The 51,893-nt window shown below is 68.2% G+C and carries 48 protein-coding genes, 1 pseudogene and 1 riboswitch (1 of these 50 only partly in view); of the genes and pseudogenes, 32 read left to right on the forward strand and 17 right to left on the reverse strand.

All coding sequences use genetic code 11. The annotated features are described in order from the left end of the window. Both AC1DEM_RS13170 and rsmD read left to right on the forward strand, forming a co-directional pair. Positions 1-347 carry the 3' portion of an ATP-dependent DNA helicase RecG gene (locus AC1DEM_RS13170; RefSeq protein ID WP_476884787.1) on the forward strand. It extends 1,882 nt beyond the left edge of the window, so the window shows 347 of its 2,229 coding nt (coding positions 1,883-2,229); its start codon lies beyond the left edge, outside the window; the stop codon is at positions 345-347. Between the two features lie 24 nt (positions 348-371). After that, on the forward strand, positions 372-995 hold the full coding sequence (gene rsmD, locus AC1DEM_RS13175) for a 16S rRNA (guanine(966)-N(2))-methyltransferase RsmD (RefSeq protein ID WP_476884788.1): 624 nt from the start codon (positions 372-374) through the stop codon (positions 993-995). Here the strand turns inward: rsmD and AC1DEM_RS13180 are convergent. After that, the gene (locus AC1DEM_RS13180; protein WP_476884789.1) at positions 992-1,777 is read right to left on the reverse strand and encodes a spermidine synthase; all 786 of its coding nucleotides are present in this window, start codon (positions 1,775-1,777) and stop codon (positions 992-994) included. The two genes, rsmD and AC1DEM_RS13180, sit on opposite strands and share 4 nt — an antisense overlap. Before the next feature lie 2 nt (positions 1,778-1,779). Continuing rightward, a complete protein-coding gene (locus AC1DEM_RS13185) occupies positions 1,780-2,991 on the reverse strand; it encodes an aminotransferase class I/II-fold pyridoxal phosphate-dependent enzyme (RefSeq protein ID WP_476884790.1) in 1,212 nt (403 codons plus the stop codon). Positions 2,992-3,039: 48 nt separating this feature from the next. Between AC1DEM_RS13185 and coaD the strand changes: the two genes are divergently transcribed. From coaD to mutM, 5 genes are all read left to right on the forward strand, one after another. Continuing rightward, positions 3,040-3,540, forward strand: coding sequence for a pantetheine-phosphate adenylyltransferase (gene coaD, locus AC1DEM_RS13190; protein WP_476884791.1), 501 nt, complete (start codon positions 3,040-3,042; stop codon positions 3,538-3,540). Between the two features lie 175 nt (positions 3,541-3,715). After that, positions 3,716-4,240, forward strand: coding sequence for a YceD family protein (locus AC1DEM_RS13195; RefSeq protein ID WP_277523430.1), 525 nt, complete (start codon positions 3,716-3,718; stop codon positions 4,238-4,240). Positions 4,241-4,276: 36 nt separating this feature from the next. Continuing rightward, positions 4,277-4,480: a 50S ribosomal protein L32 gene (gene rpmF, locus AC1DEM_RS13200; protein WP_056738282.1), complete on the forward strand. Its 204-nt coding sequence runs from the start codon at positions 4,277-4,279 to the stop codon at positions 4,478-4,480. A gap of 21 nt (positions 4,481-4,501) precedes the next feature. Next, the gene (gene rnc, locus AC1DEM_RS13205; protein ID WP_476884792.1) at positions 4,502-5,224 is read left to right on the forward strand and encodes a ribonuclease III; all 723 of its coding nucleotides are present in this window, start codon (positions 4,502-4,504) and stop codon (positions 5,222-5,224) included. A 9-nt stretch (positions 5,225-5,233) separates the two neighbouring features. Next, entirely contained in the window at positions 5,234-6,181 is a 948-nt protein-coding gene (mutM, locus tag AC1DEM_RS13210; protein ID WP_476884793.1) for a bifunctional DNA-formamidopyrimidine glycosylase/DNA-(apurinic or apyrimidinic site) lyase, read from the forward strand. Here mutM and AC1DEM_RS13215 read toward each other — a convergent pair. Genes AC1DEM_RS13215 through AC1DEM_RS13225 form a run of 3 tightly spaced genes read right to left on the reverse strand, consistent with a single transcriptional unit; the run spans position 6,117 to position 10,926 of the window. Continuing rightward, positions 6,117-7,154 (reverse strand): NAD-dependent epimerase/dehydratase family protein, encoded by a 1,038-nt coding sequence (locus AC1DEM_RS13215; protein ID WP_476884794.1) that lies wholly within the window; start codon positions 7,152-7,154, stop codon positions 6,117-6,119. The genes mutM and AC1DEM_RS13215 overlap by 65 nt on opposite strands. Further along, the gene (locus AC1DEM_RS13220) at positions 7,151-9,910 is read right to left on the reverse strand and encodes an alpha/beta fold hydrolase (RefSeq protein WP_476884795.1); all 2,760 of its coding nucleotides are present in this window, start codon (positions 9,908-9,910) and stop codon (positions 7,151-7,153) included. The genes AC1DEM_RS13215 and AC1DEM_RS13220 overlap by 4 nt, the downstream gene beginning before the upstream one ends. Next, positions 9,904-10,926, reverse strand: coding sequence for a 3-oxoacyl-ACP synthase III (locus AC1DEM_RS13225; RefSeq protein ID WP_476884796.1), 1,023 nt, complete (start codon positions 10,924-10,926; stop codon positions 9,904-9,906). Before AC1DEM_RS13225 ends, AC1DEM_RS13220 begins: the two co-directional genes overlap by 7 nt. A 268-nt stretch (positions 10,927-11,194) precedes the next feature. Between AC1DEM_RS13225 and smc the strand changes: the two genes are divergently transcribed. Both smc and ftsY read left to right on the forward strand, forming a co-directional pair. Beyond that, positions 11,195-14,815 carry a chromosome segregation protein SMC gene (gene smc / locus AC1DEM_RS13230; protein ID WP_476884827.1) on the forward strand — a complete coding sequence of 1,207 codons (3,621 nt, stop codon included), beginning with the start codon at positions 11,195-11,197 and terminating at the stop codon, positions 14,813-14,815. Positions 14,816-14,918: 103 nt separating this feature from the next. Beyond that, positions 14,919-16,127, forward strand: coding sequence for a signal recognition particle-docking protein FtsY (gene ftsY / locus AC1DEM_RS13235; protein WP_476884797.1), 1,209 nt, complete (start codon positions 14,919-14,921; stop codon positions 16,125-16,127). A gap of 95 nt (positions 16,128-16,222) precedes the next feature. Here ftsY and AC1DEM_RS13240 read toward each other — a convergent pair whose 3' ends face one another. Together AC1DEM_RS13240 and AC1DEM_RS13245 are read right to left on the reverse strand one after the other, a co-directional pair. Continuing rightward, on the reverse strand, positions 16,223-17,974 hold the full coding sequence (locus AC1DEM_RS13240) for a hypothetical protein (protein ID WP_476884798.1): 1,752 nt from the start codon (positions 17,972-17,974) through the stop codon (positions 16,223-16,225). 173 nt (positions 17,975-18,147) lie between these two features. Continuing rightward, positions 18,148-19,398 carry an MFS transporter gene (locus AC1DEM_RS13245; RefSeq protein ID WP_476884799.1) on the reverse strand — a complete coding sequence of 417 codons (1,251 nt, stop codon included), beginning with the start codon at positions 19,396-19,398 and terminating at the stop codon, positions 18,148-18,150. Between the two features lie 248 nt (positions 19,399-19,646). Between AC1DEM_RS13245 and AC1DEM_RS13250 the strand changes: the two genes are divergently transcribed. Both AC1DEM_RS13250 and AC1DEM_RS13255 read left to right on the forward strand, forming a co-directional pair. Continuing rightward, positions 19,647-21,014, forward strand: a complete 1,368-nt coding sequence (locus tag AC1DEM_RS13250) for an ammonium transporter (protein ID WP_476884800.1) — start codon at positions 19,647-19,649, stop codon at positions 21,012-21,014. Further along, entirely contained in the window at positions 21,011-21,349 is a 339-nt protein-coding gene (locus tag AC1DEM_RS13255) for a P-II family nitrogen regulator (protein ID WP_028276847.1), read from the forward strand. The genes AC1DEM_RS13250 and AC1DEM_RS13255 overlap by 4 nt, the downstream gene beginning before the upstream one ends. 166 nt (positions 21,350-21,515) lie before the next feature. Here AC1DEM_RS13255 and AC1DEM_RS13260 read toward each other — a convergent pair whose 3' ends face one another. Next, on the reverse strand, positions 21,516-22,904 hold the full coding sequence (locus AC1DEM_RS13260; RefSeq protein ID WP_476884801.1) for a glucose-6-phosphate dehydrogenase: 1,389 nt from the start codon (positions 22,902-22,904) through the stop codon (positions 21,516-21,518). 152 nt (positions 22,905-23,056) lie between these two features. Between AC1DEM_RS13260 and ffh the strand changes: the two genes are divergently transcribed. Next, positions 23,057-24,646 carry a signal recognition particle protein gene (gene ffh, locus AC1DEM_RS13265; RefSeq protein ID WP_277523459.1) on the forward strand — a complete coding sequence of 530 codons (1,590 nt, stop codon included), beginning with the start codon at positions 23,057-23,059 and terminating at the stop codon, positions 24,644-24,646. 71 nt (positions 24,647-24,717) lie between these two features. Next, the gene (locus AC1DEM_RS13270; RefSeq protein ID WP_476884802.1) at positions 24,718-25,452 is read left to right on the forward strand and encodes an alpha/beta fold hydrolase; all 735 of its coding nucleotides are present in this window, start codon (positions 24,718-24,720) and stop codon (positions 25,450-25,452) included. Positions 25,453-25,461: 9 nt separating this feature from the next. On the opposite strand, the gene thiC is transcribed toward AC1DEM_RS13270, so the two are convergent. Beyond that, on the reverse strand, positions 25,462-27,282 hold the full coding sequence (gene thiC, locus AC1DEM_RS13275) for a phosphomethylpyrimidine synthase ThiC (RefSeq protein WP_476884803.1): 1,821 nt from the start codon (positions 27,280-27,282) through the stop codon (positions 25,462-25,464). After that, positions 27,278-27,385: riboswitch (TPP riboswitch) on the reverse strand. It overlaps the preceding gene by 5 nt. Before the next feature lie 74 nt (positions 27,386-27,459). On the opposite strand from thiC, the gene AC1DEM_RS13280 reads away from it, so the two are divergent. The 13 genes from AC1DEM_RS13280 (at position 27,460) to AC1DEM_RS13340 (ending at position 36,836) form a co-directional block, all read left to right on the forward strand. Beyond that, on the forward strand, positions 27,460-27,966 hold the full coding sequence (locus AC1DEM_RS13280) for a GNAT family N-acetyltransferase (protein WP_476884804.1): 507 nt from the start codon (positions 27,460-27,462) through the stop codon (positions 27,964-27,966). Then, the gene (locus AC1DEM_RS13285) at positions 27,963-29,075 is read left to right on the forward strand and encodes an amidohydrolase family protein (protein ID WP_476884805.1); all 1,113 of its coding nucleotides are present in this window, start codon (positions 27,963-27,965) and stop codon (positions 29,073-29,075) included. The genes AC1DEM_RS13280 and AC1DEM_RS13285 overlap by 4 nt, the downstream gene beginning before the upstream one ends. 70 nt (positions 29,076-29,145) lie before the next feature. Next, on the forward strand, positions 29,146-30,021 hold the full coding sequence (locus tag AC1DEM_RS13290) for a VOC family protein (RefSeq protein ID WP_476884806.1): 876 nt from the start codon (positions 29,146-29,148) through the stop codon (positions 30,019-30,021). A gap of 403 nt (positions 30,022-30,424) precedes the next feature. After that, entirely contained in the window at positions 30,425-30,862 is a 438-nt protein-coding gene (locus AC1DEM_RS13295; protein ID WP_277523468.1) for a hypothetical protein, read from the forward strand. A 230-nt stretch (positions 30,863-31,092) separates the two neighbouring features. Next, positions 31,093-31,518 carry a 30S ribosomal protein S16 gene (rpsP, locus tag AC1DEM_RS13300; protein ID WP_026266438.1) on the forward strand — a complete coding sequence of 142 codons (426 nt, stop codon included), beginning with the start codon at positions 31,093-31,095 and terminating at the stop codon, positions 31,516-31,518. A gap of 1 nt (position 31,519) precedes the next feature. Next, positions 31,520-31,762: an RNA-binding protein gene (locus tag AC1DEM_RS13305; protein ID WP_018773450.1), complete on the forward strand. Its 243-nt coding sequence runs from the start codon at positions 31,520-31,522 to the stop codon at positions 31,760-31,762. 123 nt (positions 31,763-31,885) lie between these two features. After that, entirely contained in the window at positions 31,886-32,458 is a 573-nt protein-coding gene (rimM, locus tag AC1DEM_RS13310) for a ribosome maturation factor RimM (RefSeq protein ID WP_476884807.1), read from the forward strand. Next, a complete protein-coding gene (gene trmD / locus AC1DEM_RS13315) occupies positions 32,459-33,298 on the forward strand; it encodes a tRNA (guanosine(37)-N1)-methyltransferase TrmD (RefSeq protein WP_476884808.1) in 840 nt (279 codons plus the stop codon). 235 nt (positions 33,299-33,533) lie between these two features. Further along, a complete protein-coding gene (gene rplS / locus AC1DEM_RS13320) occupies positions 33,534-33,893 on the forward strand; it encodes a 50S ribosomal protein L19 (RefSeq protein WP_476884809.1) in 360 nt (119 codons plus the stop codon). 131 nt (positions 33,894-34,024) lie between these two features. Next, complete coding sequence (gene lepB / locus AC1DEM_RS13325; RefSeq protein WP_476884810.1) at positions 34,025-34,705, forward strand: signal peptidase I; 681 nt, start codon at positions 34,025-34,027, stop codon at positions 34,703-34,705. Positions 34,706-34,831: 126 nt separating this feature from the next. After that, positions 34,832-35,743 (forward strand): signal peptidase I, encoded by a 912-nt coding sequence (lepB, locus tag AC1DEM_RS13330; protein WP_476884811.1) that lies wholly within the window; start codon positions 34,832-34,834, stop codon positions 35,741-35,743. A gap of 10 nt (positions 35,744-35,753) precedes the next feature. After that, positions 35,754-36,419 carry a ribonuclease HII gene (locus tag AC1DEM_RS13335; protein WP_476884812.1) on the forward strand — a complete coding sequence of 222 codons (666 nt, stop codon included), beginning with the start codon at positions 35,754-35,756 and terminating at the stop codon, positions 36,417-36,419. A 90-nt stretch (positions 36,420-36,509) separates the two neighbouring features. Beyond that, on the forward strand, positions 36,510-36,836 hold the full coding sequence (locus tag AC1DEM_RS13340) for a DUF2469 domain-containing protein (protein WP_018773443.1): 327 nt from the start codon (positions 36,510-36,512) through the stop codon (positions 36,834-36,836). A 40-nt stretch (positions 36,837-36,876) separates the two neighbouring features. On the opposite strand, the gene AC1DEM_RS13345 is transcribed toward AC1DEM_RS13340, so the two are convergent. Next, positions 36,877-37,737 carry a transglycosylase domain-containing protein gene (locus tag AC1DEM_RS13345; RefSeq protein ID WP_476884813.1) on the reverse strand — a complete coding sequence of 287 codons (861 nt, stop codon included), beginning with the start codon at positions 37,735-37,737 and terminating at the stop codon, positions 36,877-36,879. Between the two features lie 539 nt (positions 37,738-38,276). On the opposite strand from AC1DEM_RS13345, the gene AC1DEM_RS13350 reads away from it, so the two are divergent. Beyond that, positions 38,277-40,403, forward strand: a complete 2,127-nt coding sequence (locus AC1DEM_RS13350) for an acyltransferase family protein (protein ID WP_476884814.1) — start codon at positions 38,277-38,279, stop codon at positions 40,401-40,403. 14 nt (positions 40,404-40,417) lie between these two features. Here AC1DEM_RS13350 and AC1DEM_RS13355 read toward each other — a convergent pair whose 3' ends face one another. Beyond that, positions 40,418-40,858: an HAD domain-containing protein gene (locus AC1DEM_RS13355; protein ID WP_476884815.1), complete on the reverse strand. Its 441-nt coding sequence runs from the start codon at positions 40,856-40,858 to the stop codon at positions 40,418-40,420. 267 nt (positions 40,859-41,125) lie between these two features. Between AC1DEM_RS13355 and AC1DEM_RS13360 the strand changes: the two genes are divergently transcribed. The 5 genes from AC1DEM_RS13360 (at position 41,126) to AC1DEM_RS13380 (ending at position 46,091) form a co-directional block, all read left to right on the forward strand. Then, a complete protein-coding gene (locus AC1DEM_RS13360) occupies positions 41,126-41,482 on the forward strand; it encodes a YraN family protein (protein ID WP_476884816.1) in 357 nt (118 codons plus the stop codon). Further along, the gene (locus AC1DEM_RS13365; protein WP_476884817.1) at positions 41,483-43,030 is read left to right on the forward strand and encodes a YifB family Mg chelatase-like AAA ATPase; all 1,548 of its coding nucleotides are present in this window, start codon (positions 41,483-41,485) and stop codon (positions 43,028-43,030) included. Between the two features lie 48 nt (positions 43,031-43,078). Further along, positions 43,079-44,266, forward strand: a complete 1,188-nt coding sequence (gene dprA, locus AC1DEM_RS13370; protein WP_476884818.1) for a DNA-processing protein DprA — start codon at positions 43,079-43,081, stop codon at positions 44,264-44,266. Positions 44,267-44,383: 117 nt separating this feature from the next. After that, positions 44,384-45,283 (forward strand): tyrosine recombinase XerC, encoded by a 900-nt coding sequence (locus AC1DEM_RS13375; RefSeq protein ID WP_476884828.1) that lies wholly within the window; start codon positions 44,384-44,386, stop codon positions 45,281-45,283. 304 nt (positions 45,284-45,587) lie between these two features. Further along, the gene (locus tag AC1DEM_RS13380; RefSeq protein ID WP_026266435.1) at positions 45,588-46,091 is read left to right on the forward strand and encodes a DUF3145 domain-containing protein; all 504 of its coding nucleotides are present in this window, start codon (positions 45,588-45,590) and stop codon (positions 46,089-46,091) included. Positions 46,092-46,212: 121 nt separating this feature from the next. Here the strand turns inward: AC1DEM_RS13380 and fabF are convergent, their stop codons facing one another. The 6 genes and pseudogenes from fabF to AC1DEM_RS13410 form a co-directional block, all read right to left on the reverse strand. Further along, positions 46,213-47,448 (reverse strand): beta-ketoacyl-ACP synthase II, encoded by a 1,236-nt coding sequence (gene fabF, locus AC1DEM_RS13385; protein ID WP_476884819.1) that lies wholly within the window; start codon positions 47,446-47,448, stop codon positions 46,213-46,215. Between the two features lie 168 nt (positions 47,449-47,616). Further along, a complete protein-coding gene (locus AC1DEM_RS13390; protein ID WP_018773434.1) occupies positions 47,617-47,862 on the reverse strand; it encodes an acyl carrier protein in 246 nt (81 codons plus the stop codon). 200 nt (positions 47,863-48,062) lie between these two features. Further along, the gene (locus tag AC1DEM_RS13395) at positions 48,063-49,124 is read right to left on the reverse strand and encodes a beta-ketoacyl-ACP synthase III (protein WP_476884820.1); all 1,062 of its coding nucleotides are present in this window, start codon (positions 49,122-49,124) and stop codon (positions 48,063-48,065) included. Then, positions 49,121-50,050: an ACP S-malonyltransferase gene (locus AC1DEM_RS13400; RefSeq protein ID WP_476884821.1), complete on the reverse strand. Its 930-nt coding sequence runs from the start codon at positions 50,048-50,050 to the stop codon at positions 49,121-49,123. The genes AC1DEM_RS13395 and AC1DEM_RS13400 overlap by 4 nt, the downstream gene beginning before the upstream one ends. Before the next feature lie 87 nt (positions 50,051-50,137). After that, entirely contained in the window at positions 50,138-51,382 is a 1,245-nt protein-coding gene (locus tag AC1DEM_RS13405) for a PucR family transcriptional regulator (RefSeq protein WP_090578659.1), read from the reverse strand. A gap of 219 nt (positions 51,383-51,601) precedes the next feature. Further along, positions 51,602-51,893, reverse strand: a pseudogene (locus AC1DEM_RS13410) (pyruvate dehydrogenase (acetyl-transferring), homodimeric type); the annotation flags it as partial.

Below are 51,893 nucleotides of genomic sequence, written 5' to 3' on the forward strand. Positions count from 1 at the left end.
GCGGCGGGCTGCCCGGGACCTGCCTGCTGGTCACCACCTTGGAGCCGGGCCATCCGAGCCGGCGCCGGCTCGATGCCGTGGCAGCCACCACCGACGGCTTCGCACTTTCCCAGGAGGACCTCAAGCTCCGCCGCGAAGGCGACATCCTGGGCGCCTCGCAGTCCGGCGGCCGCTCCACGCTGAAGCTGCTGCGCGTCCTCGAGCACGAGGACGTGATTGCCCGGGCCCGGCAGGACGCCCAGCGGATCGTGGCTGCCGATCCCGCACTGGCCGGCCAGCCCCAGCTCGCGGCCGCGATCGATGAATACCTGAACCCCGAGAAGGAGGCGTTCCTTGAACGCGGCTAGGACCACACATCAAGGGCTTCGCCCATGAGCCGGATCATTTCCGGCGCGGCCGGCGGCAGCCCCCTGGTCAGCGTCCCCGGGAGCCTGACACGGCCCACCACGGACCGGGTCAAGGAAGCGCTGTTCTCCCGGCTGGACGCCTTCGACGTCATTGCCGGGGCCCGCGTGCTGGATCTGTACGCAGGATCCGGCTCGCTGGGGGTGGAGAGCGGCAGCCGCGGCGCCGGCTCCGTGGACCTGGTCGAATTCGATGCCAAGGCGTCCGCCGTCTGCCAGCGCAACGCGGACCTGGTCAACACCGTCACGCGCCGCAAGGTGGTCTCCGTGCACCGTTCCAAGGTCGAATCCTTCCTGGACCGGACCGCTGAGGCCCTGCGCTGGGATCTGGTGTTCCTGGACCCGCCCTACCCCCTGGACGAGCCGGCCCTCGCTGCCGTGCTGGCCAAGCTGGTGCCGCACCTGGGCGAGGGGGCCGTCGTCGTGGTGGAACGCTCATCCCGGAGCCCCGAGCCGGCATGGCCCGAGGGCATGGAAAGGTTTGCCGAGAAGAAGTACGGCGAAACCCGGCTGTGGTTCGCCGAGCCCGGCGTGGAAGCCGCAGAGGGCGTGGAAGCCGTGGAAGCCGCGGACGTGGAGGCCGGGGACTAGCCGGCCAGCGCGTCCAGCTCGACGCCGGCCAGCAGCCTGGCCGGGTGCGGGCCGCGCGCCGTGAGCGCCGCCGTCCAGACCTCCGGCCACGGGCCCTGGGTCCCGGTCAGGATGATATTCCCGGGATACCGGCCGGTGAACATCCCGGCCTCGGCGAAGGCCGAGACGTCGGCCATGGCCCGGCGCATGGCCGCGACCTGGCTCCGGACCAGGGTCAGCCCGGGTTCGTCGCCCACGTTGACCATCAATACCCCGCGCGGAGTCAGCCGGGCCGCCGCCTCCTGGTAGAACTCTGTACACGCGATGTGTTCCGGTGCCTCGGGCCCGGAGAAGATGTCCAGGATCACGACGTCGAACCGCAGTTCCGCCGGGAGCCCGGCGAGGGCGTCGCGGGCATCGCCGATCACCGTGTGCAGCTGCGTCCCCTCCGGCAGGGGCAGCTGCGCCAGCACGAAGTCCAGCAGTTCCCGCTCCAGCTCCACCGCATACTGGACCGAGCCGGGCCGGGTGGCTTGGATGTAGCGGGCCAGCGTCAGTGCGCCCGCGCCCAAGTGCAGCGCGCTGATGGGCTCCCCCCACGGCGCCGCGAGGTCCACCACGTGCCCGATCCTGCGCAGGTATTCATAGAAGATGTCCGCGGGATCGGTCAGGTTGACGTGGGATTGCTCAGCGCCGCCGATGCTCAGCACGAAGCCGCCGTCGGTGAAGGAATCCGGTGCAATCGTCGCGTGTTGCCCGGTGGTCCGCAGGAACCGCGAGGCGTCGGGTTGCCGCCCGGCCATGCTCACAGCCTGTCGCGCAAGGTCGCCAGCCGCTCGGCGGCCTCCTCGAGGACGTGCAGCTGCTTGCAGAAAGCGAAGCGGAGCAGGCTGCGGGTGCGCTCGGCGCCTTCGGCGTGGCAGAAGACCGGCACCGGGATCGCGGCGACGCCCACCAGCGCCGGGAGCCTGCGGGCCAGCTCCACGGAATCGGTGATCCCCAGCGGCGAGGTGTCCACGTTCACGAAGTAGGTGCCCTGCGGGGTCAGGACGTCGAGGCCGGCCGCGCGGAGCCCCTCGCTGAGGACGTCGCGCTTGTGCCGGAGCGTGTCGGCGATGCCGGCGTAGAACTCGTCCGGGAGTCCCAGCCCCACCGCGATCGCGGCCTGGAACGGCGTGCCGGAACTGTAGCTCAGGAACTGCTTGACCGTCCGGGCGGCGGCCACGAGGTGCTCCGGTCCGGAGAGCCAGCCAATCTTCCACCCGGTGAAGGAGAACGTCTTGCCGGCCGAGGAAATGGTCAGCGTGCGCTCGGCCGCGCCGGGCAGGGTGGCCAGCGGGATGTGCTGCACACCGAAGGTCAGGTGCTCGTACACTTCGTCGGTGATGATGACGGCGTCGTATTTCGCGGCCAGTTCGACGACGCGCGCAAGCACCTCGCGGGGGAACACGGCGCCGGTCGGGTTGTGCGGATTGTTGATCAGCACAACCTTGGTGCGGTTGCTGAACGCGGCCTCGAGCGTGGCCAGGTCCGGCATGAAATCCGGGGCCAGGAGCGGGGCTGTGACGTGCGTGGCGCCGGCGAGTCCGATGATGGCGCCGTAGGAGTCGTAGAACGGCTCGAACGTGAGCACCTCATCGCCCGGACCGACCAGCGCCAGTAGCGATGCGGCGATGGCCTCCGTGGCGCCGGTGGTGACGATGATCTCGGTCTGGGGAGCGGGGGTCAGCCCGTAGAACCGCTCCTGGTGGACTGCGATCGCCTCCCGGAGGGGAAGGATGCCCTTGCCGGGCGCATACTGGTTGGCTCCGGCGGCGATGGCGGCCTGGGCGGCCTCCTTGATCTCGACGGGGCCGTCCTCGTCCGGGAAGCCCTGGCCGAGATTGATGGCGCCCGTGCTGAGCGCCAGGGTGGTCATCTCCTCGAAGATCGTGACGCCCAGCGAACCGCCGGGGGAGAGCAAGTTGGCGCCGGTTGCGGCGCGCTGCCACGGGAACTGGGGAGGGAGCTGGGACATTCAGCCATGTTATCCCGGCCTGCGGCGCGGATACGGTAGGTTCGGAGCATGAGACGCGCTGTTTGCCCTGGCTCCTTTGACCCCATTCACAATGGACACCTTGAAGTCATAGCGCGCGCCGCGGGCCTCTTCGACGAGGTGATCGTGGCCGTGTCAACGAACTACGCCAAGAAGTACCGCTTCAGCATTGAGGAGCGGATCGACATGGCCAAGGAAACGTTCGCTTCCTTGCGCGGCATCGTGGTGGAACCTGTGGGGGAGGGGCTCCTGGCCGAGTACTGCAGGCAGCGCGGTGTGTCCGCGATCGTCAAGGGCCTGCGCTCGTCCTCGGACTTCGACTACGAGCTGCCGATGGCCACGATGAACCGGCAGCTGACCGGCGTCGAGACGGTGTTCCTGCCGGCGGAAAGCCACTACCTGCACCTGTCCTCCACCCTCATCAAAGAGGTCTTCGCCCTGGGCGGGGACGTCTCGGACTTTGTACCCCGGTCCGTGCTGAAACGGCTGGCTCCGGGCGAGCCGGTCCAGAACCGGGCGCGCAAAGTGTAAGCTTGACCGGTACTCGGCGGCCTGCTGCCGGTTGCGTGGCCCGAATCCAAGGCGGCTTTGTGGTGTGAACCGCAGGCGTTCCCCCAGTTTGAGTCCGTCCGGAAGTTCGGGCTAAGATAGTACGTCGGTCATATGTTCAACAGGAGTTCTCATTAAACGAGATGCTAGTTCGCCCTTGGCGTTCGACGTCAAGGACCTCGGACGCAGTCCGGGAAGCATGCGAACGCTGACGGAACATGTACCCGCGCCAAGTGATCTTGGCGTGGCGCTCATTGGCGTGCAGGAAGGCTCGGATGTCGAGCTGGACCTGCGGCTTGAGGCCGTACACGAAGGAATTTTGGTATCAGGAACCGCGCTCGTTGAAGTAACTGGCGAATGCGGCCGATGCCTGGATCCCCTTGCGTATGACCAAGAGGTCGATGTGCAAGAACTTTTCTTCTACGAGGACGCTGTGTTCTCCGACGAAGAAGACGAAGAAGAGCAACGTCGAGTCGAGCACGATCTGATCGATCTTGAGCCGGTGTTGCGGGACGCAGTTGTCACCATACTGCCGTTCCAGCCGGTGTGCCGGGAAGACTGCCAGGGCCTTTGTTCCGAATGTGGAGCACGCCTGGAAGACGAGCCGGGGCATCACCACGAGGTCGTAGATCCTCGGTGGGCCGCCCTGGCTGACTTGGCTAAGCCTGACCGGCAAAACTGATTTGTAAGTGTTTTTCTAGAGAGAAATGAGTTAGCCGTGGCTGTCCCGAAGCGGAAAATGTCTCGCTCGAATACCCGCGCCCGCCGCTCCCAGTGGAAGGCAACTGCCCCCCACCTGGTGAAGACCGTAGAGAACGGCCAGGTTGTTTACAGCCTGCCGCACCAGGCAAAGGTCGTTACCGACTCGGCTGGCACCGCGCTGTTCCTTGAATACAAGGGCCGCAAGGTCGCAGACGTCTAATCCGCCAACAGGCTGAAAAAGATGTCTTCAACTGAAGAGCTTCTGAAGCGTCTCGGTGTCACTATTGACGCCGGGACGCTTCGTCTTGCGCTCACACACCGTTCCTACGCCTACGAAAACGGCGGCATTCCCACCAACGAACGGCTCGAGTTCCTGGGCGATTCCATCCTGGGCTTCTCCGTGACGGACGCGCTGTACCGCGATAACCCCACGCTGCCCGAGGGCGATCTGGCCAAGCGCCGTTCCGCCGTCGTCAGCACCCGGGCCCTGGCCGGCATCGGCCGCAGCATCGGGCTGGGCGAATACATCTACCTCGGACAGGGCGAGAAGCTCACCGAAGGCAAGAACAAGGCCTCCATCCTGGCGGACACCATGGAGGCGCTGATCGGCGCCACCTACCTCTCCAACGACATCGAGACGGCACGGCAGCTGGTGATGCGGCTGGTTGGGCCGTTGTTGAAGGACGCCGCCGCCCTCGGCGCCGGCACCGACTGGAAGACTTCCATCCAGGAGTTGGCGGCCAGCCGGCAGCTCGGAACCATCAACTACGCGGTTGACGGCTCCGGACCGGACCACGCCCGGACGTTCGAGGCCGTGCTGCGGATCGGCGGCACCGATTACGGCACCGGCAGCGGGAACTCCAAGAAAGAAGCCGAGCAGGAAGCCGCCGCCGACGCCTGGCGCCGGCTGACCGCCCCGTCCGCGCCCGACACGCAGCAACTGCACACCCAGACCGGCAGCTAGGCGGCCGCGTTGCCTGAACTGCCCGAGGTTGAGGTGGTCCGGCGCGGCCTGGTGAGCTGGGTGCGCGGCCGGATCATAACTTCCGTCGATGTCCTGGACCCGCGGTCCCTGCGCCGGCATGCCTTGGGCCCGGAAGACTTCGCCGGCAACCTTGAGGGCGCCCGGGTGCTGGACGTGGTCCGCCGCGGCAAATTCCTCTGGATGCCGCTGGCGGACACGCCCATGCCAAACTCTGCCCCCGCCGTCGCACTCATGGCCCACCTTGGCATGTCCGGTCAGCTGCTGATGCAGGACCCCGGCGTTCCGGACGAAAAACACCTCAAGGTCAGGCTCCGGCTCAGCCCCGCCGACGGCATGCCCGATCAGCTCCGGTTCGTGGACCAGCGCATCTTCGGCGGCCTGTTCCTCACGTCGCTGATCCCCACTGACGATGGCGGGCCCGGCGGCCTGGCCGAAACGCCGCTGCCGCTCATCGCCGAGGAAGCCTCGCACATTGCCCGGGACCCGCTGGACCCCTGGTTCTCCTTCGACGATTTCTACCGGCGCCTGCGGGCACGCAAAACCGGGCTCAAGCGGGCCCTGCTGGACCAGGGGCTGGTCTCCGGGATCGGCAACATCTACGCGGACGAGGCCCTGTGGACGGCGCAGCTGCACTATGCCCGGCCCACCGACACCCTGCGCCGCGCCGACGCGCTGCGGCTGCTCGACGCCGCCCGCGGGGTCATGACGGATGCGCTGGCCGCTGGCGGCACGAGCTTCGATTCGCTCTACGTCAACGTCAACGGGGCCTCCGGGTACTTCGACCGGTCCCTGAACGCCTATGGCCGGGAGGGCCAGGAGTGCAAGCGCTGCGCCGCCGCGGGCCGGGTCAGCCTGATGAAGCGGGAACAGTTCATGAACCGTTCCTCGTACACCTGCCCCGTCTGCCAGCCCCGGCCCCGGAACGGCCGCTGGTAGGGGGAGTTCGGCCGTAGTGCCCGGCCAGCCTCGCCAGGCCCTCGTCAAGCGAAACGGCGGGGACCCAGTCGAGGAGTTCCCGGGCCTCGCGCTGGTCGAACCAGTGGGCGGTGGAGAGCTGCTCAGCGAGGAACCTGGTCATCGGCGGCTCCCCAGCCCGGCCGGTCCAGGACCATGCCTTCTCTATCACCGATCCTGCAGCACGCGCGAGGCTGCCCGCCACCGCCCACGAGGGCGCAGGGACGCCGCCCGCGGCGCAAATGCCCGCCAACAGCTCGCCGACAGGGCGGGGTTCGCCATTGCTGACCACGAGCGCCCGGCCGTGGATGTACTCCATGCGGTGCAGCGCGGCGACGATGGCCGCAGCGGCGTTGTCCACGTAGGTGGTGTCGATCAAGGCTGCACCGGCGTCGAGCAGCGGCAGCCGGCCGCGGCCGGCACGGTCCAGCACCCGTTCCACTAGTTGCGTGTCGCCGGGGCCCCAGACGATGTGCGGGCGCACCGCCGCGACCCGGAAGTCCGGCGCGTCCGCGGCCAGCGCCAGCAGTTCGGCCTCGGCCTTGGTGCGGGAGTAGTCGCCGTGCGCGCGGACCGGGTCCGCCGGCCCGGCGCCCAGCCCGGCGATGGCGGTCCCGGAGTTGGCCACGGAGGGGGAGGAGACGAACACCAGGTCCCGCACACCGGCCTGGCGTGCGGCCCGGAGCAGGCGGCGCGTGCCTTCGACATTCACTTCATCGAACTCCGCCGCGCGGCCGGTGAAGGAGACCTTCGCGGCCAGGTGGATGACGCCCTCGGCGCCGGCGACGGCCCGGCGGACGGCGTCCTGGTCCGCAACGGAGCCGGAGAGGTCCGCGGCGCCTTCGACGCCGGAGGGGCGGCGCTGGAACGTGGTGACGGCGTGGCCCTGCCCCACCAGCAGCCGGGCCACTTCGCGGCCGAGCAGGCCGCTCGCGCCGGTGACGAGGACCTTCACGGCGTGCCCGGACGGCCGCCGGCCAGCACCTTTGACGCCCACCTGGACAGGCGGGTCCTGTCGATCTTGGCGTTGTGGCGGATATCGGTCGGCTGAGACGGGACGGCGAGCACGGCGGAGACGCTGACGCCTGCCACCCGGGCGGCGTCCCGTACGCGGCCTGCCAGGTGCGGCGCGGCGGGGCCGGCCCGGCGGACCGGCGGAACGGTGTCGACGACGGCGACGACGGCCTGGGTCCCGGACGGGCCGACCCCGACGACGGCGGCCATCCCGACGTCGTCCAGGCGTTCGATGGCCTGCTCGGCGCCCACGGGCGTCACCACAGCACCCGGCGCCGTGACGACGTGCGCGAGGCGTCCTTCCACCCAGAGCCGGCCGGCGGCGTCGAAGTGCCCGACGTCTCCGGTGCGGTGCCATCCCGCCGTGCGGACGCTCTCACGCTGGGTCAGCCAGAGCCTGTCGTAGGCTTCCTTCACATGCGGGGCGCTGACAAGGATCTCACCGCTGACGCCCGCCTCCGTGACGGGACGGTTCCCGGGTGCGGTGCCGTCTGCGGCGAGCGGGATAACGGCCACATAGGAGCCGTGCACCGGCCAGCCCACGCACACGCCGTTGCCGGCCCCGGCCATGGTTCCGGCGGCGGCGTCGGCCCCGGCGTCGCGGATCTGTTCGAGGCTGATGTCGGTGACGGGCAGCGCCTCGGTCATCCCGTACGGGGTGTGCAGCGAGGCCCGGGGCAGCAGCCGCTGCACCTCGGCGAGGAGGGGTTCGGGGACGGGCGCGCCGGCGGAGAGCAGCAGCTCCACCCGCCCCAGGGCCTGGTGCCCGGCCGGGCTTAGGCCGTCCTGGGTCGCGAGGACGTTGCGCAAGGCCGCGGGGGAGGCGAAAATCACCGTGGCGTCGATGGCCGCGGCGGCGGCCGCCAGCGTCCCGGCCGTCAGGGTGCGGGGCATGGTGACGTCCATGGCGGGCGTCACCGACACGGCTCCGAGCGCCGGTCCCAGCAGGGCGAACGGCGCGAAGCCCGCAACCAGGCGTGCGCCCGGGCGGATCCCCAGCGTTGTGGCGACGGTATCCCGCATCGCGGCCAGTTGCCGGTGGGTGTAGAGCACGCCCTTGGCGGGACCGGTGGAGCCGGAGGTGAAGAGCACGGCGGCGGGGGCATCCGGGTCCGGAGCCAGGGCCGGATCCGGGCAAGGGAGTTCCGGGCTGGTTCCGCGGCGGCGGAGGGCGGCGAGGGAGGTTTCGACGGCGAGGAGGCGGCGCCGGGCGGCCGGCAGGTCCCGGACACTGATGCGCCGTCCCGGCCAGCCGAGTACCGAGGCAGCCGCCAGCGCCTTGCCGATTCCGATGAGGAAATCCGGGGTGGCGCCCTTGACGGCACGGCTCAGGCCGCGGGTGCCCAGGCCCGCGTCGGCCACGACGACCACCGCGCCGAGCCGCAGGCAGGCATAGAGGACCACGGTCAAGTCCACGCCCGGAGGGACCATCAGGCTTACCCGGCTGCCGTGCCCCACACCGATTTCCCGCAGGCCGGCGGCGAGGGCGGCGATATTCTGTTCCAGCTCCCGCCAGCTGAGCGAGCGGGCGACGCTGCCGTCCGCTGCCATTTCCGCGACGGCGGCATCCCCGGCTGTGGGTCCCGCGGCCAGTGCGGTGAGCGGCGCCCAAAGCGGCGGGACCCCGGTGCCGGGACCATCGGTGCCGGGCTCCAGGGGCTCGGCCCCGTCTTCCGGCGTCGAGTATTCCGGCAGCGGCCCGTCGGTCGGGGCGTCGGCCGGTCCATCGGTCGGGGCGTCGATGCGCAGAAGGCCGTGGTCGCTGTCCCGGCCGCACTCGGCAAGCCACTCGAAGACGGGGGCGGCGATGTCCCGGTCTTCCGCGACCAGGTGGCCGGCACCCTCAAAGCGGTGAACTTTCGCGTCCGGCAGCCGGCTGATGAGGTCCTTGAGGTACCGGTCGGAAAAGATCGGATCCCGTGGGCCCCAGAGCATCAGGGCCGGAACCCCCAACCCGCGCACCCCTTCCGCGACGCGGCTAAGCGTCGGGAAGCTCGGATGGGACGCGTCGGCGGGAATGTCAGCGACAAAGTTCCCTACGCCGGCGCGGCGGTCGGCGCCGCGGTAAGGGGCCATGAAGGCGCTGCGGACATCCGCGGCGAGCGCCGGGTGGGCCAGGGAATGCGTCACGCGCAGGAAGGTGTCCGACGTCGTCGTCCCCCAGCGGTGCACGGCGGGGTGCAGGGCGAGCCGCAGCGCCGGCGGGATCTGGGAGGCGGAGGGCTGGTGGACGGCGGTGTTGGTCAGCACCACTCCCGCGAGCTGCTGCGGATGTGCCACGGCCCAGCCGAGGCTGATCACGCCGCCCCAGTCGTGGCCGACGGTGACCACCGGCCCGTCCAGTCCGAGCGCGGCGGTGAGGTCGCCGAGGTCGTTGATCCGGTCCTCCAAGCGCCGGAACGTGCCGGTGCGCTCGGAGAAGCCCATATCCAGCTGGTCCACCGCCACCACGCGCCACGGATGTGCGGGGTCGGATCCGGCGCCCAGCAGGGTCCGCCACAGGTAGGACCACGTCGGGTTGCCGTGCACGCACAGCAGGGTGCCGGCAGGAGTCAGGCCGCGGCGCGCGAGCTGGGCACCGTTGTCGAGCAGGTGCCAGCGGCGCACGGTTCCGGGCCCGTCCACGGCGGAGGTGGACGCCACATCGATTTCGCGCGACCACTCGGGGTCGACGCCGGGCCAGTCGGCGGCTACCAAACGATTTCCACCATGGCGGTGTTCAGACCGGAACCGACGCCCATGCACAGCACGCGGTCCCCGGCTGCGAGAGTCTGCGCTTCGGCAGCGAGGGTCATTGGGAGGGAAGCCGGGCCCACATTGCCCCAGTGCGGGAACGTGATCGGCACCTTGTCCGGGTCCAGGTCAATGGCGTCGATGATGGCCTGGGTATAGGCATTGCTCACCTGGTGCGTGACGTAGCGGTCCATCGAACCCCAGTCCCACTCCGGCTGGGCCTCGTGCCAGGCGTCCACCACAAGCTGCAGGCCGCCCTCGAGCAGGCCCTTGGTGTCCGTGGCCATGCCGTCGATGCCGCCCACGCACAGTTCATGGTGTTCGGTGCCGGCGCGCATCACGCCGCCGAGGATGCGGTGGGCCCCCGAGTGCTGGTCCGCCGGGCCCAGGACGGCCGCAGCGGCTCCGGAGCCGAGGGTCAGTGTGGCGAACTCGCGGTTGAAGTCCTCGCGCGTCGTCTCGGGCCGCTGCAGCCGGGCCAGGGTGGCCTCCTGCGTTGCCTGGGCATCCTCACCGTTGACGATCATCGCGTACTTGATCTGTCCGGAATCGATCATGTTGGCCGCCAGGGTCATGCCGTTGACGAATCCGAGGCAGGCGTTGGCCAGATCAAAGTTCATGGCCGACGACGGCAGGCTGAGCCCGTGGTGGATCTTCACCGCTACGGACGGTTCGAGGTTTCGCCGCGTAACGGAGGTGTTGATGAGCAGGCCAATCTCGGACGCTTCGACACCGGACTCGGCCAGGGCCTTTGCGCCCGCCTCGATGGCGGCGTCGTCGAACGATGTCCCGGGCGCCCACCAGCGCCGGTGCGTGATGCCTGCCACCCGTTCCAGCAGCTTTGGGGGGACCCTCAGCCGCCGCAGGGTCGAAGCCAACCTGCGGTCGAAATCCATGGAACTCACGATCGTCGGAGCTTCGACGCTGCTCACCGAGAGTAAGGCGGTGTTGCTGTGCCGGAATGTTGCGTTGCCTACCAAAATCAAGCCCCTGTTCACGTCCGTCCTGCGCTTCGGCGGTTTACCGCACCCTCGAGCGCAAGCCCAAGAGCTTAACTATGCCCGGTGGAGGTCAGTTCCTGCATATTCTGCGGCAAAAGCCGCGGCATTGCACGGGTTCTGCGCGGACTTGTCGCTACGCCGCAGTAGATTGGAAGTATCCGGGGCCGTCCCGAACACCCGCGTCCGTCCGAATCAAGTATTCGTCGAACAGTGGGCCCAGCCCGCCGACCAGGAGAACCGAAGCACCTTGCACCTCAAGAGTCTGACCGTCCGGGGATTCAAGTCGTTCGCCTCAGCGACGACCTTTGAATTCGAGCCGGGCGTCACCGCCGTGGTGGGCCCCAACGGTTCGGGTAAATCCAACGTCGTGGACGCGCTGGCCTGGGTCATGGGCGAACAGGGAGCCAAGACCCTCCGCGGCGGCAAGATGGAGGACGTGATCTTCGCGGGCACCTCGGGCCGGCCGCCGCTGGGGCGGGCCCACGTCTCGCTGACAATCGACAACAGCGACGGCGCCCTGCCGATCGAATACAGCGAAGTAACGATCTCGCGGACCCTGTTCCGGACCGGCGGCTCGGAATACGCCATCAACGGCGCCGGCTGCCGGCTGCTCGATATCCAGGAGCTGCTCTCCGACTCCGGCCTTGGCCGCGAGATGCACGTGATTGTGGGCCAGGGCCAACTGGACAAGGTTCTGCACGCCACCCCCGAGGACAGGCGCGGCTTCATCGAAGAGGCCGCCGGCATCCTCAAACACCGCCGCCGCAAGGAAAAGACGGTCCGCAAACTCGAGGCCATGCAGGCCAACCTGTCCAGGCTCAGCGATCTCACCGGCGAAATCCGGCGGCAACTGACCCCGCTGGGCAAGCAGGCGGAAGTGGCCCGGCGTGCCCAGAGCGTCCAGTTCGAGGTCCGCGACGCCCGCTCACGCCTCCTGGCCGACGACCTCGTCCAGCTGCAGTCCGCGTTGGCGCAGGACGTCGCGGATGAATCGGCGCTCAAGGCCCGCCGCGGCGTCGTCGAACGCGACCTCGACGCCGGACGGCAGCGCCAGGCGGTCCTCGAACGGCTAGCCGCCGAGGCCACGCCCGCGCTGAACGCCGCGCGGGAGAACTGGTACTCACTCTCCACCGGGCGCGAACGGCTCCGTTCGCTCGGCTCGCTCGCCGAGGAGCGCCGCCGGCTGCTTGGCGCCGCGGACGCGACTCCCGACACCGGCCGGGATCCGGACCAGCTGGAAGTCCAGGCCGCCCGCGTCCGCGACGAGCAGGCCGGGCTGGAAGGGCAGATCCTGGACCGGACGGAGGCCCTGGGCGCAGCGACAGCAGCCAAACAAGATGCCGAACAGGCCGCCGCCGCCGAGGACAAGCGGCTCGCGGCCCTGCTCCGGGCCGCCGCGGACCGGCGCGAAGGCCTGGCAAAGCTCGCCGGGCAGGTCGGCGCGGCCCGATCCCGCGTCGAGTCGGCCCAATCTGAGCTGGGACGCCTCCGCGAATCGCAGAAGGCCGGCGAGGAACGCCGCCGGCACGCGCACAGTGAGTTCACGGCCCTGGAGACGCAGGTTGCAGGCGTCGAGGACGGCGAGGAATCGCTCGACGCCGATTACGAGGCCGCAAGCGTTGACCTGGACACGGTCATCGCCGAAATTGACGCACTGAAGGCGGCCGAGCGTGAGGGTGAGCGGGAACGCGGCGCCCTCGTGGCCCGCCGCGATGCCCTCCAGCTCGGACTGAACCGCAAGGACGGCTCCGGGCACGTGCTCGGCGCGGCCGCGGGGAACCTGGCGGCTGGGGTCTTGGGCTCCCTCGCGTCCATGATCACCGTGGAGGCCGGATTCGAGGCAGCCATCGCCGCCGCACTCGGCACTGCGTCCGACGCCGTGGTGGTCCGGGACCCGGAGACGGCTGCCGCCGCCGTGCGGCTGCTACGCGAGGACGACGCCGGCCGCGCCGCGCTGCTGCTCGCCGACGTTCCGGCCGGAGCTTCGCAGCTGTTGGCGAATGCGCTAACCGGCGCGAGCACACTTCCAGCGGGCGCTCGCTGGGCGGCGGAGCTGGTTTCGGCTGCGGACCCGGACGCCGCCCGCTTGCCGCTGGCCGCCCTGCTGGCGGGCGTCGCCGTCGTCGAGGACCTGGACGCCGCGGCGCAGCTAATCGCGGGCCGCCCCGACCTCACGGCCGTGACCCGGGCCGGGGACATCTTTACCGCGCTGACCGTGACCGGCGGATCCGCGTCGGCGCCGTCGCTGCTGGAAGTCCAGGCCGCCGTCGACGACGCCGCCGCGAAACTGGCCGCCGTCACCGCCGGGCTCGAACGCAATCGCTTCGCCCTTGCAACCGCCCGGGCCCGGCGCGCCGAGGCCCAGGACCGGGCGGACGCGGCCCTCGCGAAACTCCACGATTCCGACGCGAAACTTGCCGCCGTCGCCGAACGCCTGGGCCACCTGAACGCGGTGCTGCGCAGCGCCGTGGGGGAGAGTGAGCGCCTGGCCGCCTCCCTCGCCAGGGCCGAGGCCCAGATTGTCAGCGAACAGGACGCCCTGGAAGCCGTGACGGCACGGCTCGCCGCGGCCACCGAGGCCCCCGAGGAACAGGAACCCTCGCCGGAGCACCGCGACGCCCTGGCACTGGCCGCCTCACTGGCCCGCACGGCCGAAATGGAGGCCAGGCTCGCCCTGCGCAGCGCCGAGGAACAGCTCACGGCCACCCGCAACCGGGCGGCCTCGCTGGAACGGGCCGCCGCCACCGAACGCCGCGCCCGCGAGGAAGCCGCCGAACGGGCCCGCCGCCGCCGGCTCCAGGCCGGGCGGGCCGCCGCCGTCGCCGTCGCCGTACAGCAGATCATCGGGTTCATCGACGTGTCCGTGGAGCTCGCCAGCCGGGCGCGGGACAGCGCCGAGGAACGCAAGGAGTCGATGGACCGGGAGCTTGCCGCGGTCCGCAGCGGCAACGACGCCCTGGCCCGCGAACTGGCCGAGCTCACCGACTCCGTGCACCGCGACGAGCTCGCCCGCACGCAACAGCGGCTGCGGATCGAGGCCTTGGAACTCAAAAGCGTGGAGGAGCTCGGGCTGACCGCCGAGCAGCTCGTGGCCGACTTCGGGCCGGACCGTCCCGTCCCGGTCCCGGCCGACGACTCGGCGGACAAATGGGCCGCCCTGCGCGCCCCGGTGGACGAGGACGGCCGCGAGATTTCCGCGGGCAAGCCCTTCGTCCGGGCCGAGCAGGAAAAACGGCTCAAACGCGCCGAACGCGACCTCGCGGCCCTCGGCAAGGTCAACCCGCTGGCGCTCGAGGAGTTCGCCGCGCTCGAGGAGCGCCACCAGTTCCTCGCCACCCAGCTCGAAGACCTGAAGTCCAGCCGCAAGGATCTGCTGGACATCATCAAGGAAGTCGACGACCGCGTCCAGAAGGTCTTCGCCGAGGCCTTCGATGACACCTCCCGGCAGTTTGTCCGCGTCTTCGCCCGGTTGTTCCCCGGGGGCGAAGGCCGGCTGGTCCTGACCGACCCGTCCGACATGCTCACCACCGGGATCGAGGTGGAAGCCCGCCCGGCCGGCAAGAAAATCAAACGGCTCTCGCTGCTCTCCGGCGGCGAACGTTCCCTGACGGCGGTGGCGCTGCTGGTGGCCATCTTCAAGGCACGCCCCTCGCCCTTCTACGTCATGGACGAGGTCGAGGCGGCGCTCGATGACACCAACCTGGGCCGGCTCATCACCATCTTCGAAGAGCTCCGCGAGTCCAGCCAGCTGATCGTCATCACGCACCAGAAGCGCACCATGGAAGTCGCCGACGCCCTCTACGGCGTCACAATGCGCGGCGACGGCGTCTCCACGGTGATCAGCCAGCGGCTGAGTGTGGAGATCTAGCCAGCGCGGACGTCCAGGCAGCGGAGACCTGGCCGGCGCGGACGCCTAGACGGAACGAAAACGCTGGCCACGGCCCATTTGGGGTTTGTGAGAAGCTAGGGGAGTGAACGACATCCTCCCCATTATTCTGCCCATTCTCGCTGTCCTGGTGGTCATCGGTGTGCTGATCCCGGTGCTCATGAAGACCCGGAAGAGCACCAAGACCTATTCCGGCACGCGTGACGCAAACGACCCCGTGCAGGGCCCGGGAGCCGGGACCCTTGTGGAGGACCGTCCCGCGGCGGCGGCGCCGGCAGGAACGCCGCCGGACGCCGTCGAGCTCGAAGAACCAAGGGTCGAGGTGCCGGACGACGCCGCCGGCCTGGAAACCGTGCCGGTGGAAACCCCGCTGCCGGTGGCCGGACGCCTGACCCGGCTGCGGGAGCGGCTGGTCAAGTCCAACAACGTCCTGGGCAAGGGGCTCCTGGCCCTGCTCTCGGCGGACAAGATCGATGAAAATGTCTGGGACGAGGTCGAGGAGACCCTCCTCCTGGCCGATCTCGGCACCGAACCGACCATGCAGCTCGTGGACGCGCTCCGCGAACGCGTCAAGGTGATCGGTACGCGGGACCCCGAGCACGTCAAGGCACTGCTCCGGGAAGAACTCATCAAGCTCGTGGACCCCACCATGGACCGGGGCCTGAACGTCGAGCGCCATGCCGACAAGCCCGCTGTCATGATGGTGGTCGGCGTCAACGGCGTCGGCAAAACCACCACCGTGGGCAAGCTCGCCCGCGTGCTCGTGGCCGAGGACAAGGACGTGCTGCTTGGCGCCGCCGACACCTTCCGCGCCGCCGCCGCCGAGCAGCTGGCCACGTGGGGCCAGCGCGTCGGCGTGCCCACCGTGAAGTCGGACATCGACGGCGCGGACCCGGCCTCCGTGGCGTACGAGGCCGTCAAGGCCGGCATCGACCAGGAAGTCGACGTCGTCATGATCGACACCGCGGGGCGCCTGCAGAACAAGGTGGGCCTCATGGACGAGCTCAGCAAGGTCAAGCGGGTCATCGAAAAGCTTGCCGAGGTGGACGAGGTGCTGCTGGTCCTGGACGCCACCACCGGGCAGAACGGACTCAACCAGGCCCGGGTGTTCTCCGAGGTCGTGAACATCACCGGGATTGTCCTGACCAAGCTGGACGGCACCGCCAAGGGCGGGATCGTCGTCGCCATCCAGAAGTCCCTCGGCGTCCCGGTCAAACTGATCGGCCTGGGCGAAGGCGCCGATGATCTCGCGCCGTTCGACGCCGAAGCCTTCGTGGATGCGCTGCTGAACTGATACTCCCAAACCCAAGTAGCTCGCAGCAGGGGCCGTTTTGAGCGTTCAAAACGGCCCCTGCTGCGAGCCAGTTGGGTATTAGGGGGATTGGGGATCTAGTACTTGAAGTTCAGGACCGTCACTGTTCCGGCGGTCAGCTTGAACTGCTGGGTCTGGGACTTGTATGCGAAGCCGGGCACCGTGGCGCGCTTGGCGACGGGCTGGGGCTCGGTCTTGGCGCCGTCGATGACAGTCTGGTTCTCGGCCGAGTAGCTGGGGCCGCTGAGCTGGGTCATGGTCCCGGTGACGGGCTTTCCCGGGAGGTTCAGGGTGACGTCGGTCTGCGCGGCCTTTTCGGGGTCATTTTCATTGATGATCACCACGCTGGTGCTGCCGTCCGCGTTCTGCAGCGCGTAGCTAAACGCCAGGCCGCCGCCGGAGCTGTTCAGTTTCATGAACTTGCCGGCCTCGAGCTCGGCCACCATGGAGAGGCCGAAGAAGTTGGCCCGGCCGGACATCTGGCCGTTGCCGAACGGGTAGGCGCCAGCACTGCAGATGGCGGACAGGGGCGGGCCGCCCTTGCACGTCAGCAACGAGCTGTGGTAGCTGATTCGGGTGATGCCCAGCTGGGCGGCGGTGAGGGCATAGTCTGCCGCCCACAGCGCTGATGCGTGGGTACGGGAGGTTTCGTTGGAACCGGGGCACGCCGAGATCCCGGTTTCCGGAATCCAGGTTTCCAGGCCCGCGGCCTGACCCACCGCGAGGGCCGCCTTCTGGTACTCGATGGCACGGTCGTGCATCTGCTGGCTCATTGCGTTAGCCAGCGTGGGCGAGTCCTGGGGCAAGCTGGCGTCACAGTTGGAAAGCGGGTAGTGGTGGAACGTCAGGATCTTCTTCTGCGGAAGGTCCGCATCGACGAAGGGCTTCCACCACTTCGAGTCAAAGGCGCCAGGTCCGGAGATGGGCACGTTGGGCGCCACTGCATAGATTGCGGTCGCGTACTCCTTCAGTTCCCGTATGTACTGCTCCAGGCTGTAGCCGTCGGTCTTGACGTCGTTGAAGACGAATCCGTTGGGCTCGTTGCCCACGGTGATGCTGAGCAGCCGGTCGCCGAGGATCTGCGAGGCATTCTTGACCATGTCCGCGGCCCGGGCCGGGTTGAAGTGGCCCAGGTCCACCGTGAGGGTGACCTTGGCATCACCGGCCTCCAGGAGAGTCTTCAGTCGGGTCAGGTCTGCCGGTCCCACGGCCTTGACCGGGTGGGTCTTGTCGCCCTTGTAATCGGCTGGTATTGCCTCGCCTGTGGACGTCCAGAAAAAGCGCCGGTCCACGGCGTTGCCGCCGAAGCGCAGGACCGGCTGGTCTAGCTCCTTGAGAAGCTTCACCATCGACGCGTTATCGCTGCTGAGGTCGGGATCGGCGAGGTCCGTGGCCTCCAGCGAGATCCCCATTGCGCCCTTGTTCAGCGAAGTGCCCACGAGATCGTTGGAGACACCGACCTTGAGGGGCTCAACTTTCTCCAGCGGCGACCCGGCCGGCGGACCCGGCTGTTTGTAATAGGTGACCGTCGGTCCCACCTCGGCCGGGGCGAGCGCCGTAGGCGATGACGACTGGGCCGTCTCGGAAGGAGCAGGCGGGGCCGGCGTCGGGCTTCCGAGGGCAAGGGGAAGCACCACTGCAGCTGCCGCGGCCACGGCGACGAATCCGGCGCCGGCGAGGATCCGTGTGCGCTTCCTTTTCCCCGCGCTCGTTCCGGCGCCCTGTCCCGCGCTCTGTCCGGCGCTCTTTTCCGCGCTCTGTCCGGCGTCCGCGGGGTCGGCGGGGTCTGGGCTATCGGCTTTCCCGGGGGAAGAGTCGAATCTGGCCATGGGGAATTACCTCCGGAAGTTTGTTACACGTGCCCCCAGCTTAGCCAAGGAGGGCTGCCTCCGCTGACCCGAAGGTCCGGGACTTGGACCCCGACAAGGATCTGGACATGGTCGCGGACGCGGCACTGGACAGGACCGCGCGCCCGGCGGTCCGGTGGTGGCACCGCCGCAGGTCAGGCGCTTTTCGCTGCGGGCCGGACGAACGTTTCGCGGGCCGGCAACCAGACGGCGGCGGCGGCCAGCAGCATGCCGCCCGTGACGCCGAAGGCCCAGCCGTAGCCCAGGCGGTCCGCCAGGAGCCCGGCCACCACGGGTCCGACGATCGCCCCGCTGTCCGAGGCCATCTGGAAGACGGCCAGGACGCGGCCGCCGGAGCGATCGTTGCCGATCACGTCGGCGATCGCGGCCTGCTGGGCCGGTCCGAGCAGGCCGGAGCCGATCCCGGCGCAAGCGGAGGCGAGCAGGAACCAGGGCAGCTGGTGGGTGAACCCGATGGCCGCCGTGGCCGTGCCGGTGACCAGCAGCCCGGCCAGCAGGAGCGGCTTGCGGCCCAGGGTGTCGGCGAGCCGGCCGGAGAATGTTAGAGCCACCGCGTTTCCGCCCGCGAAGACCGCCAGGGCCCAGCCGGCGGATTCCGGCCCCGCACCGAGCGCCACGACGGCGAAGAGCGGCACGGTGGCCATCCGCACGCCGAAGGTGGCCCAGCCGTTGGCAAAGCTCGAAAACAGGCCGGCCCGGTAGGCGCTGTCCCGCAGCGCGTCCTTCAGTTCCATCGCCGGGGCTGTGGCGCCGGGGTGCCGGGAGGCGGCCGGGACATGGCTGAGCTGGGTCTGCACCACGAGGGCGGCCAGCACCAGGGCGGCCGCGTAGGCAAGGAACGGCACCCGCAGGCCGAAGTTGGCGAGCAGCCCGCCGACGATCGGGCCGCAGACGTTGCCGATCAGGAAGGCGGAGGCATAGGCCCCGGAGACCCGGCCGCGGCTTTCCGGCGGCGCGAGCCGGACCACGAGCGCCATGGACGCCACCGTGAACATCACCGAACCCGCCCCGCCCAGGCCGCGGAACACCAGCAACTGCCAGTAGTTCTGGGCGAAAGCGCACGCCGCCGTCGACGCGGCCACGATCAGCAGCCCGGCCACGTAGACAGGCCGTTCGCCCAGCTTCACGATCAGGGCGCCGCCGGCCCGGGCGAAGACAAGGCGCATGAACGCGAAGATGCTCACGATCACGGCCGCCGCCGTGGCGCCGACGTCGAACGTGGTGGCGAACTGGGGAAGCACTGGGGCCACCAGGCCAAAGCCGATCGCGATCAGGAAGGCCGCCACCAGCATCACCTTGATGTCCCGGGGCAGCCGGGAACGCCCCGGGGCCCGGAAGGGAACCTGGGCAGCGGCGTCGCCGGTGGGGCGGGATGTGTTGGTCATGATGCGTTCGTCCTTGGGCAGATGCGGGGCCGGCTGGCGGCGGCTCGTCAAGCGCGGAATTAATCCGATGAAACATAACCGTAACAAGTGTGAGACGCACCATTTACGTCCGGGAGGTTCTTGTAACAACCCGGCAATGTAAATCCTCCGCCAGCGAAACACGGCCCCGCGAAACTCGATGTAGAACGCAAATAATGCGTTGGGACCGGCGGACTACTCCGCACCTATTGCAAGAGAGGACGTAGACCATGGAACTCACCGCAGGTCTCGTTTGGCTCCTGGTCGCCGCGGCACTCGTGCTGTTCATGACCCCGGGCCTAGCATTCTTCTACGGCGGCATGACCCGCGCCAAGTCGGCTTTGAACATGATGATGATGAGCTTCGTCGCCATTGGAACCGTGAGCATCATGTGGGTCCTTTGGGGCGCCTCGATGGCGACGAGCAACGAAGACAACTTCTTCCAGATCTTCGCCAACCCGTTCAGCCACTTCGGCCTCCACGGCTTCACCGAACCGGCTGATCTGCTCAAGGTCGGCTACGCGGCCACCTTCGCCATCATCACGGTGGCCCTGATCTCCGGCGCAGTCGCGGACCGCGCCAAGTTCTCCGCCTGGGTGGTCTTCACCCCCGTCTGGGCAACCCTCGTCTACGCGCCGATGGCCTTCATGGTCTGGGGCGGCGGACTCTTCTCCGCCAGTGGCTGGTTCGGCCAGACGTTCGCGCCGGTCATCGACTTCGCCGGCGGCACCGTGGTCCACATCAACGCCGGCGTCGCCGGCCTGATCCTGGTCCTGATCATCGGTAACCGCAAGGGCTTCGGCAAGGACCCGAACCACCGCCCGCACAATATTCCGTTCGTCATGCTCGGCGCCGCAATCCTGTGGTTCGGCTGGTTCGGCTTCAACGCCGGTGCCGCCGCCACTGTGGAGCAGGCCGGCCTGATCTGGATCAACACCCTGGCAGCCCCGGCCGCCGCCATGCTCGGCTGGCTCGCCGTGGAACGCTTCCGCGACGGCCACCCGACCTCCCTCGGTGCCGCCTCCGGCGTGGTGGCCGGCCTGGTTGCCATCACCCCGGCCTGCGCCAACGTCTCCCCGCTGGGTGCGATCGCCCTCGGCGTCGCTGCCGGCGTGGCCTCCGCGCTCGCCGTCGGCCTGAAGTTCAAGTTCGGCTACGACGACTCGCTCGACGTCGTCGGCGTCCACCTCGTCTCCGGTGTTGTCGGCACCGTGGCAATCGGCTTCCTGGCCACCCCGACCCAGGGCACCGCGGGCCTGTTCTACGGCGGCGGCACCACGCAGCTGGTGGCCCAGAGCCTCGCGGCGCTGATGGCCATCGTCTTCACCGCCGTGATGACGTTCATCATCGCCTTCCCGATCCACAAGCTCATGGGCTTCCGGGTCTCCCAGGAACAGGAAGTCGTCGGTGTGGACCTGAGCCTGCACGCAGAGACCGCCTACGAGTTCGGCGTCGGCGGGCAGGGCGGCAGCTTCCAGCCGCTGCACGAACTGATCACCGGCAAGCCGATGGGCGAAGAGGAACTCTCCGAGGTCCCGATGGGCGCCGCGTCCAACGGCAAGCAGAACGCAACGGGTAAGGAAAGTGTGGGGGCATGAAACTGATCACGGCAATCGTCCGACCGGAAAAGCTTGAGGCTATTCGCGAAGGCCTGGAAGCCTACGGTGTGCAGGGCCTCACCGTCAGCGCAGCCAGCGGCTACGGCCGGCAGCGCGGCTACACCGAGGTGTACCGCGGGGCCGAATACAATGTGGACCTCCTGCCCAAGATCCGGGTAGAAGTCCTGGCCACCGACGAACAGGCGGACGACATCCTGGATGTCATCATCGCCAGTTCAAACACCGGCCGCGCCGGGGACGGCAAGGTCTGGACGATGGATGTGTTCGAGGCTGTCAGGGTCCGCACCGGAGAGCGCGGTTCGGCAGCGATCTAGCTGCTCCCGCTCCACTCCCGCAACGGGAGACTGACACAGGAACGGATACAGCGGCGCTGACACTGCGGGCCGGATGCCCCAAAGGCATCCGGCCCGCTTTGTCGTCTGGTGCCAGCCCTGACGCTGCGCCGGTTGCCAGCCCTGCTGGTCCGGTGCTGCACCGGTGCTACGCCGGCCAGCCCTCCGGCCCCGGGGTCCCGGCCGGGTACTCCTCCAGCGGGACATGCCCGGCGGTCCAGGACTTCAGCACCGGCGCCAGGATGCGCCAGCAGTCCTCGGCGGTGTCTGCCCGCACCGAGAGCAGCGGATCGCCGGTCAGGACGCCCTCCAGCACTTCGCCGTAGGGGAGGAGCTCGGAAGCGCTCAGCTCGGCCTGCAACGTGGCCCGGTCCAGGCTCAGGACATCGCCCGGGCTGTTCACGTCGACGTCGAACTGCAGCGTGTCCGGGCCAAAACCGATCCGCAGCTGGTTGGGGGCGTCCACGCCGGTGAACCCCTTCGGCAGGTGCGGCACCGGCCGGAAAGTCACCACGGCCTCCTTGCGTTTGGTGTCCAGCGCCTTGCCCGAGCGCAGGATGAACGGCACGCCCTGCCAGCGCCAGTTGTCGATCTCCACCTGCACCTCGGCGAGGGTCTCGGTGCCCCTGGAGGCGTCCACGCCGTCCTCCTTGGCATAGTCCGGAACCTTGCGGCTGTTGATGGAACCGGCGGTGTACCGTGCCCGGCGGGTGTTCTGGCGGTACGGGGCCTTGATGCTGCTGGCCCGCAGCACCGTGGCCACGGCATCGCGGAGGTCCCGTTCGTCCACGGAGGCCGGCGGCTCGATGGCCATGAGGGCCATGATCTGCAGCAGATGGCTCTGGATCATGTCGCGGAGGGCGCCGGCACCGTCGTAGTAGCGGGCACGGCCTTCGAGGGCGAGGTCCTCGTCGAAAATGATCTCGACCTTTTCGATGTGCTGCCGGTTCCACACGGGCTCCAGGAACGTGTTAGCGAAGCGCAGGCCAAGGATGTTCAGGACGGTCGCCTTGCCGAGGAAGTGGTCCACCCGGTGGATGTGGTCCTCCGGGACCAGCGCGGCCAGTGTCTTGTTCAGGTGCTGTGCGGATTGCTCGTCCGAGCCGAACGGCTTCTCCATGACCAGGCGGGTGCCCGCGGGCACGTCCTCCGGGGCCAGGGCCTCGCAGGCGAGCTGGCTGACGTGCGGCGGCAGGGCGAAGTAGACGGCTACGGGGCCTTCCAGCTGCGCGAGCAAGCCGGCGAGCTGGCCCTTGGCCGTGACATCGAGCTGGTGGTAGGTGCTCTCCTGGCGGATCCGCTTGAGTTCCCCCTTGCCGTGCGCATCGGCCTTCGAGTTCTCGTCCGCGAAGGACTCCTCGATCCGGCCCAGCCACTGCTCCGGCGTCCAGGGGTCCGATCCCGCTCCTGCCAGGGTGAGGCCGTCGGCGCGGCCCCGGGCCACCAGGCGGGCCAGCCCTGGCAACAGGAGCCTGCCCGTAAGATCGCCGGAGGCACCAAGGATGAGCAGGGTTTTTACAGTTGTTTGGCTGGTCACCTAAGCCAGCATGCCATCTTGAAGGCGCATATTGGTACCCTAGATAGTCGAGTCCCGTTGTCGAGGCGGTTCGTTCAGGCGAACACCAGTCGCGACGCTGGCGTGCCGCTCCGGCCGCCATCTGTAGATCCACTGAAAGAAGTGCACGGCGCGTGTTCAATTCACTCTCTGACCGGTTGACAGCAACCTTCAAGAATCTGCGTGGCAAAGGCCGCCTGACCGAGGCGGACGTTGACGCCACAGTCCGCGAGATCCGGCGTGCCCTCCTGGACGCCGATGTCGCAGTGCCCGTGGTCCGGGAGTTCACCGGCCGCGTGCGCGAGCGTGCCCTCGGCGCCGAAGTCTCCGGCGCGCTGAACCCAAGCCAGCAGATCGTGAAGATCGTCAACGAGGAGCTTGTTGAGATCCTCGGTGGCGAGACCCGCCGGATCCGCCTCGCCAAGACCGGACCCACCATCATCATGCTGGCCGGCCTGCAGGGCGCCGGTAAGACCACCCTGGCCGGCAAGCTCTCCAAGTGGCTCAAGGCCCAGGGCCACAGCCCCATGCTGGTGGCGTGTGACCTCCAGCGCCCCAACGCCGTCACCCAGCTGCAGGTGGTCGGCCAGCGCGCCGGCGTGCCCGTGTTCGCCCCGCACCCGGGCGCCACGTCCACCGAGCTGGACCACCCTGCCGGCGACCCGGTCGCCGTCGCCCGTGCCGGCGTCGAGGAAGCCAAGCGCACCCTTCACGACGTCGTGATCGTGGACACCGCCGGCCGCCTTGGCATCGACGCCGAGATGATGGAGCAGGCGCGTCAGATCCGCCGCGCGATTGTCCCGAACGAAGTCCTGTACGTGATCGACTCCATGATCGGCCAGGACGCCGTCAACACGGCCATGGCGTTCGATGAGGGCGTCAACTTCACCGGCATTGTGCTCTCCAAGCTCGACGGCGACGCCCGCGGCGGTGCGGCGCTGTCCGTCACGTCGGTGACCGGCAAGCCTGTCATGTTCGCGTCCACCGGCGAAGGCCTGGACGACTTCGAGCTCTTCCACCCGGACCGCATGGCCTCGCGCATCCTGGACATGGGTGACGTCCTCACCCTGATCGAGCAGGCCGAGAAGTCCTGGGACAAGGATGAAGCCGCCCGGATGGCGAAGAAGTTCGCCGACCAGGAAGATTTCACCCTGGATGACTTCCTCGCCCAGATGCAGCAGATCCGCAACATGGGCTCCATGAAGAAAATGCTCATGATGATGCCCGGCGCGCAGAACATCCGCCAGCAGCTGGAGCAGTTCGACGAGCGCGAGATCGACCGGGTCGAGGCCATTGTCCGGTCGATGACCCCGCACGAGCGCGTGGCCCCGAAGATCATCAACGGCTCCCGCCGGGCTCGCATTGCCCGCGGTTCCGGCGTCCACGTCTCGGAGGTCAACGGACTCCTGGAGCGCTTTGCCCAAGCCCAGAAGATGATGAAGAAGATGGCCGCCGGCGGCGGGATGCCCGGCATGCCGGGGATGCCCGGCATGGGCGGCGGGGGCGGTGCCCGGAAGGGCGCCAAGTCCGCGCCCAAGAAGAAGGCCCGCTCCGGCAACCCGGCCAAGGCTGCGCAGGAACTGCGTGACGCCGAGGCCCGGCGCGCCGCCGGCCCCAAGGCCCTGCCCACCGGAGCATCGTTCGGCCAGCAGGGCGGCGACTTCGATCCGTCCCAGCTGAACCTGCCCAAGGGCTTCGATAAGTTCCTCGGCGGCAGCAAATAGCCGCACCTGCTGGGCGCCGCCGGGACTGTGTCGCCGGCGGCATCAGCACTGACGTGCCATAGGGTTAGACAATGTTCAAGCAGCGCGTAGTCTTCGTCCACGGGGATGGCAGCTTCGGTGCCGCGGCGTGGCCAAAGCAGCACGGCATGGCGCTGGACTACGACGCCCTGTTCCTGCGGCGGCACGGGTTCGACGCCGTCGCGGAACCGCTCGAATCCAACTTCGCCGCCGACGCCGCAATAGTGCTCGCGTCGCTGGCAGACGACGGCCGCGGCGAGGCCGGCGGTCACGTGGTGGCCCATTCGCAGGGCGCGATCGCCGCGATGATGGCCGCCGTCGAACGGCCCGACCTCGTCCAGTCGCTGACCCTGGTGGAACCTGCCTGCCTGTCCTTGACCGCTGAGCTCCCGGCCACCGCCGCGCACCGGGCGCTCATGCAGCCGCTCTTCGACGTCCGGCACAACCTCAGCGACGACGACTTCCAGCGGGAGTTCATCCGCCGAGCGTTTGCGGCGGACGCGCCGGGGGCCACGACGCCGGAGGCCCTCCGGGCGGCGCGCCGGCTCCGCCTGCAGGCGCCGCCGTGGGAAGCCCCGCTGCAGATCGTGCCGGGCGTGCCGACGCTGGTCCTGACCGGCGGCTGGGAGCCGCTGTATGAGGAAATCGCCGGCTACCTGCGCGAGACCGGTGCCCTGCACCGCACGGCGCCGGGAGGGCACCGGCCCCAGGATTCAACCGAGGGGGACCGGGCCATCCGCTCGTACATCGCCGAGGTCAGCCGGCGCCAGCACGCCCGGGCATCCTAGGACGCTGTCCTAGGAAGCTGCGGGGCCTCCCATAGCAGGCTCCGGCAGATAGACCTTGCCGCCCGAGGCAATGAACTCCTTGCTCTTCGCCTGCATTCCGGCCGCCATCTGCGCGAGGGCCGCCTGCGAGTCAGCTGAACCGTATTCGTCCCGGATGTCCTGGCTGATCCGCATGGAGCAGAACTTAGGCCCGCACATCGAGCAGAAGTGGGCCGTCTTGGCCGGCTCCGCGGGCAGCGTCTCATCGTGGAAGGCCTCGGCCGTCACCGGGTCCAGGGACAGCGCGAACTGGTCCCGCCAGCGGAACTCAAACCGCGCCTTGGACAGGGCATCGTCGCGTTCGTGGGCGCCGGGGTGGCCCTTGGCGAGGTCGGCGGCGTGGGCCGCGATCTTGTAGGTGATCACGCCCGTTTTCACGTCGTCCTTGTTCGGCAGCCCGAGGTGTTCCTTGGGCGTGACGTAGCAGAGCATGGCAGTGCCGTAGCGGGCTATCTCCGTCGCGCCGATCGCCGAGGTGATGTGGTCATACCCGGGTGCGATGTCGGTGACCAGCGGCCCGAGCGTGTAGAACGGAGCGCCCTTGCAGAGTTCCTGCTGGCGCTCCACGTTTTCCCGGACCAGGTGGAAAGGCACGTGCCCGGGACCCTCCACCATGACCTGCACATCGAACTCCCAGGCACGCTGCGTGAGCTCGGCCAGGGTGTCCAGCTCGGCGAACTGCGCCGCGTCGTTGGCATCCGCCGTCGCGCCGGGCCGCAGCCCGTCACCCAGGGAAAACGCGACGTCGTACTTCGCGAAAATCTCGCACAGCTCGTCGAAGTGGGTGTAGAGGAAGTTCTCCTGGTGGTGCGCCAGGCACCAGCCGGCCATGATCGCTCCGCCGCGGGACACGATGCCGGTGACCCGGTTGGCCGTCAGGGGCACATAGCGCAGCAGCACCCCCGCGTGGATGGTCATGTAGTCCACGCCCTGCTCGCACTGCTCGATCACTGTGTCCCGGAAGATCTCCCAGGTCAGGGCGTTCGCCTCGCCGTTGACTTTCTCCAGCGCCTGGTAGATGGGGACCGTGCCAATGGGGACGGGGGAGTTGCGGATGAGCCACTCGCGCGTCGTGTGGATATCGTCCCCGGTGGAGAGGTCCATGACGGTGTCCGCGCCCCATTGCGTGGCCCACTGGAGTTTGTCGACTTCCTCGGCGATGGAGCTGGTCACGGCGGAGTTGCCGATATTGGCGTTGATTTTCACCAGGAACGCCTTGCCGATGATCATCGGCTCGGATTCGGGGTGGTTGACGTTGTTGGGAATGATCGCCCGGCCCGCGGCCACCTCGCTGCGCACCAACTCCACGTCGCAGTTCTCACGCAGCGCGACGAACCGCATTTCCTGGGTGATGACGCCGTCCCGGGCGTAGCGCATCTGCGTGACGGTCCGGCCCTCAACCCCGCGGCGCGGCACCGGGCGTCCGCCCCGCCACTCGGCCGATGCCGCGCCCCGGCGTAGCGCCGACTTGCCGTCGTCGAGCAGCTCCCGTTCCCGGCCGGCGTAGGTTTCGGTGTCAGCCCTGGCCTCGATCCAGGGCGCACGGAACGGCTCCAGCCCGCGGACCGGATCGCTGCCCGGGCCGGCCGTGCGGTAGACCCGGAACGGTGCGTTTCTGACGCCGCCCGGCGAGGGTTCCAGGGCGATCTCGGTCACTGGAACGCGGATGCCATGGTCCAGGTCCGTGGTGAAGGCCAGCGAGTGGGACTTCATCGACTGCGTGGCGGCTGCAGATTCGTTGTGGACTGACTCATTTTGGACAGGGCTGTGCTGTGTCAATTGGGTATTCACGAAAATACTCACTTCCTTCGCCGGCATTACCCGGACAGGTTCAACGGTCGCAGGCTGCGTCAGCCCGATCTCAGCCCCTGCAAGGGCACCCGTGTGGTCGTAGACGAAGCTACCACGCGCTTCCGGATGGCTGTCGAGTGTGACGCGTGCGACGGGCCGCGGTGTTAGCGTGGCATTGTGACTCTGCCTTGGGCCGTGCCCCGCATCAGAACGGCGACGCCGGAAGACATGCCGGCCCTGCCGGTTCTCGAGGCCGCAGCAGACCGCGTCCTCGAAGCGGAGCTGGGGAACCAGTCGCTCCCGGTCCCGGAGTTAACGACGCCGGTTGAGCCGCTCTTCATACTCGTCACCGGAGCCCCGCCCGTGGGGTTTGCCCGCGTTGACGATGTCGGCGGCCACGCCCATCTGGAGCAACTCTCGGTGCACCCCGACTTTGGCGGTCGGGGCATCGGACGGTCCTTGGTGGAGGCGGCCCTCGGTGCGGCCCGGGGCCGTGGCTATATGTCGATGACGCTTTGCGCCTTCGCGGACGTTCCGTTCAATGCGCCGTTTTATGCGAGCTGCGGTTTCGAGGAGTACCCCCAACCCGGGCAGGCGTTGGCTGCCCTGCGGATCCGCGAAGCGCAGTTGGGGCTGGATGATCTGGGACGGCGGATCGTCATGCGGATTAGGCTTAGCCCATGACCGCAATCATCGAGTTCAGCGGCCCCATCCTCACGGCGGCGGACCGGGAACGCCGCGGTCTCTGGTCGGTGGACGGCCTGCTGACCTTCCGCCGTCCGGCCGCCGCGCCGGACCTCGTGCTGGACGGCTGGGTCATTCCCGGCCTCGTGGACGCGCACTGCCATATCGGACTGGGCCCGGGCGGTGACGTTTCCGAGGCCACCGCGGAATCTCAGGCCCTGGCGGACCGCGGCGCCGGGACGCTGCTGGTCCGCGACGCCGGCGCGGTCCACGACACCCGCTGGCTCCAGCAGCGCGCTGACCTTCCAAGGATCATCCGCGCCGGCCGGCACATCGCCAGGACCAGGCGCTACCTGCCGGGCCTGGCCATCGAGGTCGAACCCGATGATCTCGTCGAGGCCGTGCGCAAGCAGGCCCGCGCCGGCGACGGCTGGGTCAAGCTCGTGGGGGACTGGATCGACCGCGACGCCGGCGACCTCGCCGCCAGCTTTCCCGCCCGGACGGTCATGGACGCCGTCCAGGCCGCCCACGACGAAGGGGCCCGCGTCACCGCCCACTGCTTCGCCGAAGACACCCTGGATGACATGCTCGACGCCGGGATCGACTGCATCGAGCACGCCACCGGCTTGCTGCCCCGGCACCTGCCGCGCTTCCTCGATCAGGGTGTCCCGATTGTGCCCACCCTGATCAACATCGCCACGTTCCCGGACATTGCCGCCCGGGCCGAGGCCAAGTTCCCCCGTTACGCCGCCCACATGCGCTCGCTGTGGGAGCGGCGGGCGGATCGGGTGCTCGAAGCCTACGAGGCGGGGGTGGCCATCTTTGCCGGCACCGACGCCGGCAGCGTGATCAGCCACGGCCGGATCGTGGACGAAGTCCAGGCCCTGCACGCCGCAGGCCTTCCCGCCTCAGCCGCACTCGACGCCGCATGCTGGTCCGCGCGGACATGGCTCGGCGCGGATTCCATCGGTGAAGGGGCGAGTGCGGACGTCCTGGTCACCGCCGAGGATCCGCGGAGCCAGCCGGCCACGCTCCACCGGCTCAGGCACATCGTGTTGCGCGGGCTCCCGGTGAACCGGGAACCAGCCCGGCCATTAGGAATAAATTGAAGCTTCAAGTAATTTACTTCTATGCAGGGTCACCGAAATCCGGTGGCCACAGAACCCACGGAGCGTTTCAATGACCGCAGAAGCCAGCACGCAGGACCTCCTTCCTGCCGAACTCACCATGGGCACTGTGATGCTCAAGGTCGGCGACATGAAGCTCATGACCGACTACTACCAGCGCGCCCTCGGCCTGGAGACTGTGGCCGAACAGGACGGCGGGCTCTACCTCGGGCGCCAGCAGAAGCCGCTGGTCCACCTGGCACCCGCACCTGGCCTGAATCTTCCGTCTCGCGGCGAGGCCGGTCTCTTCCATACCGCACTCCTCTTCGAGGACCAGCACTCGCTGGCGGCCACCATTGCCAGCGCGGCTCAGTACGAGCCGCAGTCCTTCACAGGCAGTGCGGACCACCTCGTCAGCGAGGCCTTCTACTTCAACGACCCCGAAGGCAACGGCATCGAGCTGTACTGGGACCGGCCGCGGGAGGCCTGGTCCTGGGAGGGCAAGAACGTCGTCATGGACAGCCTCGCCCTGCCGCCGCAGCGCTACCTGCAGCAGTACCTGACCGAGGAGTCCGTGACCGGCCAGCGCCAGGCCGCCGCCGGCGTCGGGCACGTCCACCTCCAGGTGGGCGACGTCCAGTCGGCGCATGAGTTCTACGTCGGCACGCTGGGCTTCGAGAAGACCGCGGGCTGGCACGGCCAGGCGCTGTTCGTCTCGGCCGGCGGCTACCACCACCACATGGCCATGAACGTCTGGAACAGCCGCGGCGCGGGCCCCCGGCGCGACACGCTGGGCCTGGGTGAGGTCCTCATCGAAGTGCCGTCCGGTGACGACGTCGCCGCCCTGGCCGACCGGCTCAAGGTCGCCGGCATCGACTCGCACCACACTGGCGCCGAGCTGCGCTTCGAGGACCCGTGGCGCAACCGGATCCGCGTCGCGGTTCGCTAAAGCCCGAGCCTTGAGGGGCATGCCCAGCGCAGTGGGTCAGCAGTGGACATGGCTCCTATATGTCCATTGGTCGCGGCCAGCGGAGGCATGCCCGCGGGAGGTGGCACGGGATTGCCGGGTCAGAGGTGGGCATGTCCGTATGTGGCTGGCAGGGCCGCGGGACATGTCCATTTGCCGCGCCCGGGAGTGGATATAGCGTCTTTATGTCCACTGGTCGCGGCCGGCGGAGGGCATGCCCGCGGGAAGTGGCGGGGGATGGCCGGGCCAGCGGTGGACATGTCCCCATGTGGCTGGCAGGGCCGCGGGACATGTCCACTCCAGGCGCAGCCGGGCCGAAGCGCTAGGCTGGGATGACGTGCGAAAACAGCGGTCCGCGTACCGCCGAACCTTAAGGACCAGCTGCATGGGATTCACCGAACTCTTTGTGTCCACCCACGAAGAAGCCCTCAAGCGCGCCGGCGCACTCCAAGGCGGCGGCCCGGCCGCGCCGGGGGCCGTCCGGATCCCGGACATCAGTGACTTCGAGGTGGAGCGGCTCGGAGACCTCGCCGGAGTGGCCGTGCACGCCCCGGGCGCGGACTATGAGCTGGCCATGGTTGACGTGGCCAGCGACTCGCTGCTCGGCGTCCCCGCCGCGATGGTCCGCACGCTTGCGGAACTGCTCAGCTATGAAACCGAAGGGGAGGGCGACGTCCTTGAGGATGTCGCGGCCAACTGGGCCGCCGAGGAGGACATGCCCTTCGGCCCGGACGAGGCGCGCGGCTATGTCCGCCGGATCGCCGAGCTCGCCGCCGGAGTGGACCCCGCAACCAGGTCTGGCCTCTACGTCTGGACCTCCTGACCGGCGCGGATCGCCGCGTCTTTCGCCCTGTCCAGGCCGCCCGCCGGTACGCGGGGCTCGTGTCAAGTCGAAATCCTGCCGGTGATCTGGCACAATGAACAGGTACTCGATCTGCGTGGCCCCTCTCTCCGCGTCTGGATCTTGTCCTTTAGAACCCCCAAGTACGGCCCGCCCCACGGGTGCAGAACGCCGGGCTCGACCCCGTTTCAGAAACAGGAGTGACCACAAAAGTGGCCGTAAAGATTCGCCTTAAGCGCTTCGGTAAGATGCGCGCACCGTACTACCGCATCGTCGTCATGGACTCACGCTCCAAGCGTGATGGCCGTGCTATCGAAGAGATCGGCAAGTACCACCCGACCGAAGAGCCCTCGTACATCGAGGTCGACACGGACCGTGCCCAGTACTGGCTCGGCGTCGGCGCACAGCCGTCCGAGCAGGTTGCCGCGATCCTGAAGATCACCGGTGACTGGCAGAAGTTCAAGGGTCTCCCGGGCCAGGAGGGAACCTTGAAGACCAAGGCTCCCAAGGCTGCCTTCGTTACCCCGGAAAAGGGTTCCGTGATCATCCCGGAAGCCATCACCAAGAAGGCCAAGAAGGACGAAGCTGCCGAGGCTCCCGCCGACGCCGCCGAAGCAGAGACCACCGAGGCAGAGTAAATTGCTGGCAGAAGCGCTCGAACACCTGGTCCGCGGGATTGTTGACAGCCCCGAGGACGTCAAGGTCAGTGCGAAGAACAACCGCCGCGGGGAAACCCTCGAGGTGCGCGTTCATCAGGACGACCTCGGACGGGTGATCGGCCGGCAGGGCCGCACCGCACGCGCATTGCGCACTGTGGTTGCGGCACTGGCGGACGGCGAGCCGGTCAGGGTCGACGTCGTCGACACCGACCGCCGCCGGTAACGCTTTTCAGCACTACTTGTCTTGAGTCCGGCCCCTTCACCAGATAATGGTGGAGGGGCCGGACTGTTTTCCCGTAATGACGCACCAGACCTACAGAATCACCAACCCCGAACAGAGGAACAGATGCAGCTCCAGGTGGCACGAATCGGCAAGCCCCACGGCATCCGCGGCGAAGTGACCGTTCAGGTGCTCACCGACGCGCCCGGCGACCGCTTTGTCCCCGGCACGCAGTTCATCGTGGAACCCGCCTCTGCCGGGCCGCTGACGGTGATCAGCGCCCGCTGGAACAAAGACATCCTGCTGCTGGCCTTCGATGAGATCGAGACCCGCAACGAGGCCGAGACCCTGCGCGGCGCGAAGCTGTTCATCGAAACCGAAGAAATCGGCGCCGACGACGACGATGAAGGCTGGTACGAGCACGAGCTCGTGGGCCTGGACGTCCGGGTGGGCGCCAATGTGGTGGGCAAGGTCTCCGGACTGCACACGCTGCCCGTCCAGGACCTGCTGGTTGTCACCGCGAACGACGGCAAGGAAGTCCTGATCCCGTTCGTGGAGCAGATTGTGCCCGAGGTCAATGTGGGTGAAAAATACGTCCTGGTCACCCCGCCCCCCGGACTGTTCGAGGTCAACACCGACGAGAACCCCGAAGCCCAGAACCCCGAAGACCAGGACCCCGAAGCCCAGGGCATCGCGTAGATGAGAATCGACGTCGTCAGCATCTTTCCGGACTACCTGGCCCCGCTGGAGCTGTCGCTGATCGGCAAGGCCCGCCAGGACGGCCTGCTGGACCTGAGGGTCCATGACCTGCGGGAGTTCACCACCGACCGGCACAGGACCGTGGATGACACCCCCTACGGCGGCGGCGCCGGCATGGTCATGAAGCCCGAGCCATGGGCGCAGGCCCTCACCGCCGTGGCCGCCGGGCAGATGGAGCGTTCCGAGGACGCCGGCGCCCCCGACGCTGCCGGTGCTGCCGGATCTGCCGGCAAACCGGTCCTGATCGTCCCGTCGCCGGCGGGGGAGCGCTTCACCCAGGCCACCGCGCACGAACTGGCGGAGGAAGACCAGCTGGTGTTCGCCTGCGGACGCTATGAAGGCATCGACGAACGGGTCCTGGAATGGGCCGCGGACCACTTCACGGTGCGCCCGATGAGCCTGGGGGACTACGTCCTCAACGGCGGCGAAGTGGCCGTGCTCGCCATGGTTGAGGCCATCGGGCGGCTGCTGCCCGGTGTCGTCGGCAACCCCGAGTCCCTCGTGGAGGAGTCCCACTCGGACGGGCTGCTCGAGTACCCCGTCTACACCAAGCCCTCCAGCTGGCGGGACCGGGACGTCCCGGCGGTGCTGCTGAGCGGCAACCACGGCAAGATCGCCCAGTGGCGCCGGCACGAGCAATACCGGCGCACCGCCGAACGCCGCCCCGACCTGCTCGCGGAGTTCGACGCCGGCAAGCTGCCGCGCGCGGACCGCACGGCGTTCGCTGACCTGGGGTACGACGTCGTCGACGGGCACCTGGTGCGCCGTCCCGACGCCTAACCGCCGGGATTGGGCTAACCCGCATAAAATGTGGCAAAATTAGTCCTTGTGCCTGCTGGGTTGCGAACCTGCCACAGGGGGAGCGCTACCAACAGCCCGGCACCCCGGTCCCGTCTATTCCTGACAGGGCCGGATTGACAAACTTTCGGCGGAAATTTCCGGGCGGCATATGCCCCCGGGTTTGGCCGCCGTAACCCAACGTGAGTGACCTGTGGCGTTCACCAGGAGTGGATCAATGCATATCCTCGATTCCGTAGATGCAGCCTCGCTGCGCACCGATGTTCCCGCGTTCCGCGCGGGTGACACCATCAAGGTTCACGTGAACATCATCGAAGGCAAGAACTCCCGCGTCCAGGTCTTCCAGGGCTTCGTCCTGGGCCGCCACGGCGATGGCGTCCGCGAAACCTTCACCGTCCGCAAGGTCTCCTTCGGTGTCGGCGTAGAGCGTACCTTCCCGGTGCACTCCCCGATCATCGACAAGATCGAGCTCGTCTCCAAGGGTGACGTGCGCCGCGCCAAGCTTTACTACATGCGTAACCTGCGTGGTAAGGCCGCGAAGATCAAGGAAAAGCGCGACTTCCAGCCCGCTAAGTAAGTCCTTCCAGACTTACACCGCAGGCTTCCACCGCGGCTCCACGGACCGTACCCGGTGCGTCAGCTAATGCGGCGCCGGAGTTATCCGCAACAGCGCAATTTAGTTCACGACAGCGCCAAGGGATACGGAACATGGAACAGCCAAAACGCCAGCCCAGGAAACCGGGCTGGCGTTTTGCGTTGCTGGCGCTGGTGCTCGCCGTGGTCATCAGCGCCGTGGTCCGCTCACTGTGGGTGGACATCTTCTTCATCCCGTCCGCCTCCATGGAACCGCTCCTCCACACCGGGGACCGGATCCTGGTGGCGCGGACCGGCTTCCAGGCTGAACCCCTGCGCCGGGGGGAGGTAGTGGTCTTCGACGGCCGCGGCTCCTTCGCCCCCCTGGGCAGCGGCAACGGCCCCGTGGTGGACACCCTCGCCGAGGCCGGACGCTGGCTGGGCCTCGCGGGCAGCGACACCACGTATGTCAAGCGCGTTATCGGACTGCCGGGCGACCGCGTGGTCTGTTGCGATGCCGGCGGCAAGCTCACAGTCAACGGCCAGCAAGTTGCGGAACCGTACATATATCCGGGTGACAACCCCAGCGAGGTGAAGTTCGCTGTTGAGGTGCCGGCGGGACGGCTCTGGCTCATGGGGGACCACCGCTCCCTGTCGGCCGATTCCCGGAGCCTCCTCGGCGCCCCGGGCGGCGGCATGGTGCCGCTGGAACGCGTCATTGGCAGACCGGTACAGATCATCTGGCCGCTTGATAGATTTGCAGCAGTAGCGCGGCCCGAACCGGCTGCGACAACGACGACGACGAACGGACAGTAGATGCCCGAGACCGAACCGCGCACTCCTGATCCGCAGGGTCAGGACCGACCCCGGGTTACCGCCTCGGCGATCCCCGGGGACGAGCCGGCGGATCCACCGGCTGGAGCGCCAGACGCGGCGGGGCCTGTGGCGCGTGCTGGTGCCCCGACGTCGGCGTCGCAGGACGATGGCACCGGAGCGCAGCGAGCTGATCGGATCGGCGGCCAGGGCGACGGCGACCAAGGCGACGGGGAACCGACCGACAGAGACCGGGCCGACAGGGACCGGGCCGCCAGGGACCGGGCCGACAGGGACCGGGCCGCCGGTCCCGCCCACGCGGATGCGTCCTCGCGCCGGGCCAGGAAGGCCAAGGCCCGTGAAGGGCACAGTCCACTTTTCCTGTGGCTGAAGGAGGTTGCCACGGTGGTCATCGTGGCAATCGTGCTGTCCTTCCTGATCAAGACCTTCCTGTTCCGGGCCTTCTACATCCCGTCCGAATCCATGGTCAATACCCTCGATGTGAACGACCGCATCTTCGTGAACCTCCTCGTGCCGGAGCCCATGGCGCTCCAACACGGGGACGTCGTGGTGTTCAGGGACAGTCAGGGCTGGCTTGCCCCCGCAGCCGCGAAGACGAAGGGCCCGTTTACCTGGGTGCAGGACGGGCTGACGTTCGTCGGGTTGCTTCCGGATAACTCGGAACAGCACCTGGTCAAGCGCGTCATCGGGCTCCCGGGCGACCACGTGGTCTGCTGCGACGCCGGCGGGCAGCTCACCGTCAACGGCACGCCGCTGAACGAGAAGTACATCAATTCCGCAGAGATTCCCCAGGTTCGCGACTTCGACGTCGTGGTGCCCGCGGGCAAGGTCTGGGTCATGGGCGACAACCGCAACCACTCGGCCGATTCCCGCGCCCACATGGACACCAATGGCGGCTTCGTCAACGAGTCCGACATCGAAGGCAAGGCTGCCGTCATCGCGTGGCCGCTGAACAGGATATCGGCCCTGGATAACTACCCGGACGTCTTCCGGGCCGTGCCCGCACCGTCCGGAAAGTAAGCCGCCCGCCATGTCAGTCGCCCCTACCCTCGACTACGAACGCCGCTTCCGCAGCTCCGGCGCCCGGCTTCTCGCAGGCATCGACGAGGTGGGCCGCGGTGCCCTCGCCGGCCCCGTCAGCGTGGGGATCGCCGTCGTGGACCTGCAGCAGCAAAAGCTCCTGGCCGATGTCCGGGACAGCAAGCTGCTCAAGGTCGCGGACCGGGAGCGGCTGGTGCCGCTGGTGCGGGAGTGGTGCGTCGCCTCCGCCGTCGGACATGCGTCCGCGAACGAGATTGACGAGTTCGGGATCATTGCCGCCCTCCGCCTTGCCGGCAACCGGGCCTGGTTCGCCGTCCTCGCCGCCGGTTTCCGGCCCGAGGTGGTCCTGCTGGACGGCAGCCACAACTGGCTCTCGCCCGATCTCCAGCCCTCATTGTTTGACGAAGGCCCCGCCGAACCCGGCTGCGACGCGCCGGTGCACACGCTGGTGAAAGCCGACATGCAGTGCCTTAGCGTCGCCGCGGCCAGCATCCTCGCGAAGGTGGAGCGTGATGCGATGATGTGCGAGCTGCACCTCCAATACCCTGCCTACGGCTGGGACGAGAACAAGGGCTACGGTACCGGGGTGCACAAGGAGGCGCTGCGGACCGCCGGACCCACGCCTTACCACCGGGTCAGCTGGCAGCTGCTCTAGCGGGCAGGCGCTCCCCGCCGGTGGCGGCCAGTGGCGCACGGCTCCGGCTCGGTGGCGCGCGGCCGGCGCCGGATGGTGCAAGATGGAACCATGAGTGCCGAGGACCTTGAAAACTATGAAACCGACATGGAGCTACAGCTCTACCGCGAATACCGCGACGTCGTCGGGCTGTTCAGCTATGTGGTCGAGACCGAACGGCGTTTCTACCTTGCCAACCACGTTGACCTGCAGGCCCGCAGCGCCGACGGCGAGGTCTACTTCGACCTGACCCTGCAGGACGCCTGGGTGTGGGACGTCTACCGCTCCGCCCGGTTCGTCAAGAGCGTCCGCGTCATCACGTTCAAGGACGTCAACGTCGAGGAACTGCCGCGCAGCGAGGAACTCGCCCTTCCCAAGGTCGAGGACCTGGGCAACTGACCCTGGCTTCCCAGCCCTGGTCTTCTTAGCCCCAGTTTTCCTAGCCTCTCAGTGGCGCTGGGTGCCCGTTGCGGTCCAGTGCAATGCCGTGCTGCCGCAGCAGGTCCAGCACACTCTTCGGGTACGAACTGCAGCCATCCGGGTTTGCGGTTCCTCGCTCGGCCGCGTGGTCGGTCGCTGTGTCGGAGATGCCGATGGTTGCCACGGCCGCCTTCCATCCGCCGAGACCCTCGATCTGTTTGGGGACCCACACGTTGGCCGCACCGTTGACGTAGTCCCACACTTTGGGATGGACCCCCGGGCCCAGATAGATTCCACCTTCGGCGGACCGGGTGACGAGTGTGGGCAGTGGCAGGACCCCCATCAATTGCGCGGCCTGATACTCGGACATCTTCCACGGGGGTTCGTCGAAGTAGTACCAGCTCGCTGCACAGATGCCGTACAGCTTCGGACCGAATTGCGCGTAGTTCAGATACAGCTCCATGATCCGTTGCGGGCTCAGGGTGAGGCTGAACTCGGTCGCAAGCCCTGCCTCCAGGCCCTTCCTCAGCGGATTCGGTTCAGGCCACAGGAAGATGTTCTTCACGAGCTGTTGCGGGACCGTGGAGCCGCTCGGGTCTTCCTTCCCCTGCAGGTAGGCGACCGCTCTGTCCCGGAAATCATCAAAGTCGAACGCGCCAACGCGCGTTCCCAGCCGTTGGTCTTCGTGGGCAACGGCCGCGGCAATGACGTAGCGGCTGATGTGGTTCAGGGATACGTACTGGTAGGCGATCGGGCCGCCGGTCTGCAGCATGAAGGCGGTACGTGGTGGAGCGAACCAGATGAAAGAGACGGCGGCCAGCTCTGTGAGGACCACCATGGCGAGGCCGAGTTTGAAGACCCTGGCGAGGAGCCGCCGCATCCGGTGCTTGCGTTTTACCGCCGGAGCCGCAGGTCCAGGCTCAGGCTCAGGCCCAGGCTCAGGCCGGGTTGGCGCGGGCGCCGGCGTGGACTCTGACGCCGGCACCGGCTGGCGCCCGGGCGTTGGCGGGAACCAAGTGGGCGCAGCCTGCCCACCCGGCTCGCGGGGAACCGGTTCCGTGGGCTGGTACGTTCCCAACGGTTGGGTCTCCGCCAGCGTCGGAGCCGCGCGATCATCCATACGCCGCTCCTTTGGAAAGAATGCAGGCGCCCCAGCGGAGTGCCAGGGGGTTGGGAAAAGCCTAGGCGGGCCATGCGGGCGCTGGCTACGTTTCGTGGCCTGACAATCGCCTCAACAGGTCCCGTCAATGCCGCCACGGTTTTGAATCCTGGCGCCGCCTGCCCTGCGGGAATTTTCGGACGTCTGCTCGCGGACACGCGATCCGGCAGATGACCTGCGGTAACGCGCCTGGGGCTCGGTTCAGCCGGAGGCTCTGACGGTGGCCGGGCCGTTGCTGAGAATGCACTATCGTTTCCTCCATGCCCACAGCACTTTTGTCCGAGTCCGCACGTGCGGAGTCCCCACCAGCACGGACAGGGCGGGCAGCTTTTCGCACGGACATTCAGGCGCTCCGGGCTGTGGCCGTCGGCCTAGTGGTGCTGAACCATTTGTGGCCCGCCCGGCTGACCGGCGGTTACGTGGGCGTGGATGTGTTCTTTGTCATCTCCGGTTACCTGATCACTTCGCACCTGAACAAGGAGCTGTCCGCAACGGGCCGTCTGCGCCTCACATCGTTCTATGCCCGGCGGGTCAGGCGCCTGCTGCCGGCCGCTTTCCTGGTGCTGGTAGCAGCCAGCGCCGCGGTCATGATCTGGCTTCCGTTCTCCCGCTGGCCGGCCACGGCCCAGGAAGTCTTGGCCACCGCCATCTACGGCGAAAACTGGGTGCTGGCCGCCAAATCTGTCGACTACTCGGCGTCGACGCAGTCCGCAACGGTGGCCCAGCACTACTGGTCTCTGTCAGTAGAGGAACAGTTCTATCTGCTGTGGCCGCTGCTTCTGGCCGGACTTTTCGTGCTCGCGCGCCGGTTGAAGCGGAGCCCGGAGCGGGTGCTTGGCCTGGGCATCGGTGGTCTCTGCATCCTAAGCCTGATCGTGTCTGTGCTGATGACTGAGTTCGCCCACAACCAGGCGTACTTTGCGACCCCGGTCCGTGCATGGGAGTTCGGTGCCGGGGCGTTGATCGCCGTCGCGGGGCCCCGGCTTGCCCTCGGACGGGCAGCGGCCAATGCGGCATCCTTATCCGGGCTGGCCCTGATACTGCTCTCCGGTCTGTTCTTTACCGAGCAGACCGACTTCCCCGGCGTCGCCGCGCTCCTGCCGGTGCTGGGGACGGCACTGGTCATCGCCAGCGGCGGTCGCGGACCCTTGGTGCATGACAAGGTGACTGCCGTGGGCCCTGTCCAGTATCTTGGCAATATTTCGTATTCGGTCTATCTCTGGCACTGGCCGCTTATTGTTCTGGCCCCGTTCGTGCTGGACAGGCAACTGGGTTCGATAGACAAGCTGGCAATCGTACTGGTAGCGGTTGCCCTGGCCGCCGTCACCAAGGCCTTTGTCGAAGACCGCGGACAGAAAGCCCGAATCCTGGCCCGCAGTAACCGCCGCAGCTTCCTGGCGATGGCGGCAGGCATTGCGGTCATCGGCTGCATCGCGGCAGGCCAAACCTGGGCCTGGGGGGTGCAGAACGCTGCCGCGGAGGAGGCCATCGCCACGGCAGAGCGTTCGCCCTGCCGTGGACCCCGGGCCATGGAACCAGGCGCGCACTGCCCTGGCCGCTTCGGGCCGGCCACCGTTCCCGTCATGACAGAGGCCAACCGGTACTGGAACGTGGCGCCGGAATGCGGGGCTGCACTCACGGCCCTGATGGCAGGCGGAACCAAGACGCACGTTTCGTGTGATTTCTCCGCCGGCAGGCCAAATCCCAAGGTTGTCTGGCTGGTGGGGGATTCCCACGCCCAGCAGTGGCAGGGTGCCATCTTTGCCCTGGCCCGGGAACGGCATTGGCTGGTCAAGACGGCCATGCTCGGCGGCTGCCCCGTGTCTGACGTTCATTTCATTGGGTATGAGGGCAAGACCAACCCGGCCGAAGCGAGACGGTGCATGGACTGGTCCGCGGCTGTTGCCGGCGCCGTCGCCACGGACCGGCCGGCCGCCGTCTTTTCCTCCGCATTCGCCCGGGATATGAAGGTCGACGACGGCTCTGGGGCCCCGGAAGGGCAGCAGTTTGGCGAGGGGTTCGAGCGGACATGGAAGAAGTGGACGGATGCGGGCGCCAAAGTTTACGTGCTGGCGGACCCTCCGTTGAATGCCGGGGTGAGGTCCGCGGACTGCGTGTCCTTGAATGAGGCGAATCCGGCCCAGTGCGCTGTTCCGCTGGCAGTGGCGCAGCCGCAGGATCCGCTCACCATGGCCGCCAGGTCTGCTCGAAATCCCGGCGTTTCCCTGATCGACCTGACGGACCATTTCTGCGACCGTCGAGACTGCTACGCGGTGATCGGTGGAGTGGTCGTCTACTTCGATACGAATCACCTGAATGAGGAATTCAGCGCCTTGCTGGGACCCATTCTCGGAAAGTTCGTACCGCCAACAGGTTCCCTCGGCTAGCAGCGGTTCACCTTTCACCCTTGTCTGCCACCGGGGGGTTTCTCCTTGCTGTTGAGATACTCGGTTACCTGCTGCGCAACTTCGTCGGTGATTCCCGTTTGCCAGTTGGTCTTGAATAACGGCTGATCATCATAGAAGTCGGTGTCATCATCGAGAATGGCAAAGCGGGTGACGTTCGGATGCTGGTCCAGCCACATCTTCACTTCCTCGCCACGAAAACCAGTGTCGGCTGTCGGAGTAACGTCAAAGGTCTTGTAGACGTGTCGGTCGACTTCTTCACGGCCGCCTTGGAAGTGACGCCATGTGGACGTAAGGACAACGGCCGCATCAGTGTCGAGGATGATCTTGCCGACCTTTGATGCCAGGACGGGGTCGATGCCCATGAAGCCGCGATAGCGCTCTCTCGTACCCACGCGGTTGACGACTCCATCAACATCGAGGAAAAGTACTTTCATTCCTGTTCCTCCTGCGGTTCGTTCCGCGAGCATGCAGTTAACCAGCTTGAAACCGGGTAGCCGGCGCTCCTCACCTCCGTTGTCTGTCTTCCGCTTACAGAACATTCGTAGATGGCTGGCCTTGCTGTCGTTCCTAACATGGCTGTCCAAGTTAGGCCAGCCCTCGAACAGCCCGGACCAGGGGCCCCCGGCCCGCGCTTCGGGGAAGTTTCCACATAGCCAAAGTGTTCCCTGTGTTCGTAGGTAGCGGTACCCCACGCTGGTGTCATGAGAGCCAAGGATGTGCTGGGCCGGCGCGGGGAGGAACTCGCCGCCGGGTATCTTGAATCGCTCGGTATGCGGGTGGTGGACCGGAACTGGCGCTGTGCCGAGGGTGAGATCGACATTGTCGCGCTCGATGGCGACGCGCTGGTCATCGCCGAGGTGAAAACCCGGAAGTCCCTGGCGTACGGGCATCCCTTCGAGGCGGTCGGCGCGGACAAGCTGGCCCGCCTCCACCGGCTCGCGTCGGCGTGGTGCCGGGACCATGAGGTGCGGATGCCTCTGCGACGCGTGGACGTGATCGCCGTGCTGGACGACGGCGTCGGGGAGCCCGCCGTCGAGCACCTCAAGGGGGTGGGGTAGGTGGCCCTGGGCCGGACCTATTCCGTCGCCCTCGTGGGCCTCAACGGCTACATCGTGGAGGTCGAGGCCGACATCGGCCAGACCCTGCCGGCGTTCGTGATCCTGGGCCTGCCGGACGCCTCACTTAACGAGGCCAAGGAACGGATCCGCTCCGCGGCCCAGAACTCGGGGATCCCGCTGAGCCGCCGGAAGATCACGGCCAACCTCATCCCGGCGTCCCTGCCCAAACGCGGCTCGGGCTTCGACCTCGCCATCGCCATGGCGGTACTGCTGGCGGCGGAAGACATCCGGCCCACGGGCCGCACGGTCTTTATCGCCGAGCTTGGCCTGGACGGGCGGCTGCGACCCGTCCGGGGCATCCTTCCGGCCGTGATGGCCGCGGTCCGGGCCGGTTATCCCGAGGTCATCGTGGCGCGGGCCAACGTGGCAGAGGCCGAGCTCGTCCCGGGGGCACAGGTCCGGGGCTACGGCACACTGGCCCGGCTCGCGTTCGACTGCGGCGCGGACCCGCAGGACCTGGCGCTCGATTTCGAACCCGAGCCGGACGACGCGGACGGCCCCGGTACAGACACAAGCCCCGCACTGGCACCTGACATGTGCGATGTCTCCGGCCAGGCAGCGGCGCGGCACGCCCTGGAGGTGGCCGCTGCCGGCGCCCACCACCTGCTGCTGACGGGACCGCCGGGCGCCGGCAAGACCATGCTGGCCGAGCGGCTGCCCGGCCTGCTGCCGGACCTCGGCGACACCGAGGCCATGGAGGTCACCGCCATCCACTCCCTGTGTTCGCTGCCGTCGGGCTCCGTGCAGCTCCTGCGCCGGCCACCCTACGAGAACCCGCACCACACCGCCACCGCCGTGGCCATTATCGGTGGCGGGTCCGGGCTGCCGCGGCCCGGGGCGGCGTCCCGTGCCCACCGCGGAGTGCTCTTCCTTGACGAAGCGCCGGAGTACGATCGCGGCGTCCTGGACGCCCTGCGGCAGCCGCTGGAAAGCGGTGAGCTGGTCATCCACCGCTCCGCCGGGTCAGCAGCCTATCCCGCCCGGTTTCAGCTGGTCCTCGCGGCCAACCCGTGTCCCTGCGGCAAGGCTACTGGCAAAGGGGTGGACTGCATCTGCACCCCCACCATGCGCCGCCGGTACCAGGCCCGGATGTCTGGGCCGCTGCTGGACCGGGTGGATATCCAGCTCGAAGTCGAGCGGGTGTCGCTCGCCGGCTTCGGCCAGCCTGCGCCCGAGGAAGGCACCGCCAGCATCGCGGAACGGGTCCGGGCCGCCCGGAGCCGCCAGCTCGAGCGGCTGCTGCCATTCGGGATGGAAACCAACGCGCAGGTGCCGGGGCGGCTGCTGCGCGGAGCTCTCCGGCTCGATGCCCCCACCACCCGCATCCTGGACTACGCACTGGAGCGTGGTGTCCTGACCGCCCGCGGTTACGACCGCGTCCTGCGTCTCGCCTGGACCCTTGCGGACCTCTCCCGGCGCGACGCGCCGGACGGTGACGATGTCGGGCAGGCGCTGGGCCTCCGCCAGGCCGCCACGGCCTACCCCTAAGCCTGTCCCAGCACGGCGCCGCCCCTAGCCTCCGCGAAAGGAACAACCATGATTGATGACGAACGAACAGCCCGGGCCGCCCTGTCCCGGCTTTTCGAACCGCAGGACGCGGCGGCGCTGGCACTGGTGCAGGCCGCGGGAGCGCAAGACGCCCTGCGGATTGCCAGCGGCGGGCTCGAGGCCGGTCCCGAGCTCGAGCAGGAGATCACCGGAATCCTGGCGGACAGTGGCTCTGGCAGCAGCTGGTCAGGACTCACTGAGGCACTGAAGCGCTGGGCGCCCCGCGTGCCCGACCTCGCACCGGAGCGGGACCTGGCCACCATGCAGCGGCTCGGCGGACGGATCATCATTCCCACGGATGAGTTGTGGCCGCGCCAGCTGGCGGACCTCGGCCTGCAGGAGCCCTTCTGCCTGTGGTGGCGCGGTGTGGCGCAGGAACTGCCGCCAGCCACCAAGTCCATAGCCCTGGTGGGGTCCCGGGACAGCACCAGCTACGGGGCTTCGGTCACGGGTGACCTCGCGTACTCGCTGGCCCAGCGTGGCTTCACGATCGTCTCCGGGGGTGCCTACGGGATTGACGCCCACGCCCACAGGGCCGCCCTGGCCGGCGGCACGGGCGGCGTGCCCACCATTGCCGTCATGGCCGGGGGAGTTGACCGCTTCTACCCCTCCGGCAACGAGGACCTGCTCCGGGCGGTGGCGGACCACGGCGCGGTCCTGGCCGAGGTCCCGCCCGGATCCGCGCCCACCCGTTACCGGTTCCTGCAGCGCAACCGGCTCATTGCGGCGCTGGCCTCCGTCACGGTGGTCGTCGAGGCCCGGTGGCGCTCCGGCGCCCTCAACACGGCCCACCATGCCGAAACCCTCGGCCGGGCCGTGGGCGCCGTGCCCGGTTCCATCCACAGCGCCAACTCCGCCGGCTGCCACCGGCTCCTGCGCGAAGGCGGGGCCGTGTGCGTCACGGATGCCGGGGAAATCGCCGAGCTCGCCTCCCCGAGCGGCGAGGCGATGCCCCCGGACAAGGCCGGCCGGGCCGAGGTCCACGACGGCCTGACCCTGGAGGACCTGATCCTGCTTGATGCCCTGCCGCTGCGCACCACCAGCTCTATCGAGAAGCTGGCCACTGTGGCCGGACTGAGCCCGGACTCGGTCCGCGCCGGGCTTGGCCGGCTGGGGCTGCTGGGCCTGGCGGAATCCCGGCACGGCGGCTGGAAACGCTCCAGGAAAGCAGACTGACGTGACGAGCGCCGCCGGGAAGGCGCGGCTCGCCGACCGGCTCCTTGAATGCCCCGGGATTACTGCGACAGTAGGAGGGTGTCAACACAGGATCCCCCCGCCGCCCTGCCTTCCGCCATGCAGCTTGCCGCCGCACGCTTCTGCCGCTACCTGGAAGCCGAGCGGGGCCGGTCCGCCCATACCGTGCGGGCCTACCTCTCCGACGTCGAAAGCCTGCTGGCGCACGCGGCAACCGAGGGGGTCCAGGACCTTGCCGGGGTGGAGCTCGGGACCCTGCGGCGCTGGCTGGGCGCCCAGAGCGAGTCCGGCAAGTCCCGGGCCACCCTGGCCCGCCGCGCCGCGACCGCCAGGGCCTTCACCGCCTGGGCTGTCCGCGAGGAGCTGATCGACGCCGACCCGGCCCTGCGGCTCAAGGCCCCGAAGCGGGAGAAGTCCCTGCCCGGGGTCCTGCACCAGCAACAGGTCCGGCGGCTCGTGGACGACGCCGAATCCGCCTCGGCCGAGGGGGAACCGCTGGCCCTGCGCAACCGCGCCATGGTGGAGCTGCTCTACGCCACCGGTGTCCGGGTTGGCGAGCTGGCCGGCATGGACATCGACGACCTCGACCCGGACCGCAGGACCCTCCGGGTGCTCGGCAAGGGCAACAAAGAACGCACGGTGCCCTACGGGCTGCCGGCGGCGCTCGCCGTCGATGACTGGCTGCGCCGCGGCCGGCCGGCCCTCGCCACCGGGACCAGCGGTCCAGCGCTCTTCCTGGGCGCCCGCGGCGGACGGGTGGACCAGCGCCAGGTCCGCAGCGTGGTCAAAGGGATGCTGGAGCGGCTGGGGGACACCGCCGCCACCGGACCGCACGCCTTGCGGCACTCGGCCGCGACCCACCTGCTTGACGGCGGGGCGGACCTGCGTGCGGTGCAGGAAATCCTCGGGCACAGCAGCCTGGCCACCACCCAGATCTACACCCACGTGTCCGTGGAGAGGCTCCGGCAGAGCTATCAGCAGGCGCACCCCCGGGCCTGAGGATTGCCCGGCAAGGCGGTGTCCGGGCCGGCCCGGAGACCGGTCCGCGGAGACGGTGGCGGCGCGCCGGGAAAGACGCGCCGAATCGCACTGGCGTAATTAGGAGGGGTAGGGCAGAATAAAACTCACGCCCGGGAAGTTTCAAGTTGAACTTGAAGCTGGAATGAACCACGTCCCAGCTTCGAACCCGGTTGTATATTAGTAGTCTGGCAGGGACCGCAGGCATAATTTCGGATCCGCGCAACAGACAGACATCCAGGCACAGGTCGTTGGGGAAGACGTACCTACAGCTATGGAGGATGGAATGTCTGTTGCACTGACCCGAGGTGTGTTGTTCGTTCACTCAGCCCCGACTGCCTTGTGCCCCCACGTTGAGTGGGCCATAGGGTCTGTCGTGGATAAGCGGACGGACTTGGAGTGGACCGCTCAGCCTGCCGCGCCCGGAATGTTCCGGGCCGAGCTGTCGTGGACCGGTACGCCGGGCACGGGGGCTCAATTGGCGTCCGCTCTGCGCGGCTGGGCGCATCTGCGCTACGAAGTCACCGAAGAACCCAGCCAGGGAGTCGACGGCGGCCGCTGGTCGCACACCCCGGAGCTGGGGATCTTCCACGCCACCACCGATGTCCACGGCAACATCATGGTGTCCGAGGACCGCATCCGCTACGCCTACGAATCCGGCGCCGGCGACCCCTCGGCCGTCTACCACGAACTCTCGCTCGCCCTCGGTGAGGCCTGGGACGAGGAACTCGAGCCCTTCCGGCACGCCGCCGAAGGCGCCCCCGTGCGCTGGCTCCACCAGGTCGGCTAGGGCCAAACCGGGCGCTATACCGCAGCAATTCCATAGCTAGGCGCCAAAAGGCAGATGGCGGCAATGTTCACGAAGAACATTGCCGCCATCTGCCTTCTCGGCGTGCTGCGGAGAGGTGGAACTACACGCTGCGTACCGCGATCACGGCGTTGTGGCCGCCGAAACCGAACGAGTTGCTCAGCGCGGCGATGCTGCCGGCGGGCAGGTCCCGGGCCGTCGTGACGATATCGAGCGGGATTTCCGGGTCCTGGTTCTCGAGGTTGATGGTCACCGGGGCCTTGCGGTCGTAGATCGCCATGACGGTCAGCACGGCTTCCACGGCACCGGAGGCGCCCAGCAGGTGCCCCATCTGGGACTTGGTGGCCGAGACTGCAACGCTGTCCACGTGCTGGCCCAGGGCGGCCTTGAGGGCGGCGTACTCGGGCTTGTCGCCGACCGGGGTGGAGGTGGCGTGCGCGTTGACATGCACGATGTCCTCGGGCTGTATGCGGCCGTCGAACATGGCGGCCTTCAGCGCGCGGGTGGCGCCGAGGCCCTCGGGATCCGGGGCGGTGATGTGGTACGCGTCGGCGGTGACCGAGGTGCCGGCCAGTTCGGCGTAAATCCGGGCGCCGCGGGCCAGGGCGTGTTCCTCGGCTTCGAGCACCAGGGCACCGGCGCCCTCGCCCATCACGAAGCCGTCGCGGTCACGGTCGTAGGGGCGTGAGGCGTGCTCGGGATCGTCGTTGCGGCGCGAGAGCGCCTGCATGGAGGCGAACGCTGCGATCGGCATCGGGTGGATGGCGGCTTCCGCGCCGCCGCAGACGACGACGTCCGCCTTGCCAGCGCGGATCAGGTCCAGGCCAACGTGTACGGCCTCGGTGCCGGACGCGCAGGCGGAAACGGGGGTGTGGGCGCCGGCACGGGCTCCCAGGTCCAAGCTAACCGCAGCGGCCGGGCCGTTGGGCATCAGCATGGGGACGGTCATCGGCAGGACGCGGCGGGGTCCCTTTTCGCGCAGGGTGTCCCAGGCATCCAGGAGGGTCCAGACGCCACCGATGCCGGTCGCGAAGGCAACCGCCAGACGGTCGTGGTCGATTTCGGTGATGCCGGAGTCGGCCCACGCCTCGCGGGCGGCGACGACGGCGAACTGCGTGGACGGGTCCATGCGCTTGGCCTCGACGCGGGTCAGGACATCGAGGGCGGGCGTGGTGGCGCGCGCGGCGAAGTGGACAGGCAGCTCGAACTTTGCCACCCAGTCGTCCTCAAGCGTGTGCGCGCCGGAGACGCCCTTGAGCGCGTTCTTCCACATCGTGGGGACATCGCCGCCGATGGGTGTGGTGGCACCCAGACCGGTAATGACTACTTTGCGTGCCATGGGATCACTCTCTGTCGGTGCGCCTGCCGTATCCGGAACCGCGAACGGGATGGCCGGGGCCTGCGAGGGGAAAACTATGGGGTCATGCATGTGATGGTGGTCCGGTCCGGGCACTGCTGGAGCGCCCGGACCGGGCACCGGGGTCCGCCGTTGCCGGCGGAAGCCAGACTAGGCCTGGGCGTTGGCGATGAAGCTGACGGCGTCGCCGACGGTCTTGAGGTTCTTGACTTCTTCGTCCGGGATGCGGACGCCGAACTTCTCTTCGGCGTTGACCACGATGGTCATCATCGAGATGGAGTCGATGTCCAGGTCCTCGGTGAAGGACTTGTCCATTTCGACGGCCTCCGTGGCCAGGCCGGTCTCTTCGTTGACGATTTCAGCCAGGCCGGCCAGGATTTCTTCGTTGCTAGCCATTGATGGCTCCTTTTCTGGTTGTTGCCCGCGGCCGCCGGAAAAATACCGGCAGCCGTGGGCGGGAATGATTTCAAACCGAGGATTCGGCTTGGTGCGGGAATGCTTGCTGAGCACAGCATGGGGGCGAGCCCGGAAAGAAAGACATGCGGTGCAAAGGTATAACGGGCGGAACGTATTCAGTTCGGAAAAGCGGTGGCTGCCTAAGGAAGCACGACCACCTGGGCGCCGAAGACCAGTCCGGCTCCGAAGCCGATCTGCAGCGCCAGCCCGCCGCTGAGCTCGGGGTTTTCCTCAAGCAGGCGGTGGGTGGCCAGGGGGATGGACGCCGCGGAGGTGTTGCCGGCGTCGGCGATGTCACGGGCGATCTTGACGGTCTCCGGCAGCTGCAGCTTCTTGGCCATCTCGTCAATGATGCGCATATTGGCCTGGTGCGGGATGAACGCGGCAAGGTCCTCGGACCGGATGCCGGCGGCGTCGAGGGCCTGCTGGGCCACCTTGGCCATCTCCCAGACGGCCCAGCGGAAGACGGTCTGGCCGTCCTGGCGCAGGGTCGGCCACAGGGACGCGTCGGTCACTGCCGCTTCCTCATCGCTGACAGCGCCGCCGCGCTTGCCGGTCAGGGCGAGCTCGCGGATGTCCAGCATGGAGTGGGTCATGCCGATGGCATCCCACTTGCTGCCGTCCGATCCCCACACTGACGGGCCGATGCCCGGCGTGTCGGAGGGGCCGATCACGACGGCGCCCGCGCCGTCGCCGAGCAGGAAGGAGATGGTCCGTTCCGTGTTGTCGATGACGTCGGAGAGCTTCTCGGCACCGACCACCAGGACGTAGGCGGCCGCGCCGGAGCGCACCAGGGCGTCGCCCTGGGCGATGCCGTAGCAGTAACCGGCGCACGCCGCGGAGATGTCGAAGGCCGGGGCCGGCGTCGCGCCGAGGCGGTCGGCGAGGCTCGCGGCAGCAGAGGGGGTCGCGTACGGGTGGGTGACCGTGGAAACGATCACGGCGCCGAGCTGGGAGGCCTCGATGCCGGCCTTTTGCAGTGCCTCACGTGCGGCGCCCTCGGCCATGTCAATCACGCTGACATCGGCGGGCGCGCGGTGCCGGGTGACGATGCCCGTCCGCTGGCGGATCCACTCATCCGAGGAATCGATCCACTGGCACACGTCATCGTTAGTCACGATCACGCTGGGCCGGTACGCGCCGACACCCATGATGCGGGTGTTTTCCTGGACGGGCGCCTGCTTCAAAGTGGGAACGCTCATGCCCCTCCCTCCAGTTCTGCAAATAGGGCCAGGGCCGCGGAGAGGTCGTCCGGGGTCTTGACGGTGACGGTCTTGACGCCGGGCATGCCGCGCTTGGCCAGGCCGGCCAGTGTTCCGGCGGGAGCCAGTTCGATCACGCCGGTTACCCCGCGCTGCACCATCGTCTCCATGCAGAGGTCCCAGCGGACCGGACGGGACACCTGGGCGATCAGGCTGTCGACGGCGGCAGCACCGTCGGTGACTTCCGCGCCGTCGAAGTTGGACAGCAGCGGAACCAGCGGGTTCTGGGGGTGCAGTGACGGGCGCAGGGCCTGCAGGGCCGCGCCGGCGGGGGCCATGTGCGCGGTGTGGAACGCGCCCGCGACCTTCAGCGGAATGACCCGGGCCTTGGCCGGCGGGTTCTCGGCCAGGGCCTTGAGCTGCTCCATGGTGCCGGCGGCGACGGTCTGGCCGCCCCCGTTGACGTTGGCGGCGGTGGCTCCGGCCGCCCCAATGGCTGCCAGGACGTCCGCGGGGTCGCCGCCCACGACGGCGCTCATGCCGGTGGGGGTGGCGGCAGCCGCGGCGGCCATGCTGTTGGCGCGTTCGCGGACAAACGTCATGGCTTCGGTTTCCGTCAGCACACCGGCGAGCGAGGCCGCGGTGATTTCGCCGACGGAGTGGCCGGCGAGGATGACCGGCAGCGTGCTGAGTTCGACGTCGAAGAGTGAGCTCGCGGTCACCAGGCCCGCGGCGACGATCAGGGGCTGCGCTACCGCAGTGTCCTTGATGGTCTCCTCATCGGAGGTGGTGCCGTGGGCGGTGAGATCGATGCCTGCTATTTCGCTGAGGGAGGCCAGGAGGCCTGCGACGGGTGGTAGTTCCAGCCAGGGGGCCAGAAAACCAGGGGTCTGGGAGCCCTGTCCAGGGCAAACGATTGCAAGCACGTAACCAGCTTTCCAAATTACCGCGTGAACATTCGTGTTTTCATGCACCAAGCTCACTGGGTCAGTTTGTAGGAAGTCTACAACGGTTCAGGAGCCGTTGCGGGGAGGCTGCCGCTCCGTGGGGGCCTTCGGCGGGGCCGAAAGCCGGCCCACCACAAGGGCGGTCTGGAGCACGAATGCCTCCCGTGGCAGCAGCGGATCCCAGCCTGTGACGTCGCACACGCGCTTGAGCCGGTAGCGCACCGTGTTGGCGTGGACGAAGAGTTCGCGCGCCGTCGCCTCGAGTGAATGGCCCAGCTCGAGGTACGTGCCCAGGGTCTCCACCAGGCCGTTGGAGGCGGCCAGCAACGGGCGGTAGATGTTCTTGACCAGCGAGCGGCGGGCGGCGTCGTCGCCGGAGATCACACGCTCGGGGAGCAGGTCATCGGCCGCCACCGGCCGCGGCGCGGAAGGCCACGCCCGGGCCGCGGTGAGGCCGGCAAAGGCTGACTGGGCGGAGCCGCTGGCTTCGAGGAGGGAACCGGCCTCCGGGCCGTAGACCACCGGGCCGGGGGCAAAGAGTTCGCTGAGCTTCAGGTACGCGGTCTCCCGGTCATGGACCCCGCCGAGGATCAGGATGAGACGGTCGCCCTGGATCCCCACGAGGGCGTCCTCGGCGAAGCGCCCCGCGGTGCGCCGCAGTTCGCTGACGTAGCTGGCGCTGGGTTCCGACGGGGAATTTCCCACCATCACGGTGAAGCGTTCCTGTGCTTTCCAGCCCAGGGCCGCGATCCTGGACCGCAGCGCGTCGGTGTTTTCGCCACGGAGGATAGCATCGACAATCAGGGCCTCCAGGCGGGTGTCCCAGGAGCCGCGGGATTCCGCGGCGCGCGCGTAGACGTCGGCGGCCGCGAACGCGACCTCCCGCGAGTAGCGCAGTACGGCTTCCCGGAGGGCCCCTTGGTCCGCCTCGGGTGCGATCACCGGGACCTGGTCCTCCACGACTTCCACGACGATCCGGATCAGCTGGAGCGCCTTCTGGAGGCTGATGGAGCGGGTCAGCTCGGTGGGCGCGGTGCCGAAGACGTCGGAGAGGATCCACGACGGCGAGCTCGGCCGCTCGTACCAGGTGACGAAGGCTGCGATGCCGTTCTGGGCCACCATGCCCAGGGCGGACCGTTCATCCGAGTTCAGCCGGCCGTACCACGGCAGGGACTTCTCCAGCTGGCGCAGCGTCGTCGTCGACAGCTGGCCCACGCTGGCCCGGAGCTTCTTGAGGGTCTCGGCTTTTTCCGGAGTCATCGCCCTCGAGGCCGGCTTGCGTTTTTCGGGAGTGGTGATCGGCTCTGCCATGCATTGAGCATACGGGGCGCGCCGTCCAAGCTCCATTTGTGCGAAGGCTACAACTCGCTTTGCCTTGGGTCACAGCGCCGCCGGCCCGCCCCCCGGAGGGAGGCAGCGGAGGGAGGCGGCGGGAACGCGCCGGGACTCGGAGCCGTTAAACGCCCGACGGCGGCCCCCACCAACAGGTGTGGACCGCCGTCGAACGTTCGCTTTTGCGCTGGAGCGCGGTTAGGAGTCGCCGCCCGCGTTGCCGGTGGTGCCGGCATTGACATTGTGCAGGCGGTACTTCTCGATGGCCTGGGCAGGCGCCTGGGCATCCACTTCGCCCCGGCGGGCCAGCATCTCCAGGGAACGGACCACRACCGAGTGGRTGTCGTTCTTGAAGAAGCGGCGTGCCGCGGCGCGGGTGTCCGAGAAGCCGAAGCCGTCGGCGCCGAGCGAGGCAAACTCGTTCGGCAGGAACTGGCGGATCTGGTCCGGCACGGCCTTCATGTAGTCCGTGACTGCCACGATCGGGCCG

Source organism: Arthrobacter sp. 05T420, from assembly GCF_056396305.1.

Excerpts from the sequence above, each read along its gene's own strand:
- rsmD (WP_476884788.1), top strand. The coding sequence starts at position 372 with ATGAGCCGGATCATTTCCGGCGCGGCCGGCGGCAGCCCCCTGGTCAGC.
- AC1DEM_RS13180 (WP_476884789.1), bottom strand. The coding sequence starts at position 1,777 with ATGGCCGGGCGGCAACCCGACGCCTCGCGGTTCCTGCGGACCACCGGG.
- AC1DEM_RS13185 (WP_476884790.1), bottom strand. The coding sequence starts at position 2,991 with ATGTCCCAGCTCCCTCCCCAGTTCCCGTGGCAGCGCGCCGCAACCGGC.
- coaD (WP_476884791.1), top strand. The coding sequence starts at position 3,040 with ATGAGACGCGCTGTTTGCCCTGGCTCCTTTGACCCCATTCACAATGGA.
- rnc (WP_476884792.1), top strand. The coding sequence starts at position 4,502 with ATGTCTTCAACTGAAGAGCTTCTGAAGCGTCTCGGTGTCACTATTGAC.
- AC1DEM_RS13240 (WP_476884798.1), bottom strand. The coding sequence starts at position 17,974 with ATGGCCAGATTCGACTCTTCCCCCGGGAAAGCCGATAGCCCAGACCCC.
- AC1DEM_RS13245 (WP_476884799.1), bottom strand. The coding sequence starts at position 19,398 with ATGACCAACACATCCCGCCCCACCGGCGACGCCGCTGCCCAGGTTCCC.
- AC1DEM_RS13250 (WP_476884800.1), top strand. The coding sequence starts at position 19,647 with ATGGAACTCACCGCAGGTCTCGTTTGGCTCCTGGTCGCCGCGGCACTC.
- AC1DEM_RS13255 (WP_028276847.1), top strand. The coding sequence starts at position 21,011 with ATGAAACTGATCACGGCAATCGTCCGACCGGAAAAGCTTGAGGCTATT.
- AC1DEM_RS13270 (WP_476884802.1), top strand. The coding sequence starts at position 24,718 with ATGTTCAAGCAGCGCGTAGTCTTCGTCCACGGGGATGGCAGCTTCGGT.
- AC1DEM_RS13285 (WP_476884805.1), top strand. The coding sequence starts at position 27,963 with ATGACCGCAATCATCGAGTTCAGCGGCCCCATCCTCACGGCGGCGGAC.
- AC1DEM_RS13290 (WP_476884806.1), top strand. The coding sequence starts at position 29,146 with ATGACCGCAGAAGCCAGCACGCAGGACCTCCTTCCTGCCGAACTCACC.
- AC1DEM_RS13295 (WP_277523468.1), top strand. The coding sequence starts at position 30,425 with ATGGGATTCACCGAACTCTTTGTGTCCACCCACGAAGAAGCCCTCAAG.
- rimM (WP_476884807.1), top strand. The coding sequence starts at position 31,886 with ATGCAGCTCCAGGTGGCACGAATCGGCAAGCCCCACGGCATCCGCGGC.
- trmD (WP_476884808.1), top strand. The coding sequence starts at position 32,459 with ATGAGAATCGACGTCGTCAGCATCTTTCCGGACTACCTGGCCCCGCTG.
- rplS (WP_476884809.1), top strand. The coding sequence starts at position 33,534 with ATGCATATCCTCGATTCCGTAGATGCAGCCTCGCTGCGCACCGATGTT.
- lepB (WP_476884810.1), top strand. The coding sequence starts at position 34,025 with ATGGAACAGCCAAAACGCCAGCCCAGGAAACCGGGCTGGCGTTTTGCG.
- AC1DEM_RS13335 (WP_476884812.1), top strand. The coding sequence starts at position 35,754 with ATGTCAGTCGCCCCTACCCTCGACTACGAACGCCGCTTCCGCAGCTCC.
- AC1DEM_RS13340 (WP_018773443.1), top strand. The coding sequence starts at position 36,510 with ATGAGTGCCGAGGACCTTGAAAACTATGAAACCGACATGGAGCTACAG.
- AC1DEM_RS13345 (WP_476884813.1), bottom strand. The coding sequence starts at position 37,737 with ATGCGGCGGCTCCTCGCCAGGGTCTTCAAACTCGGCCTCGCCATGGTG.
- AC1DEM_RS13350 (WP_476884814.1), top strand. The coding sequence starts at position 38,277 with ATGCCCACAGCACTTTTGTCCGAGTCCGCACGTGCGGAGTCCCCACCA.
- AC1DEM_RS13355 (WP_476884815.1), bottom strand. The coding sequence starts at position 40,858 with ATGAAAGTACTTTTCCTCGATGTTGATGGAGTCGTCAACCGCGTGGGT.
- AC1DEM_RS13360 (WP_476884816.1), top strand. The coding sequence starts at position 41,126 with ATGAGAGCCAAGGATGTGCTGGGCCGGCGCGGGGAGGAACTCGCCGCC.
- dprA (WP_476884818.1), top strand. The coding sequence starts at position 43,079 with ATGATTGATGACGAACGAACAGCCCGGGCCGCCCTGTCCCGGCTTTTC.
- AC1DEM_RS13375 (WP_476884828.1), top strand. The coding sequence starts at position 44,384 with ATGCAGCTTGCCGCCGCACGCTTCTGCCGCTACCTGGAAGCCGAGCGG.
- AC1DEM_RS13380 (WP_026266435.1), top strand. The coding sequence starts at position 45,588 with ATGTCTGTTGCACTGACCCGAGGTGTGTTGTTCGTTCACTCAGCCCCG.
- fabF (WP_476884819.1), bottom strand. The coding sequence starts at position 47,448 with ATGGCACGCAAAGTAGTCATTACCGGTCTGGGTGCCACCACACCCATC.
- AC1DEM_RS13390 (WP_018773434.1), bottom strand. The coding sequence starts at position 47,862 with ATGGCTAGCAACGAAGAAATCCTGGCCGGCCTGGCTGAAATCGTCAAC.
- AC1DEM_RS13395 (WP_476884820.1), bottom strand. The coding sequence starts at position 49,124 with ATGAGCGTTCCCACTTTGAAGCAGGCGCCCGTCCAGGAAAACACCCGC.
- AC1DEM_RS13405 (WP_090578659.1), bottom strand. The coding sequence starts at position 51,382 with ATGGCAGAGCCGATCACCACTCCCGAAAAACGCAAGCCGGCCTCGAGG.